The organism is Vreelandella venusta (genome assembly GCF_015689495.1).
GTDB lineage: Bacteria > Pseudomonadota > Gammaproteobacteria > Pseudomonadales > Halomonadaceae > Vreelandella > Vreelandella venusta.
In genome coordinates this window covers 1-57671 of the sequence record NZ_CP065135.1, presented here as the reverse complement: position 1 = coordinate 57671, position 57671 = coordinate 1, and the positions used below count along the sequence as shown (strand labels likewise).

At 51.9% G+C, this 57671-nt stretch carries 44 protein-coding genes, 3 rRNA genes and 1 other RNA gene; 18 read left to right on the top strand and 30 right to left on the bottom strand.

Going from position 1 to position 57671, the window contains the following annotated elements; genetic code table 11:
• The first annotated feature begins 59 nt into the window (after nt 1–59).
• On the top strand, nt 60–1124 hold the full coding sequence (fba, locus tag IR195_RS00240) for a class II fructose-bisphosphate aldolase (RefSeq protein WP_038480053.1): 1065 nt from the start codon (nt 60–62) through the stop codon (nt 1122–1124).
• A gap of 527 nt (nt 1125–1651) precedes the next feature.
• Here fba and IR195_RS00235 read toward each other — a convergent pair.
• Both IR195_RS00235 and IR195_RS00230 read right to left on the bottom strand, forming a co-directional pair.
• Nucleotides 1652–4696 carry a DUF4214 domain-containing protein gene (locus IR195_RS00235; RefSeq protein WP_206048488.1) on the bottom strand — a complete coding sequence of 1015 codons (3045 nt, stop codon included), beginning with the start codon at nt 4694–4696 and terminating at the stop codon, nt 1652–1654.
• Between the two features lie 835 nt (nt 4697–5531).
• A complete protein-coding gene (locus tag IR195_RS00230; RefSeq protein WP_206048487.1) occupies nt 5532–5861 on the bottom strand; it encodes a hypothetical protein in 330 nt (109 codons plus the stop codon).
• Between the two features lie 249 nt (nt 5862–6110).
• On the opposite strand from IR195_RS00230, the gene IR195_RS00225 reads away from it, so the two are divergent.
• Genes IR195_RS00225 through IR195_RS00215 form a run of 3 tightly spaced genes read left to right on the top strand, consistent with a single transcriptional unit; the run spans nt 6111 to nt 8153 of the window.
• Nucleotides 6111–6809: an HAD family hydrolase gene (locus IR195_RS00225; RefSeq protein ID WP_206048486.1), complete on the top strand. Its 699-nt coding sequence runs from the start codon at nt 6111–6113 to the stop codon at nt 6807–6809.
• 2 nt (nt 6810–6811) lie between these two features.
• Entirely contained in the window at nt 6812–7186 is a 375-nt protein-coding gene (locus tag IR195_RS00220; RefSeq protein WP_125744723.1) for a translation initiation factor Sui1, read from the top strand.
• Between the two features lie 58 nt (nt 7187–7244).
• Complete coding sequence (locus IR195_RS00215) at nt 7245–8153, top strand: nuclease-related domain-containing protein (protein WP_089037272.1); 909 nt, start codon at nt 7245–7247, stop codon at nt 8151–8153.
• 4 nt (nt 8154–8157) lie between these two features.
• On the opposite strand, the gene IR195_RS00210 is transcribed toward IR195_RS00215, so the two are convergent.
• The 5 genes from IR195_RS00210 to IR195_RS00190 form a co-directional block, all read right to left on the bottom strand.
• Nucleotides 8158–9501 (bottom strand): deoxyguanosinetriphosphate triphosphohydrolase, encoded by a 1344-nt coding sequence (locus IR195_RS00210; protein WP_125744721.1) that lies wholly within the window; start codon nt 9499–9501, stop codon nt 8158–8160.
• A gap of 127 nt (nt 9502–9628) precedes the next feature.
• Entirely contained in the window at nt 9629–11164 is a 1536-nt protein-coding gene (locus IR195_RS00205) for a class I SAM-dependent methyltransferase (protein WP_206048485.1), read from the bottom strand.
• Between the two features lie 405 nt (nt 11165–11569).
• Nucleotides 11570–11685: ribosomal RNA gene (gene rrf, locus IR195_RS00200) — 5S ribosomal RNA — on the bottom strand.
• Between the two features lie 118 nt (nt 11686–11803).
• Nucleotides 11804–14696, bottom strand: a 23S ribosomal RNA gene (locus tag IR195_RS00195).
• Between the two features lie 295 nt (nt 14697–14991).
• A 16S ribosomal RNA gene (locus IR195_RS00190) occupies nt 14992–16526 on the bottom strand.
• Together the 16S, 23S and 5S rRNA genes form the textbook arrangement of a ribosomal RNA operon.
• 643 nt (nt 16527–17169) lie before the next feature.
• On the opposite strand from IR195_RS00190, the gene pyrB reads away from it, so the two are divergent.
• Nucleotides 17170–18195 carry an aspartate carbamoyltransferase gene (gene pyrB / locus IR195_RS00185; RefSeq protein WP_146942164.1) on the top strand — a complete coding sequence of 342 codons (1026 nt, stop codon included), beginning with the start codon at nt 17170–17172 and terminating at the stop codon, nt 18193–18195.
• A gap of 15 nt (nt 18196–18210) precedes the next feature.
• Here pyrB and ruvX read toward each other — a convergent pair whose 3' ends face one another.
• The 7 genes from ruvX to IR195_RS00150 form a co-directional block, all read right to left on the bottom strand.
• Nucleotides 18211–18666, bottom strand: coding sequence for a Holliday junction resolvase RuvX (ruvX, locus tag IR195_RS00180; RefSeq protein ID WP_125744715.1), 456 nt, complete (start codon nt 18664–18666; stop codon nt 18211–18213).
• A 12-nt stretch (nt 18667–18678) separates the two neighbouring features.
• On the bottom strand, nt 18679–19236 hold the full coding sequence (locus tag IR195_RS00175; RefSeq protein WP_125744713.1) for a YqgE/AlgH family protein: 558 nt from the start codon (nt 19234–19236) through the stop codon (nt 18679–18681).
• Between the two features lie 73 nt (nt 19237–19309).
• Nucleotides 19310–20266 (bottom strand): glutathione synthase, encoded by a 957-nt coding sequence (gene gshB / locus IR195_RS00170; protein WP_125744711.1) that lies wholly within the window; start codon nt 20264–20266, stop codon nt 19310–19312.
• Between the two features lie 76 nt (nt 20267–20342).
• Nucleotides 20343–21047 (bottom strand): CvfB family protein, encoded by a 705-nt coding sequence (locus tag IR195_RS00165; RefSeq protein WP_038480019.1) that lies wholly within the window; start codon nt 21045–21047, stop codon nt 20343–20345.
• A 269-nt stretch (nt 21048–21316) separates the two neighbouring features.
• Nucleotides 21317–22072: a 16S rRNA (uracil(1498)-N(3))-methyltransferase gene (locus IR195_RS00160; protein ID WP_206048484.1), complete on the bottom strand. Its 756-nt coding sequence runs from the start codon at nt 22070–22072 to the stop codon at nt 21317–21319.
• Nucleotides 22073–22074: 2 nt separating this feature from the next.
• The gene (gene secB, locus IR195_RS00155) at nt 22075–22584 is read right to left on the bottom strand and encodes a protein-export chaperone SecB (protein WP_083000211.1); all 510 of its coding nucleotides are present in this window, start codon (nt 22582–22584) and stop codon (nt 22075–22077) included.
• 70 nt (nt 22585–22654) lie between these two features.
• The gene (locus tag IR195_RS00150) at nt 22655–23077 is read right to left on the bottom strand and encodes a rhodanese-like domain-containing protein (protein WP_030071716.1); all 423 of its coding nucleotides are present in this window, start codon (nt 23075–23077) and stop codon (nt 22655–22657) included.
• 251 nt (nt 23078–23328) lie between these two features.
• Here IR195_RS00150 and gpmI point away from each other — a divergent pair, with 251 nt between their 5' ends.
• The 3 genes from gpmI (at nt 23329) to IR195_RS00135 (ending at nt 27422) form a co-directional block, all read left to right on the top strand.
• Nucleotides 23329–24891 (top strand): 2,3-bisphosphoglycerate-independent phosphoglycerate mutase, encoded by a 1563-nt coding sequence (gene gpmI, locus IR195_RS00145; protein ID WP_206048483.1) that lies wholly within the window; start codon nt 23329–23331, stop codon nt 24889–24891.
• A gap of 5 nt (nt 24892–24896) precedes the next feature.
• Nucleotides 24897–26033, top strand: a complete 1137-nt coding sequence (locus tag IR195_RS00140) for a murein hydrolase activator EnvC family protein (RefSeq protein WP_206048482.1) — start codon at nt 24897–24899, stop codon at nt 26031–26033.
• Between the two features lie 87 nt (nt 26034–26120).
• Nucleotides 26121–27422 (top strand): S41 family peptidase, encoded by a 1302-nt coding sequence (locus tag IR195_RS00135; protein ID WP_125744701.1) that lies wholly within the window; start codon nt 26121–26123, stop codon nt 27420–27422.
• On the opposite strand, the gene IR195_RS00130 is transcribed toward IR195_RS00135, so the two are convergent.
• The 4 genes from IR195_RS00130 to IR195_RS00115 form a co-directional block, all read right to left on the bottom strand.
• Complete coding sequence (locus tag IR195_RS00130) at nt 27419–28675, bottom strand: UbiH/UbiF/VisC/COQ6 family ubiquinone biosynthesis hydroxylase (RefSeq protein ID WP_206048481.1); 1257 nt, start codon at nt 28673–28675, stop codon at nt 27419–27421. The genes IR195_RS00135 and IR195_RS00130 overlap by 4 nt on opposite strands.
• A gap of 25 nt (nt 28676–28700) precedes the next feature.
• A complete protein-coding gene (ubiH, locus tag IR195_RS00125; protein ID WP_125744697.1) occupies nt 28701–29939 on the bottom strand; it encodes a 2-octaprenyl-6-methoxyphenyl hydroxylase in 1239 nt (412 codons plus the stop codon).
• A gap of 86 nt (nt 29940–30025) precedes the next feature.
• Nucleotides 30026–31366: a Xaa-Pro aminopeptidase gene (gene pepP, locus IR195_RS00120; RefSeq protein ID WP_206048480.1), complete on the bottom strand. Its 1341-nt coding sequence runs from the start codon at nt 31364–31366 to the stop codon at nt 30026–30028.
• Nucleotides 31367–31380: 14 nt separating this feature from the next.
• A complete protein-coding gene (locus IR195_RS00115; RefSeq protein ID WP_125744693.1) occupies nt 31381–31959 on the bottom strand; it encodes a UPF0149 family protein in 579 nt (192 codons plus the stop codon).
• Nucleotides 31960–32163: 204 nt separating this feature from the next.
• Here IR195_RS00115 and IR195_RS00110 point away from each other — a divergent pair, with 204 nt between their 5' ends.
• The 3 genes from IR195_RS00110 (at nt 32164) to IR195_RS00100 (ending at nt 33373) form a co-directional block, all read left to right on the top strand.
• On the top strand, nt 32164–32472 hold the full coding sequence (locus IR195_RS00110) for a cell division protein ZapA (protein WP_089040104.1): 309 nt from the start codon (nt 32164–32166) through the stop codon (nt 32470–32472).
• A 51-nt stretch (nt 32473–32523) separates the two neighbouring features.
• Nucleotides 32524–32706: non-coding RNA, 6S RNA (ssrS, locus tag IR195_RS00105), on the top strand.
• A gap of 34 nt (nt 32707–32740) precedes the next feature.
• Nucleotides 32741–33373 (top strand): 5-formyltetrahydrofolate cyclo-ligase, encoded by a 633-nt coding sequence (locus IR195_RS00100; protein WP_125744691.1) that lies wholly within the window; start codon nt 32741–32743, stop codon nt 33371–33373.
• A gap of 412 nt (nt 33374–33785) precedes the next feature.
• On the opposite strand, the gene ilvA is transcribed toward IR195_RS00100, so the two are convergent.
• Nucleotides 33786–35300, bottom strand: a complete 1515-nt coding sequence (ilvA, locus tag IR195_RS00095) for a threonine ammonia-lyase, biosynthetic (protein WP_125744689.1) — start codon at nt 35298–35300, stop codon at nt 33786–33788.
• A 170-nt stretch (nt 35301–35470) separates the two neighbouring features.
• Here ilvA and rpiA point away from each other — a divergent pair, with 170 nt between their 5' ends.
• On the top strand, nt 35471–36145 hold the full coding sequence (gene rpiA / locus IR195_RS00090) for a ribose-5-phosphate isomerase RpiA (RefSeq protein ID WP_206048479.1): 675 nt from the start codon (nt 35471–35473) through the stop codon (nt 36143–36145).
• Here rpiA and waaA read toward each other — a convergent pair.
• The 3 genes from waaA to IR195_RS00075 are packed head-to-tail and all read right to left on the bottom strand — an operon-like array spanning nt 36137 to nt 39943.
• The gene (waaA, locus tag IR195_RS00085) at nt 36137–37426 is read right to left on the bottom strand and encodes a lipid IV(A) 3-deoxy-D-manno-octulosonic acid transferase (RefSeq protein WP_206048478.1); all 1290 of its coding nucleotides are present in this window, start codon (nt 37424–37426) and stop codon (nt 36137–36139) included. The two genes, rpiA and waaA, sit on opposite strands and share 9 nt — an antisense overlap.
• Nucleotides 37426–38856, bottom strand: coding sequence for a bifunctional D-glycero-beta-D-manno-heptose-7-phosphate kinase/D-glycero-beta-D-manno-heptose 1-phosphate adenylyltransferase HldE (hldE, locus tag IR195_RS00080; protein ID WP_206048477.1), 1431 nt, complete (start codon nt 38854–38856; stop codon nt 37426–37428). Before hldE ends, waaA begins: the two co-directional genes overlap by 1 nt.
• Nucleotides 38846–39943 (bottom strand): glycosyltransferase family 9 protein, encoded by a 1098-nt coding sequence (locus IR195_RS00075; RefSeq protein ID WP_206048476.1) that lies wholly within the window; start codon nt 39941–39943, stop codon nt 38846–38848. The genes hldE and IR195_RS00075 overlap by 11 nt, the downstream gene beginning before the upstream one ends.
• On the opposite strand from IR195_RS00075, the gene IR195_RS00070 reads away from it, so the two are divergent.
• On the top strand, nt 39942–40733 hold the full coding sequence (locus IR195_RS00070) for a 3-deoxy-D-manno-octulosonic acid kinase (RefSeq protein ID WP_206048475.1): 792 nt from the start codon (nt 39942–39944) through the stop codon (nt 40731–40733). The two genes, IR195_RS00075 and IR195_RS00070, sit on opposite strands and share 2 nt — an antisense overlap.
• Nucleotides 40734–40736: 3 nt before the next feature.
• Here IR195_RS00070 and IR195_RS00065 read toward each other — a convergent pair whose 3' ends face one another.
• A complete protein-coding gene (locus tag IR195_RS00065) occupies nt 40737–41651 on the bottom strand; it encodes a glycosyltransferase family 9 protein (RefSeq protein WP_206048474.1) in 915 nt (304 codons plus the stop codon).
• The gene (locus IR195_RS00060) at nt 41648–42679 is read right to left on the bottom strand and encodes a glycosyltransferase family 4 protein (RefSeq protein ID WP_206048473.1); all 1032 of its coding nucleotides are present in this window, start codon (nt 42677–42679) and stop codon (nt 41648–41650) included. Before IR195_RS00060 ends, IR195_RS00065 begins: the two co-directional genes overlap by 4 nt.
• Before the next feature lie 77 nt (nt 42680–42756).
• Here IR195_RS00060 and IR195_RS00055 point away from each other — a divergent pair, with 77 nt between their 5' ends.
• Nucleotides 42757–43509 carry a glycosyltransferase family 2 protein gene (locus IR195_RS00055; RefSeq protein ID WP_206048472.1) on the top strand — a complete coding sequence of 251 codons (753 nt, stop codon included), beginning with the start codon at nt 42757–42759 and terminating at the stop codon, nt 43507–43509.
• Nucleotides 43510–43644: 135 nt separating this feature from the next.
• Nucleotides 43645–45303: a sulfatase-like hydrolase/transferase gene (locus IR195_RS00050; RefSeq protein WP_206048471.1), complete on the top strand. Its 1659-nt coding sequence runs from the start codon at nt 43645–43647 to the stop codon at nt 45301–45303.
• Here IR195_RS00050 and waaF read toward each other — a convergent pair.
• Nucleotides 45293–46339: a lipopolysaccharide heptosyltransferase II gene (gene waaF, locus IR195_RS00045; protein ID WP_206048470.1), complete on the bottom strand. Its 1047-nt coding sequence runs from the start codon at nt 46337–46339 to the stop codon at nt 45293–45295. The genes IR195_RS00050 and waaF overlap by 11 nt on opposite strands.
• On the bottom strand, nt 46332–47288 hold the full coding sequence (gene rfaD, locus IR195_RS00040; protein WP_146942195.1) for an ADP-glyceromanno-heptose 6-epimerase: 957 nt from the start codon (nt 47286–47288) through the stop codon (nt 46332–46334). The genes waaF and rfaD overlap by 8 nt, the downstream gene beginning before the upstream one ends.
• 110 nt (nt 47289–47398) lie before the next feature.
• On the opposite strand from rfaD, the gene glyQ reads away from it, so the two are divergent.
• From glyQ to gmhB, 3 genes are all read left to right on the top strand, one after another.
• Nucleotides 47399–48370 (top strand): glycine--tRNA ligase subunit alpha, encoded by a 972-nt coding sequence (gene glyQ, locus IR195_RS00035; RefSeq protein WP_125744664.1) that lies wholly within the window; start codon nt 47399–47401, stop codon nt 48368–48370.
• Entirely contained in the window at nt 48370–50436 is a 2067-nt protein-coding gene (gene glyS, locus IR195_RS00030; protein WP_206048469.1) for a glycine--tRNA ligase subunit beta, read from the top strand. Before glyQ ends, glyS begins: the two co-directional genes overlap by 1 nt.
• A 210-nt stretch (nt 50437–50646) precedes the next feature.
• Nucleotides 50647–51201: a D-glycero-beta-D-manno-heptose 1,7-bisphosphate 7-phosphatase gene (gene gmhB, locus IR195_RS00025; RefSeq protein ID WP_125744660.1), complete on the top strand. Its 555-nt coding sequence runs from the start codon at nt 50647–50649 to the stop codon at nt 51199–51201.
• 176 nt (nt 51202–51377) lie between these two features.
• Here gmhB and gyrB read toward each other — a convergent pair whose 3' ends face one another.
• The 4 genes from gyrB to dnaA form a co-directional block, all read right to left on the bottom strand.
• On the bottom strand, nt 51378–53798 hold the full coding sequence (gene gyrB, locus IR195_RS00020) for a DNA topoisomerase (ATP-hydrolyzing) subunit B (RefSeq protein ID WP_125744658.1): 2421 nt from the start codon (nt 53796–53798) through the stop codon (nt 51378–51380).
• A 39-nt stretch (nt 53799–53837) separates the two neighbouring features.
• A complete protein-coding gene (gene recF / locus IR195_RS00015) occupies nt 53838–54941 on the bottom strand; it encodes a DNA replication/repair protein RecF (protein WP_206048468.1) in 1104 nt (367 codons plus the stop codon).
• 104 nt (nt 54942–55045) lie between these two features.
• The gene (dnaN, locus tag IR195_RS00010) at nt 55046–56149 is read right to left on the bottom strand and encodes a DNA polymerase III subunit beta (protein WP_125744654.1); all 1104 of its coding nucleotides are present in this window, start codon (nt 56147–56149) and stop codon (nt 55046–55048) included.
• Between the two features lie 55 nt (nt 56150–56204).
• Nucleotides 56205–57671, bottom strand: coding sequence for a chromosomal replication initiator protein DnaA (gene dnaA / locus IR195_RS00005; protein ID WP_206048467.1), 1467 nt, complete (start codon nt 57669–57671; stop codon nt 56205–56207).

Here is a 57671-nt window from a genome sequence, read left to right as displayed (position 1 = left end):
TAAACAAATGGCACGCTCACTGCCTTTGTACCTACATACAACCCAACTAAGGTGATCCCATGGCTTTGATCAGCATGCGCCAAATGCTCGACCACGCAGCCGAATATGGCTACGGCATTCCAGCATTCAACGTTAATAACCTTGAGCAGATGCGCGCCATCATGGAAGCTGCTGACGCCACTGACTCGCCGGTTATTGTGCAAGCCTCTGCTGGCGCGCGGAAATATGCCGGTGCCCCCTTCCTGCGCCACCTGATCTTGGCAGCAGTTGAAGAATTCCCGCACATTCCAGTCGTGATGCATCAGGATCACGGTACTAGCCCTGCTGTTTGCCAACGCTCCATTCAACTCGGCTTCTCCTCAGTAATGATGGACGGCTCGTTGGGTGAAGACGGTAAAACACCGATGGACTATGACTACAACGTCGATGTCACTCGTCGTGCTGTAGAGATGGCGCATGCTTGCGGTGTCTCCGTGGAAGGCGAGCTAGGCTGTTTAGGTAGCTTAGAGACGGGGATGGCTGGCGAAGAAGACGGCATTGGTGCCGAGGGCAAGCTGGACATGGAACAGATGCTTACCGATCCGGAAGAAGCCGCTGAGTTTGTCAAAGCAACCCACGTAGATGCACTGGCTATCGCCATTGGTACCAGCCACGGGGCTTATAAATTTACCAAGCCACCCACTGGCGACACCCTATCGATCCAGCGCATTAAAGAGATCCATGCGCGCATTCCCGACACGCATTTGGTAATGCATGGCTCATCATCCGTGCCACAAGAGTGGCTGGAAGTGATTAACCAGTATGGCGGTCAAATTCCGGAAACGTACGGTGTACCGGTCGAAGAGATCATCGAAGGCATTAAACACGGTGTTCGTAAAGTCAACATCGACACCGATTTACGCCTTGCCTCTACGGGTGCCGTCCGCCGCTTTATGGCTCAGAATCCTTCCGAGTTCGACCCGCGTAAATTCCTTAAAGAAACCGTGACCGCCATGCGCGACCTATGTATTGCGCGCTATGAAGCGTTCGGTACTGCTGGTAATGCGAGCAAAATTAAGCCCGTCAACTTAGAAGTAATGTTCCAGCGCTACGAGCGTGGCGAGCTAGCTCCTAAAGTGAAGTAACGTTCTCTTCACATGTTCCATTTAAGGCGGCCGATTGGCCGCCTTATTTTATTGCTGGGTGCTTGGTCTCGGAGTCTAATGGTTTATGGTATGCCCCCTTGTCCGAGGAGGATCCATGGCTCAGGTACTTCACTAATGCGCCATGACCACGCACGCCATCCGAGAAGACATACAGCGATCGACGGAGTCGGTCGCGACGTTGAGCCGACGCGGCGCCATTAACCCTAAAACTGTACGTAAGTGGCGCAGCCGGACGTCTGTCGAGGATGTGCGCATGAGCCCCAGTGCAACTCGGCTCGCTCTACATCGCAAGAAAAACAGAAAAACTTGGGCCACTGGGCACGCTAGACGGTGGAGAAGAACCAATGACTCATTTGTTTCCGACGGCTGAACCGGCGACGGCACAGTAGGCGCACCCGCCGATTTTTCCCATAAAAGTAAATTTTTGCCCAACGTCAAAAGCCCGCGTTGGCGGGCTTTTTAGGCAGAATAGAGTGGATCGCGTAGCCAAAAAATCTAAGTTTTTACTAAGCAATTACTACGTCATCACCAGTCGTAATACCAACTTCTTCGACCAAGACCGAGTAATCACCCGTGTCATCATCGCCCAGCCCAGAGGCTTCCAGATAGTAAGTGCCGCTGCTTTCCGCTACATAGCTAAACTGTGCCAGGTCTTGGTCATAGCTAGAATCAACAAAGAACCCCATTGAATCAGAAAGGCTGATGTCTGCCGTATCCAGGTCTTCTGGTGTCATTTGGAATAGATAACGCTGCCCTTCCTCCAATTCCACTGCAAAGACGTCTTTGTCTGAAACAATTTCAATGGTGCCATCGACGGATGTACCTAATTCAATGGCTGTTGCATCTGCACTGGAGTCACCATGGTCATCTTCCAGTACCACCTCCTCAACCATTACGGAGTAATCACCCGCGTCATCATCGCCCAGCCCAGAGGCTTCCAGGTAGTAAGTGCCGCTGCTTTCCGCTACATAGCTGAACTGTGCCAGGTCTTGGTCATAGCTAGAATCAACAAAGAACCCCATTGAATCAGAAAGGCTGATGTTTGCCGTATCCAGGTCCTCTGGTGTCATCTGGAATAGATAACGCTGCCCTTCCTCCAATTCCACTGCAAAGACGTCATTGTCTGAAACAATTTCAATGGTGCCATCGACGGATGTACCTAATTCAATGGCTGTTGCATCTGCACTGGAGTCACCATGGTCATCTTCCAGTGCCACCTCCTCAACCATTACGGAGTAATCACCCGCGTCATCATCGCCCAGCCCAGAGGCTTCCAGGTAGTAAGTGCCGCTGCTTTCCGCTACATAGCTGAACTGTGCCAGGTCTTGGTCATAGCTAGAATCAACAAAGAACCCCATTGGATCAGAAAGGCTGATGTTTGCCGTATCCAGGTCTTCTGGTGTCATTTGGAATAGATAACGCTGCCCTTCCTCCAATTCCACTGCAAAGACATCTTTGTCTGAAACAATTTCAATGGTGCCATCGACGGATGTACCTAATTCAATGGCTGTTGCATCTGCACTGGAGTCACCATGGTCATCTTCCAGTACCACCTCCTCAACCATTACGGAGTAATCACCCGCGTCATCATCGCCCAGCCCAGAGGCTTCCAGGTAGTAAGTGCCGCTGCTTTCCGCTACATAGCTGAACTGTGCCAGGTCTTGGTCATAGCTAGAATCAACAAAGAACCCCATTGAATCAGAAAGGCTGATGTTTGCCGTATCCAGGTCCTCTGGTGTCATCTGGAATAGATAACGCTGCCCTTCCTCCAATTCCACTGCAAAGACGTCATTGTCTGAAACAATTTCAATGGTGCCATCGACGGATGTACCTAATTCAATGGCTGTTGCATCTGCACTGGAGTCACCATGGTCATCTTCCAGTGCCACCTCCTCAACCATTACGGAGTAATCACCCGCGTCATCATCGCCCAGCCCAGAGGCTTCCAGGTAGTAAGTGCCGCTGCTTTCCGCTACATAGCTGAACTGTGCCAGGTCTTGGTCATAGCTAGAATCAACAAAGAACCCCATTGAATCAGAAAGGCTGATGTTTGCCGTATCCAGGTCTTCTGGTGTCATCTGGAATAGATAACGCTGCCCTTCCTCCAATTCCACTGCAAAGACGTCTTTGTCTGAAACAATTTCAATGATGCCATCGACGGATGTACCTAATTCAATGGCTGTTGCATCTGCACTGGAGTCACCATGGTCATCTTCCAGTGCCACCTCCTCAACCAAAGAATTGCCTTCAACCACATAGCTAGTATTGCCTAACGACTCACCATTAACCGTCAATCCTTGTATTTCGACGGTGAGACTATCTGCATTCTCATCGCTGACTGCAAAATCTAGATCAAGCGTTCCATTGGCAGCCCCATTGGCAGCTGAAATTGAATAGCTTGCCGTGGTTACACCACCAAGACTGCTGCTTGATGCCGATATTGATAAAGTACCACCGCCTTGCAGTGAAACATCATCCAACATAGCTGCTGATTGGAATACCAGGTCAAAATTAATGCTGTTACTACCTGACATCCAGCCATCACCTAAAGGTAGCTCAAGGCGTAGGTGAGTAGGTTCTGGCTCAGGGGTTGGCTCTGGCTCAGGGGTTGGCTCTGGCTCAGGGGTTGGCTCTGGCTCAGGAGTTGGCTCTGGCTCAGGAGTTGGTTCTGGCTCAGGAGTTGGTTCTGGCTCAGGAGTTGGTTCTGGCTCAGGAGTTGGTTCTGGCTCAGGAGTTGGCTCTGGCTCAGGAGTTGGCTCTGGCTCAGGAGTTGGCTCTGGCTCAGGAGTTGGTTCTGGCTCAGGGGTTGGCTCGAGTTCCGGACTATTTGCAGCTTGAATATTGTTCTCAAGCGCTTTTGTATCGTCGGCCGCAGCAGCCTGTGCCAAGGTAAATGCCAGCGATGAAAGTGTTAAAGCACCACTATTAAGTTGCTCGGCCCAGTAAGAGGCACCTTCTGGATCCGGCTCACGGCTGAAAAGCTTGTTATACAGAGCATCGAGCTGCGACTCGGTATCAATGCCGCCGTACTGTTCAACGTACTCATCAGAATTACCAAAAGCTTCAATAATAGGGTCAAGGTCACCTTCTGCGGACTTCATCGCCTCCAACCAGTACGCTTTACCCTCTTTATCTGCGGTGCGTCCGTAATAGCCAACATACAGGGTATCAATGATCTCGCCGTAGGTGTGATCCTGGGCGTTATCAAGACGTGATTCGAATGCAGTGGCATCCTCCCCTTCAGCTGCATCAGCAATGAATCTTGCTACTTCGGCGAGACTTATGCCCTCATCCAGTTTTGCCGCCCAGTAATCACGCCCTCCAGCCTCAGCATCACGACCCAATAAATGCTGATAAAGCGTGTTTACTTGCTGTTCAGGGCTCTGTCCAGCATAGAGCTCATCAAACTCAGGGACTTGTGTGAAAGCTTGGTTGACCGCCTCAAGCCCCTTCGCCTCAAGCTGTTCCGTCCAATAAAGTAGCCCTTTCCAATCGGCTGGGCGGTTATAGACAGTAAGGTAAAGCGTTTGAATATCGGTATGCACGGACATGACCTTTCCTTTTGATTGGCGCGGCTTTGAGGCCTTTTACAGGAATTTTCTAATTTAACTTTGCCACTTAGTGCATCCGATAACAATAGGCAATACACAGCTTCTGCTACTTAAAGGGTGCTAACACTCCTCATTATATTTAAATGATTTCGATAAAATATTGATAAATATGATTTTTATCATCCTGTTCTTAACTATTTCGCGTTAGTACTCGCCAGTACCTTGAAAGCTGATCTCAGTGTGCCCATAGGCGTAACATCTTGGCTGACTGATAAGGAGTATGAAGATATCGTTTAACGAATTGAGAAGTGACGTCAAGGCAAAACACTGGGGAAGACAAGCCTAATGCGTGACTTCATCGCGCTTTAGGCTTGTGTGGTAAACGTAAAATTTAACGCATTCGTCTCGAAGAGCTCAGCTGTGCAACTTCATCTATTCGTTGCTTTTCAAGGCGTTGCTGTAAGCCCGATCAGAAAGTCGAACTCGGGACCCGTCCTAGGCTTCAAGCTTAATTAACGCCTTGATGGCTCGCTGCTTAAACTCATCAATCCCAGTTAACCGAAGCTAATAACTTTAGGCGTCTATGAACATCTGCATCGTTGCCGCAACCGTTAGCCGATGAGATTTAACTCTGTTACACAGCTGTGTGATCATCAGTTCCCCTTTTGTGAATAGAAGCGTTCGAGTTTACGGGCTGTAAATGAGCATTTTGATCGGACTCGCGCATGAGGCGGTTTTTAACGCCGTATGGGCAAGCGCAATAGTTAATAAGAGGTTTACTAATACTAGAGGGCCGTAGTAGTGCTAATTCGCGACGTTCAACACGTTAAAAGCATTACTCATTATCGCTGTTGCTCTGTTCATCCTCACCACTTTCGATTGCATCCTCGGCACTCCCAGTACCTCCCGTGCCTCCCTGTGTATCTTCTTCATTACCACTATGGTTACTTTCATCGCCGCTGGTTTCCTCAGCGTCGTTGGAAATGGGTTCCTCTCGCTGAACGGCTCCTGCCTTGATGCCATATTTCTCTTCTAATGCCGCATCGTCTAATGCGTCATGCTGCGTATTATCTGAATCTGACGTTTCGGCTTGCGCTTGTCCTGCCACCAGTAGGGATGTACATGTACAAAAAGCAATTGAAAACACCCAAAGAGTAAATCGCATCGAAGTTCTCCTTTTTTGTGGTTATCAAAGCTTAGTCTAAACATGGCTACGCATCAGTGCTGTTGCTTCAAAAAGCCCTTCATGCCACCAGCAATGAGGCTATCGCTCAGGCCTTTCCTTGGGCTGCTTAATATAAACCTGTAAAAAATTATCAAACAGTGTTCACAAAGAGCTAAAAATCTCGTTCAATAGCAGTATGGTCGGCTTAAACTAACACGGGCAGCGCGAAAGACGCTGCAAGGAATGACAATGCCGCTTCCACTTTTGCTGTTTGACTGTGATGGCACCCTCGTTGATAGCGAGCCACTTCTAGCGGAAGAAATGGCTATCGGTCTAAATTCGGTAGGCTTACCCTTTAAACCCACCGATTATCTCGGAGAGTTTCGAGGTGCCCGTTTTCGACGAATTGTGGCAGAGTTACAGCAACGTTACGGTAGTGTCGATGAAGCTCAATTAGCTCGCATGGAGCAGGCGATGCGGAACAACTTAGCGAATCGTTTATCAAGCGAGCTAAAGGCAATTCCTGGCGTCCATGAATCCCTTGAAGTACTGAGTAATTACCCGAGTGCGGTTGTATCTAATGGCCCAGAAAGCAAAATTCATACTGCTTTACAAACAACCGGCCTAGCCAGCTACTTTGGGAAGCGTTTGTTCAGCGGTTATACCGCTAACTGCTGGAAACCAGAGCCCTGTCTTCACCTTCATGCAGCTAGTATCATGGGTTTTTCAGCAAGTGATTGTATTGCCATCGACGACGCACTCGTTGGCGTAAGGGCAGCTCTACAAGCTGGCATGACCGTCATTCATTTGAATCGTTACCCAGACGCTGAAACGACACCTGAAGGCGCTATTATGATCAGTAACATGTATCAGCTACCTGCCGTCGTTGAGCGCCTTACCCATGAAAAGTGGCAGATACCAGTGCCTCAACATTCAATAGAGAAATAAGTATGGCTTCATTACGTGATCAGCTCGGCGGCCTTGTGTATTCAACAGAACAAGGCAAGACTTGCCCAAGCTGTCGCGAGTCTATCGACCAATGCCGCTGCGCAGATACCAGCGAGCAAGCGCGCATCGCTAATTTAGACGGAATTGTACGGATCCGACGTGAAACCAGTGGTCGCAAGGGAAAAGGAGTCACCACGATTAGCGGCATACCGCTTTCCAATGCGGAGTTGAAAACGCTTGCTAAGACATTGAAGAAACGCTGTGGAACCGGTGGTGCTGTAAAAGATGGCATTATCGAAATTCAGGGCGATCACCGGGAAACGCTACAGCAAGCATTAACATCATTAGGCTACCAAGTTAAATTAGCAGGTGGTTGACACACTTCTGTGATAGCGCTCTGTCTTGAGGCAAAGCACTAAAGGGCAAGGCACTGCAATGAATTGGTTAGAATACCTGCTACCGCTCATTTTTCTGTTTCCCATGGCGGCCATGGGTGGAATTGTCTTGGCGCTGCGTAGTCTTCACGATGCACGCGTTCAGTCTCCCTTTAATGCTCCCTTGCGTGAACCCGGTCAAGCTCTGCGGCATCGCCTTGACCAAGCTTTTTCTAGCCTGTTTTTAAACGGTGCGCTCGGTCCCATTATTAGCCTTGCCCCGCTGGTGTATGGCATGGGCCGTATGCTTTTTGTGGAGAAGCAAGACTGGTTGGAGTGGGCATTATATGGCTTACTTAGCACGTTGTTAGTGCTGGCTTTTTCACTATTACTTGTGCGCGATTATCAGCGCATTCGCCGTCTTAAGCTCGGTTTAGCTTGTGAATTAGCCGTTGGCCAAGAACTTGAACGCATGGTGAGGCCAGAAGCCCATCCTTATTATGTGTTTCACGACGTCCCCACCGATAGCTTTACTATTGACCATGTCGTTGTCACACCACATGGCGTTTTCGTGGTAGAAACACGTGCAAGAGCATTAGCGATTGGCAGCAATGGTAAGGAGCTTAATAGCGTAGCGGTTGAGCGTGAGCGGCTACGTTTTCCTCACTGGCAAGAACGCCGCCCTCTGCATAAAACACGTCAGGGTGTTAGTTGGCTGACGCAATGGCTTGAGCGTCGTTGCGGTGTTCCTGTGCCGGTACAAGGTGTATTGGTTTTGCCGGGTTGGGACGTTGATACCAGCGAAGCTGCCCCCGATATATTAGTCGTTAGCGGTGAGCAGCTATCACGTCAACTAACCGAGCTCACCCCTGGCCAGATGAGCGATGCCATTCACGATAAAGTGATTCATCTACTCATTGAGCGTGCACGCCTGATGGAGCTCAAACACCTGCGTCAACCCTCCGTATAGAAGGTTAATTACCGCGCAAGCGCCCACCCATTTCTTGCGCGAGGTCGACAGCATAGTGATCGGTCATTCCACCAATAAAATCCAGCATACGCCGATAGCTATCGTAGAGCGTCCAGGACGGCAATGGGGTATTTTCACCAATCAACGCCAGCACGCGCTGGTGCTTGAATGAGCTATGCCCTGTGTGGTGCAGTTCGTTAGCAGCACCAATAAATGCCTCCAATAAAATTCCCAGCGTCGTATAGGCACCAATTTCAAGTTTGGCTTTGCGCTCATTTTGAAAAATGCGCTCACGCGCTAACTGCTTTGCCGCTTGAACGCCCCACCCCAAGTCAGGATGACATAGCTCCAATAAATCCTGGCCTAACGTTCCGCTGAGCAACGCTTGCTCATGTTGCACAAAAACCGCCCCCACATCATTCACCGCACGCTCCATAGCAGCGCCACGCAGTAAGGCAATTCGACGCCGCTGAGAGACTTTCCGCCTCTCCATCTCAGCATATTCGGGAGGGAACTCGCCCGCGATCTGACGCAGTATCTCGACCACCTCCTCATAGCGAAGAATCCCCATTTCTAAGCCATCTTCTAAATCAAGCAGGGCATAGCAGATATCATCAGCCGCTTCGACAAGCCAGGCAAGCGGGTGGCGACACCAGCGCTGATCTCCTTGGGGAAGAAGCCCGACAGCCTCAGCCACTTCTTTTAACAGCGCCTGTTCAGACTGGTAACAACCGAATTTTCCAGCACGCCCGCTATAACGTACTGTCCAGGGATATTTAAGCAGAGTACCTAACGTAGCGGCTGATAATCGCATGCCGCCATTAAACTGGTTGTACTCAATTTGGGTAATAACCCGGAAGCCTTGAGCATTGCCTTCGTATGTCAGTAAGTCATCACGCTCTGCATCAGACAAGCCATCTAGCAAGCCACTTTGTTGGGCACGCCGAAACCAATCACGAATTGCATATTCACCGGCATGGCCAAAAGGGGGGTTGCCAATATCATGTCCTAGGCACGCTGTCTGGACGATCACTCCTAAGTCAGCGGGTGTTATCCAGCTAGGTAGACGATCCCTTAGTAACTCGCCCACAATCATGCCTAGCGAGCGACCAACGCAACCGACTTCCAGTGAATGGGTCAAGCGTGTATGGATATGATCATTTTCAGTCAGTGGATGAACTTGCGTTTTCCGACCCAAACGCCGAAAGGAGCCCGAGAAAACGATACGATCATGATCTTTATGAAAAGGGCTTCGCCCGATTTCGTGGGTTGCTTCACGCACACCGCCAGGGCGTTTATCATGAAGACGTTGAGGGGATAACAACTGGTCCCATTGCATCTGTGTCATAGCGTTCCTCCGTGAGAGCAACATTTTGACATAAATCTAAGCAAGATAACCGTCTTCCACTTCGAGACATGCGTGCAGCATGGCCTTCGCTACACGCATGTTTTATGAGCGTGACATGCTCCGCTGATCAGATAATTTTTAACGCTCGAAAGAGAGGTAATCGTGTATCTATAAAATCACCAGCCTGACGCTCAAGCTCAGCCAAATTCTCACTCTCATCTGAAACTGGCTTGCCCTCTTTCAGCAGGCATTTGTTTTGAGACGCCAAAATACGCCACGCAAAAGCAGCTAACGTTTTAGCGTCATCACCGCCCTCTAACGTGGCAAGCAGGAAAAACTGATGGAACAGCGAAACGGCGATACCACCTCCTGTCACAGGGCTTGCGAGATAACTCAACTCTGTTGTGCTTCTTGACTGGCTCATTAAAAAACGATTTAGTCGACCAGTCTTGGCCGCTACTTTAGAAATATCATCGTCGGACTGGGCAGGCAAAATAACACCCTTCGATGCAAGTATGGCAATTGCACTGTTCAATGCCGGACGTCCCACTCCATGCTCTTTTGCCACCTGCCAAAGTTCGGATACAAATACCGGTTGGTAGGATGAAAGCGCGTCTAGCAGCGGCGTATAAATATTGCTAGGTAAGTCAAAGCTACCCAGCCGCCCTGCGATTTTAAGCTGCACATCTTTACGTGGCACTCCCATAATCACGCGAAGGCCATCTAGCATTTCATCTTTATCAAGCGCACTTAAACGGCGCGCCCCTTTTACCCAGTAATCGGCTCGAAATTGACGGTTCTCACAAAAATCACGCACCGACTGACGAAACAGCGGGTTAGGAATGTTGCTAATTAAGGCCTGTTGCTCATTGGTTAACTGAATACTTTCAATGGCATCTGCATATCGCGCACTGCAAGCCCAATCCATCTTTGCAGGCTCAAGCCAGCGTGCCATTTTAGCAAACGCCATCGGTTCCCAATCGCGGTTAAAGTATTCATGAGCTATATAGTTTTTATTATCTTGTTTAATTTTCGCTAAGCGATTCTTAATCTGGGGGTTAGCATTACAGTACTCTGGATTCACCGCCATCAGCTGCTCGGCAAACGTGATCGCGTCTTCAATTCTCGAAAGAGTGCCCGCCCCCTGAGCACTCATAAGGTCCGCATGTTCGGCTAACAGGTCACGCATAGGCACCATGGCTGCCCATCCTGGTTGTGTGTTGTAGCTAATGTACAGCACACCTCCCACCTTTAACTTACGGCGAATAAAATCGACGATCACTGCGCGGTTTTCATCCGAAATCCAACTCCATATGCCGTGAAGGCCGATATAGTCGAATTCAGGTAAGTCATCACGCTGGCAAAATTCATCAAATGCATCATCGTGCAGCTTTGCATTAGCACCGCTAATAGATGATAACTCCTGCGCAAAGGCTGCTTGATGGGGATTGAAGTCTGTTCCATACCAATTGATTTGTGAAGCAGCCGCATGAATATTAGTGCTGATGCCCTGACCAAATCCCAGTTCACAGGCGTTAATAACGTTTGGCGGCCGAATACCGGCGTTGATAAATCCTAGCGCAATCCGCAGAGGATTCAGTTCAGCGTAATATCCATAAGTATAACTAATATCCGCTATGTACCCAGACGTCCAATCCGACATAACACCTGCTCCCAAGCAATGGCGTATTATTCAATTTATAAGCAAAGCCACCTATCACCAGAGCCTGAGAAACAGATAGCAATACGCATATCGCTCTGCTAGCTCTGACCCCATACTCGATGACATGGACCCTGACACAAACGCTGTTGTTAGAATCTTGATAGTGAAGTATTTGATCCACTAGGTCTACTGAAGAGACAGTGACAAATTTTAAATATTGTTACGCTTTCATCAGCTGCTTATCTAAACCAGTAACTATCCCTTCTTTTAACACAAAAACCTCAGTTCCTTCGGAAATGAGGTTTTTTCATAAATATCTTAGGGTCAGCCATGCGAAAGCTCCTTGCTTTTCTTCCGCGCAAACAAAAAACCCAGCCGGTTGGCTGGGTTCTTTGTTCAATAAGTGCCTGACGATGACCTACTCTCGCATGGGGAGACCCCACACTACCATCGGCGCTAAGCGGTTTCACTTCTGAGTTCGGCATGGGATCAGGTGGTTCACGCGTGCTATGGTCGTCAGGCGTAACTTGTAATGCATATCATGCTGATGTGTTTTGTGGCGTCTCTCGTTTCCTGTCATCGGCAGGAAGCGCGTATCCGGTTTTCGTTATCACTGCGACCAGACCCCTTGGGTGTTATAGGGTCAAGCCTCACGGGCCATTAGTACACGTTAGCTCAACGCCTTGCAGCGCTTCCACACCGTGCCTATCAACCAGCTGGTCTCGCTGGGCCCTTCAGGAGGCTCTAGGCCTCAGGGATGTCTCATCTTGAAGGGGGCTTCCCGCTTAGATGCTTTCAGCGGTTATCCCGTCCGCACATAGCTACCCGGCAATGCCACTGGCGTGACAACCGGAACACCAGAGGTGCGTCCACTCCGGTCCTCTCGTACTAGGAGCAGCCCTTCTCAAACATCCAACGCCCACGGCAGATAGGGACCGAACTGTCTCACGACGTTCTAAACCCAGCTCGCGTACCACTTTAAATGGCGAACAGCCATACCCTTGGGACCGACTTCAGCCCCAGGATGTGATGAGCCGACATCGAGGTGCCAAACACCGCCGTCGATGTGAACTCTTGGGCGGTATCAGCCTGTTATCCCCGGAGTACCTTTTATCCGTTGAGCGATGGCCCTTCCATACAGAACCACCGGATCACTAGAACCTGCTTTCGCACCTGCTCGACGTGTCTGTCTCGCAGTCAAGCACCCTTATGCTCTTGCACTCATTGCACGATGTCCGACCGTGCTGAGGGTACCTTCGTGCTCCTCCGTTACTCTTTGGGAGGAGACCGCCCCAGTCAAACTACCCACCACACACTGTCCTCGATCCGGATAACGGACCTGAGTGAGAACGCCAATGATGCCAGGCTGGTATTTCAAGGTTGGCTCCCCTCGAACTGGCGTCCGAGATTCAAAGCCTCCCAGCTATCCTACACAGGCAACATCAGCGTCCAGTGTGAAGCTATAGTAAAGGTTCACGGGGTCTTTCCGTCTAGCCGCGGGTACACCGCATCTTCACGGCGATTTCAATTTCACTGAGTCTCGGGTGGAGACAGCGTGGCCATCATTACGCCATTCGTGCAGGTCGGAACTTACCCGACAAGGAATTTCGCTACCTTAGGACCGTTATAGTTACGGCCGCCGTTTACCGGGGCTTCAATCAAGAGCTTCGGACGAATCCTAACACCATCATTTAACCTTCCGGCACCGGGCAGGCGTCACACCCTATACGTCCGCTTGCGCGTTAGCAGAGTGCTGTGTTTTTACTAAACAGTTGCAGCCACCTGGTATCTTCGACCGGTTCGGGCTTAGAGAGCAAGTCTCATCACCCTACGCCGGCGTGCCTTCTCCCGAAGTTACGGCACCATTTTGCCTAGTTCCTTCACCCGAGTTCTCTCAAGCGCCTTGGGATTCTCACCCTGACCACCTGTGTCGGTTTGGGGTACGGTCGCACATGATCTGAAGCTTAGAGGCTTTTCCTGGAAGCGTGGCATCAATGACTTCCTGACCGTAGTCAGTTCGTTTCGTGTCTCGGCCTTGAAGGGTCCCGGATTTACCTAAGACCCAAGCCTACTCACTTTCACCAGGACAACCAACGCCTGGCTCACCTAGCCTTCTCCGTCCCCCCATCGCAATCATGTCCGGTACGGGAATATTGACCCGTTTCCCATCGACTACGCCTTTCGGCCTCGCCTTAGGGGCCGACTCACTCTGCTCCGATTAGCGTCGAACAGAAACCCTTGGTCTTCCGGCGGGGGAGTTTTTCACTCCCCTTATCGTTACTCATGTCAGCATTCGCACTCGTGATACCTCCAGCGAACTTCTCAATTCACCTTCATCGGCTTACACGACGCTCCTCTACCGCTCACACATAGTGTGAACCCGTAGCTTCGGTACCTGGTTTAGCCCCGTTACATCTTCCGCGCAGGCCGACTCGACTAGTGAGCTATTACGCTTTCTTTAAAGGATGGCTGCTTCTAAGCCAACCTCCTAGCTGTCTGAGCCTTCCCACATCGTTTCCCACTTAACCAGGATTTCGGGACCTTAGCTGACGGTCTGGGTTGTTTCCCTTTTCACGACGGACGTTAGCACCCGCCGTGTGTCTCCCACGCTTGCACTCACCGGTATTCGGAGTTTGCCTCGGGTTGGTAAGTCGGGATGACCCCCTAGCCGAAACAGTGCTCTACCCCCGGCGGTGATACGTGAGGCGCTACCTAAATAGCTTTCGAGGAGAACCAGCTATCTCCGAGCTTGATTAGCCTTTCACTCCGATCCACAAGTCATCCAAATCTTTTTCAACAGATCCTGGTTCGGGCCTCCAGTTGATGTTACTCAACCTTCACCCTGCTCATGGATAGATCGCTCGGTTTCGGGTCTATATCCAGCGACTGTGTCGCCCAGTTAAGACTCGGTTTCCCTACGGCTCCCCTAAACGGTTAACCTCGCCACTGAATATAAGTCGCTGACCCATTATACAAAAGGTACGCAGTCACAGAACAAGTCTGCTCCTACTGCTTGTACGCACACGGTTTCAGGGTCTATTTCACTCCCCTCTCCGGGGTTCTTTTCGCCTTTCCCTCACGGTACTGGTTCACTATCGGTCAGCCAGGAGTATTTAGCCTTGGAGGATGGTCCCCCCGTCTTCAGTCAAGGTTTCTCGTGCCCCGACCTACTCGATTTCACATGATCAGATTTTCGACTACGGGGCTATCACCCACTACGGCCGCGCTTCCCAGCGCATTCGTCTAATCAGTCACATGCTTAAGGGCTGGTCCCCGTTCGCTCGCCGCTACTAGGGGAATCTCGGTTGATTTCTTTTCCTCAGGGTACTTAGATGTTTCAGTTCCCCTGGTTCGCCTCTTACGCCTATATATTCAGCGCAAGATACTCATCTTATGATGAGTGGGTTTCCCCATTCAGAGATGCCCGGGTCACAGGTTGTTTGCCACCTCGCCGAGCCTTATCGCAGGCTTCCACGTCTTTCATCGCCTCTGGCTGCCTAGGCATCCACCGTGTGCGCTTCATTGCTTGACCCTATAACCCGAAGGAGTCTGGTGTCTCGCAATGATAACGATTGCCGGATACGCTTGAGACGTATCACAAAACAATTACGTATAAACGTTTTAAAACGTTTATGTCAGCATGATATACATTGTTAAAGAGCGACTGCTATGCGCAGTGATAAGCGAGTGCTTTTTTCACATTAAAAGAAAAAGAAAGACCTTTTTTTCTTCTTTCAACATAAAGAAAACGCTTATCACTGCGTATCAACAGCATTCTGATCAGGTAATTCATTGTGAGCGCTTACCGCGAGGGATGATGCATCGTTTAAGGAGGTGATCCAGCCGCAGGTTCCCCTACGGCTACCTTGTTACGACTTCACCCCAGTCATGAACCACACCGTGGTGATCGCTTTCCCGAAGGTTAAGCTAACCACTTCTGGTGCAGTCCACTCCCATGGTGTGACGGGCGGTGTGTACAAGGCCCGGGAACGTATTCACCGTGACATTCTGATTCACGATTACTAGCGATTCCGACTTCACGGAGTCGAGTTGCAGACTCCGATCCGGACTGAGACCGGCTTTTCGGGATTAGCTGACTCTCGCGAGCTCGCAACCCTTTGTACCGGCCATTGTAGCACGTGTGTAGCCCTACTCGTAAGGGCCATGATGACTTGACGTCGTCCCCACCTTCCTCCGGTTTGTCACCGGCAGTCTCCTTAGAGTTCCCGCCATTACGCGCTGGCAAATAAGGACAAGGGTTGCGCTCGTTACGGGACTTAACCCAACATTTCACAACACGAGCTGACGACAGCCATGCAGCACCTGTCTCTGCGTTCCCGAAGGCACCAAGTGATCTCTCACAAGTTCGCAGGATGTCAAGAGTAGGTAAGGTTCTTCGCGTTGCATCGAATTAAACCACATGCTCCACCGCTTGTGCGGGCCCCCGTCAATTCATTTGAGTTTTAACCTTGCGGCCGTACTCCCCAGGCGGTCGACTTATCGCGTTAACTTCGCCACAAAGTGCGCTAGGCACCCAACGGCTGGTCGACATCGTTTACGGCGTGGACTACCAGGGTATCTAATCCTGTTTGCTACCCACGCTTTCGCACCTCAGTGTCAGTGTCAGTCCAGAAGGCCGCCTTCGCCACTGGTATTCCTCCCGATCTCTACGCATTTCACCGCTACACCGGGAATTCTACCTTCCTCTCCTGCACTCTAGCTTGACAGTTCCGGATGCCGTTCCCAGGTTGAGCCCGGGGCTTTCACAACCGGCTTATCAAGCCACCTACGCGCGCTTTACGCCCAGTAATTCCGATTAACGCTTGCACCCTCCGTATTACCGCGGCTGCTGGCACGGAGTTAGCCGGTGCTTCTTCTGCGAGTGATGTCTTTCCTAATGGGTATTAACCACTAGGCGTTCTTCCTCGCTGAAAGTGCTTTACAACCCGAGGGCCTTCTTCACACACGCGGCATGGCTGGATCAGGCTTTCGCCCATTGTCCAATATTCCCCACTGCTGCCTCCCGTAGGAGTTCGGGCCGTGTCTCAGTCCCGATGTGGCTGATCATCCTCTCAGACCAGCTACGGATCGTCGCCTTGGTGAGCCTTTACCTCACCAACTAGCTAATCCGACATAGGCTCATCCAATAGCGGGAGCCGGAGCCCCCTTTCTCCCGTAGGACGTATGCGGTATTAGCCTGGGTTTCCCCAGGTTATCCCCCACTATCGGGCAGATTCCTACGCATTACTCACCCGTCCGCCGCTCGTCAGCGGGTAGCAAGCTACCCCTGTTACCGCTCGACTTGCATGTGTTAGGCCTGCCGCCAGCGTTCAATCTGAGCCATGATCAAACTCTTCAGTTTAAAATCATTGTGATGCTTACTCGTTACCCGAAGACAACAAAAGCGCATCAAACTTGGCTCAAGGTTCAAACGAATTCATTCAAACTTTCGTTCTCATGACCGCTTGCCTTGATATTTGGTGATTTATCACCCTCATCGGCAAGCGCCCACATGAATTACCTGATCAAATTGTTAAAGAGCTGTTTTCGCTGCTGAACTTCCGAAGAAGTCACTGGCTAACCGATGAACTGGCTCGCCTCAGCGAGGAAGGCGTATTCTACGCATTTCCTAGTGTTTGTCAATCACTGTTTTAAGTGAGTGAAGCGAGTGAGCGAAGAAAGCAAGATAACAATGCTTTCTGGCGTGGCTCGTTTCAAAAAGCGCTGGAAGACATCGAAGCATATTACTACTGAGTTCTTCTAACTCTCTGACAAACCGAAGGTTTTCACCTTCAATCACCGCTGGTAACGCTGTGCGTCCCCGGCAGCGGATGCGTACTTTACGGATTCACTGCCGTCTTGGCAAGGACTATTTATAGATAAGTGCGAAAAAGTTTTAAGCCAAACCGTTTGGTGTTGGAAAGCACTTCGACGGCACTCCATTGGCGGTTACACTTATACCAGCTTGATAGCCCCCAACGCCCACCCCCATTCTGAGGTCCGTGATGAGCCAGCATCTACTAACTGTCGATTCATTACAGCGCGAAAGCGTTGACCACCTACTACGCGTTGCAGCGCGTATGGAACCTATTGCCAACCGCCGCCAAGTTACTCGGGTGTTGGAAGGTGCTGTGCTTGGCAATTTGTTCTTTGAAGCAAGTACACGCACACGCGTGAGCTTTAATGCCGCATTTTGCCGTCTAGGGGGAAGTGTGTGTGATACCACCGGCTTTACTTTCTCTTCTATGGCCAAGGGTGAATCGCTTTACGATACTAGTCGAGTAATGAGTGGCTATTGCGATGCAATTGTTATGCGCCACCCTGATCAAGGATCGGTAGCAGAATTCGCCGCCGCCACCAATGTGCCGGTAATTAACGGCGGGGATGGCCCGGGCGAACACCCAAGCCAAGCACTGCTTGATCTTTATACGATTGATAAAGAGTTTCAGCGCTTAGGTAAATCGCTCAGCGGCGCACATATTCTGCTGACCGGCGATTTGAAATATGGCCGGACCGTGCATTCGCTGATCAAGCTACTGTCTCTCTATGATCCGCTGCGCCTTACCCTGGTATCGCCACCAGGCCTGGAAATGCCGACTGCGCTGATTGACCTTGTGACGTCGCGCGGGCACCGCGTCGAACAACGTGACTCACTGGCCAGCGACTTCTCAGATCTAGACGTGGTTTACACCACACGCATCCAGAAAGAGCGTTTTACCGATGAAATGAACGAGAGCTTTCAGGGGCTTTCCGACGACTTTATGGTTAATCGCGATTTTCTGGATCAGCGCTGCAGCCAACGTACGATTGTCATGCACCCACTCCCCCGGGATAGTCGTCCGGGTGCCAATGACCTAAACGTAAATCTTAACGGTGACCCGCGTTTGGCGATTTTCCGCCAAACTGACAACGGCATCCCCATGCGGATGGCCATTTTCGCCACGCTACTCAAGGTAGATGAGTTAATTGAGAAAGACCTGAGACCCGTGCGTTGGTTTGTGCCGTCTCAAACCGGCACTCTAGACCGTTAAGCCATTTCATCAGATTCAATGAGCAATTCGCCCACCAGGAAGTCCTTCTTGGTGGGCAAACCAGCCTTCTAGAATAAGCACAGCCGCAATGCCATCGACACTCTCTTCTCGATAGTTACCACGATGACCTGCCGCATGTGCGATCTGCTTCGCTTCGCGAGTAGAGCCGCGCTCGTCCACCATTTCACAAGGTTTGCCATAGCGCCCGTGCAGGCGATTACCGAACTTGCGTGACCGCGTGCTCATTGCGGACTCACTACCATCCATATTCAGCGGCAAGCCAACCACAAACAGGTCAGGCTGCCACTCCTCTACTAAGCGTGTCACAACGTTCCAGTCAGGAATGCCGTCTCGCGCGGTTAGCGGCGTTAGCTCGCGTGCGCTATTAAGCAACTCATTGCCTACCGCGACGCCAATACGCCGAGTACCAAAATCAAATGCGAGTATTAGCCGTTGCCCACGATCAGCCATAAAACTCAACCATCATGCATGCCCCGCGTCGCGAGTCATCAGGTTTAGATCAACGCCCAGTATGCCAGCGGCAGCGGTTAGGCGCTCAGCGGGAGGGGTGTTAAACAGTACGCTGCTTTGGCCTTCGACCGTCAACCACGCATTGTCTTTTAGTTCGTCTTCTAACTGCCCAACGTCCCAGCCAGCACACCCTAGACACACCAAAAAGTCCTCGGGGCCAGTGTCATCGGCAAGCGCCTGAAGAATATCCATCGAGGTGGTAAGCGCGATACCGTCCTCCACCTGAACGCTAGAGTCCCACTCCTGGCTATCACCGATATGCAGAATAAAGCCACGATCCTTATGCATAGGGCCGCCATAATAGACCGGTGCATTACGGTGCGGGCTATCATCGCCCCCCAGCGACAACTGCTCAAAGAGGGCATCGAGGGTAATTTCAAGTGGACGGTTGGCGATGACCCCCATGCAACCATTGTGATCATGGTCGCAAAGGTAGATCAGGCTACCGGCAAAATTAGGGTCATCCAAGTGAGGCATAGCCATCAAAAAATGATGCTTAAAGCTTTGCATGCGTCTCCTACGGCTCGCTAAATGCTCAGCGAGCCTCGTGTTATTGGGCGAATAAAACGTTCAACAGCACCGGTTAGTTAAGGCGACGTTCAATAGCATCCAGCAGCATTCCGGCAATGTCCGTGCCGCGCTGATCATCAATTTCACGTACACAGGTAGGACTGGTGACGTTAATTTCTGTGATGTAGTCACCAATCACATCTAAACCAACAAACATCAGCCCTTTTTCGCGAATCATGGGCTGCACCTGCTGAATCAACCAGTGGTCACGCTCAGTCAGCTCACGGCTAACACCACGCCCTCCAGCGGCGAGGTTACCGCGCGTTTCACCCGCCGAGGGAATACGCGCCAGCCCATAGGGCACGGGCTCACCATCAACCAATAAAATGCGCGTGTCGCCATCTTTGATTTCGGCTAGGTAGCGTTGCGCCATAATTTGCCGCTGGCCGCGCAGGGTTAATTGCTCAATAACCGCGCCGATATTGCGGCCATCAGGGCCGATATGAAAAATCCCTGTACCGCCCATGCCATCAAGGGGTTTGAAAATCACATCACCATGCTCCGCGTGGAAAGCACGCAGGACGTCATCACGACTGGCGACAATGGTGGGCGCACAGCACTGGGGAAACTGCTGGGCAAATAGCTTTTCATTACACTGCAACAGCGCCGCCGTTGGATTAACCACCAGAACGCCTTCCCGCTCAGCAAACCCCAGCAAATGAACCGCATTGGTAAAGTCGGCATCGACAGGCGGATCTTTGCGCATTAGCACAACATCCAATTCCACCAGTGGGCGCTGAGCCGCTTCACCGAGGTCGTACCAATGGTTAGGATCGCGATGCACTGTTAATGGGCGCATACGTGCATAAGCCTGCCCTGCGTTCAAGAAAAGATCTTCTTGCTCCATATAGTGCAGTGTGTAGCCGCGCTCTTGCGCCGCCCACAGCATAGCCATGGTGGTATCTTTCTTGTAAGCGATGTCGCTGATGGGATCCATCACCACACCGAGATGCAACGTTGATTGGCTCATCGGGGTAACATCCATACATGAACAAAAGGTAAGCAGTATGCCGCACTGCCAGCACAGCTCCAACCGTCGCTAGGGACTACTCGTCTTGCCCGTCCGTTAACGCACCCGGTACAAGCCGGATAGCACCAGGCTCTAGGGTAATTAACTGCTGCTTATAAAGTCGCCCGATGGCCTGCTTGTAAGCACTCTTGCTAACACCTAATCGCGTCTTAATATCATGCGCGGAGCTTTTATCACCCAACGCGAGATAACCACCACTTTCACGTAGCGCCTGCAATACTTTATCACCCACTACATCTAAGCGAGCCACGCCCGGAGGGAGCAGGCAAATATCGACACGACCATCTTCGCGGCGCTGCTTTACATAGCCTTTCAGCGACTGCCCGCGGCGAAGCGGCTGGGTAATATCATCTTGATAGATCAACCCCCAGTAGCGGTGATTAACCACTACCTTCATCCCAAGATCGGTGCGATCGGCCACCACCACCGCCACTTCATCACCTTTTTCCAGCGCCCAAGCATCGTCTGTCAAAAAACGATCCAAGCGCATGGTAGCCACAGGTCGCCCTTGGTCATCGCTATACAGCATTACCAGTACCCGCTTACCGGGATCGGGGCGAAAGCGCTGCTCGCTATAAGGCAGCAGTACATCTTTGGGCTGCCCCCATTGCAGAAACGCCCCTGTGCTATTGACCGCCGTCACGGTCAAATAGGCGACATCACCCAGCTGAGCAGCGGCGTCGCTTGCGGAACGGGGAGAAGAGTGAGACTCACGGACCATGGGAACCGTCCTTACAGAAAGTAGACCTGCATTATGGTGCCTTGCGTACGCAAGGCAAAGCGCAGCCGATATATGTAAATTCGACAGCGCATAAATAGCGACCGACACTACTCAACGTGGCAGTCGCCAGCTAGTAAGCACTTACTTATGCGCACCACTAAAAAATAAGCCCCTAAAATATTTCTTAAGAATAGGCTCTTAAGAAGAAATATTTTAAAAATGAGCTCTTATAAATAGGTACAGCGAAGTGAGCGCTGAGAAGTGAGTACTTACACATCACCGAAGTGGTGCTGTAGCAACGTTAGTGCAACAACAGGTGCCGTTTCAGTACGTAATACTCTTGGGCCGAGCGTCAGTGGTGTAAAACCACCGGCAGTGGCCGCATTAATATCCGCATCACTTAGGCCACCCTCAGGGCCGATTAAGAGTGCTACTGAAGCGGGACATGGCTGTTGCGAAAATACATTGCCCGTCGCGAGGTGAAGCATCAAGCGTAATGGCTCTTGCCGCTCGGCCAGCCAATCACCCAGTGCTTTTGGTGGATAGACAGGGGGGACAACCGCTCGCCCACTCTGCTCGCAAGCGCTAGCCGCAACCGCCTGCCAGTGAGCCAGTTTTTTCTCTTCACGGTCGCCTTTGAGACGTACATCACCCCGCTCTGTATAGAGCGGGGTAATAGCTGCAACGCCCAGCTCAACGGCTTTTTGAATGGCATAATCCATCCGGTCGCCTTTCGAGATCGCTTGGCCAAGGTGCACTGCTAACGGCGATTCGCCACTACCCGGCCAAACAGCCTCGATGATCACTGTCGTTTGCTTGCGGCCAACATCGGCTAAACGCACACCAGCCTCTTGACCGTTACCATCAAACAGCAACAGCGGGGCACTTTCGCCCAACCGTAGCACCCGCGTCACATGCCTCGCCGGGCCGTCAGGCAACGTGATAATTGCGCCCACTGCAAACTCAGCGGGCACATAAAGGCGGGGCATTTTGCCGTGCAAGGCAACCCAGTCAGCAGCATGCATACTTAGTGAGTATTCTCGGCTGCTTGCTGAGCCTGCTGCGCTTCACGCTGTTTGCGCTGAGCGTACATAGCTTCAAAATTCACCGGCGCCAGCATTAGCGGCGGGAAACCACCACGATTGACCAGGTTGTCAACGCACTCACGGGCATAAGGGAACAGCAAGTTGGGGCAGAACGCACCCAGAGTTTGTTCCAGCTGAGCCCCTTCAATTCCAGCAATACGGAACAGGCCGGCTTGCTCTACTTCTGCAAGGAACGACGTAGTGCCGGTTTCGCTATCGTTAACCTGGGCAGTCACCTTTACAACCACTTCGTACTGGTCGTCGGCTATTTTCTGGCTAGTGGTGTTCAGATCCAGATTCACCTTAGGCTTAAATGCCTGCTTGAATACGGAAGGTGAGTTCGGCGCTTCAAAGGAAATATCTTTCACATAGATACGCTGCAAAGAGAACTTCAGCTGAGGCTTTTCGCCTTCTGCGGCGCCGGCCTGCGGGGTGTTGTTATCTTCCGCCATTGGGATACTCCTAATTATTCATCTGCTAAAAAATTGCGCGACAGCGCACGGTTAAATACTTGCTACTTAATTACTTTTTTACCACCGGAAGACCATCGGCCTGCCACTGCACCATGCCACCTCTTAACTTATTGACACGTTCAAAACCTGCCTTAGCAAGTTTTGCCTGGGCAGCACCAGAGCTTTGGCCGTGCTTACATACCACGATGATCGGCTGGCTTTTCACTTTCTCCAGTTCATTCATGCGGCTGTCGAGGCTGCTTTGAGGAATATTGCGTGCACCTGCAATATGTCCCGCTTTAAAGTCTTTGCTTTCACGGATATCCAGCACCACCGCGTCTTCACGGTTAATAAGCTGAGTCGCCTGGGTAGAGGTCACAGCATGCGTGGCAGCGCTGCGCGCTTCGTACGCCACCCATGCTATTAATACCAGCAAAAACGCCCCGACAAGTAGGGGGTGGTTCATTACGAATTCGAACAGCTGATCGATCATCGTGAACACAATCTCTTGGTCTATGCAGAAAAAAGCGGCCTAGCCGCCTCCAGAAACGCAACAAGTATACACGTCACACGGCATACCGCGCAGGCCATGACGCCCAACGGCTGCCTGCGTTATGATGCCCCAAGCACGCGCCTGTCGCGACCCCGATTATAAGGTGTTGTCTGAAAACTGTTTGAACCACCTTCACCAGTGTTGCAAACAGCACCTCATGTCGCTTGGCTGACCAACATTAAGAGGTTTTCATGGCTACAAATGCACCGCGCCCTGTGGCGCTAATCATCTTAGATGGCTACGGCCACAATCCCGATAGCGCTCACAACGCAGTGGCCGCTGCTAATACGCCTAACATGGACAAACTGTGGGCCGACCGCCCGCACGCCTATGTGCACACCGATGGTCGCCATGTAGGCCTGCCTGACGGGCAGATGGGTAATTCCGAAGTAGGCCATATGAATATTGGTGCCGGGCGCATTGTCTACCAGGACTTCACCCGCATTACCAAAGCAATTGAAGACGGCGACCTAGACACCAACGAGGTGCTGACGAAGCCCATCGACGAGGCCGTTGCCAATGGCCGCGCTGTCCACTTGCTTGGGCTGCTCTCTCCCGGCGGCGTGCATAGCCACGAAGATCACTTTATTGCCATGGCCGAGCTTGCTGCCCGACGCGGCGCGCAGCGTATTTTTATCCATGCGTTTTTAGACGGACGCGATATGCCGCCGCAAAGTGCACTCCGCTCAATCGAGCGCGCTAATGCACGTTTAGCGGAACTGGTGGGGGCGGACAACGGCTTTGTTGCCTCAATCATTGGCCGCTTTTATGCAATGGATCGTGATAACCGCTGGGAGCGAGTTGAGCAAGCCTACCGCTTACTGACCGAGGGCCACGCTGACTTTATTGCTTCCAGCGCTGAAACAGCCCTGCGTGATGCATATCAGCGCGGCGAAACCGATGAATTTGTCGCTTCTAGCAGTATTCCACTGAAGGGTAGCGCCATTACCCTTCAAGACGGCGATGCGGCTATTTTCCTCAATTTCCGCTCTGACCGCGCCCGCGAATTAACCCGCGCGATCACTGAATCTGACTTTAATGGCTTTGAGCGGCGTGTACGCCCAACACTGGCTGGCGACGGCTTAGTCACGATGACCCAGTACGCCGCCAACATTACAGCGCCTGCGGCTTTCCCCCCTTCTGACCTCACCGATACCCTGGGTGAAGTAGCTGCTAAACGAGGCCTAACTCAGCTACGTATTGCAGAAACAGAAAAGTACCCCCACGTCACCTTTTTCTTCTCCGGCGGTAATGAAGCCGAGTACGCAGGCGAAGAGCGCATTTTAGTGCCCTCCCCCCGTGACGTTAAGACCTACGACGAAAAGCCCGAGATGAGCGCCTTTGAGATCACCGATAAACTGGTGGACGCTATCGACAGCGGTCGCTTCGACTTAATAGTGTGCAACTATGCCAATGGCGATATGGTTGGCCATACCGGTGACTTCAACGCAGCCGTAAAAGCAATTGAAACCGTTGACACTTGTGTTGGCCGGGTCGTAGAGGCCATCCAGCGTGCCGGTGGTGCTTGCCTGATCACAGCTGACCATGGCAATGCCGAACAGATGGTGCATCCAGAAACAGGAGCGCCGCAAACTGCCCACACCACCTTTACGGTGCCGTTGATTTACGTGGGAGAACAGGATGGACGGCTGGAAGATGGGCGACTGTGCGATTTAGCGCCGACGCTGTTAACCATGATGAACCAGCCTCAGCCCGAAGCAATGACAGGCAACTCACTGATTCATTTTGATTGATGCTAATGCGACGGACGTTAGCTGTCGCGCTCATGCTGGCGTTAGGTTATGCGCCAGCAAGTTTGGCCCAGCCAAATGAAAATGCGGCGCGCCAACAGTTAGATGCGATTGGCCAAGAGATCGAAGCGGCTGCCCAGCGTCTCAGTGCGACCGGGCAAGCGCGGGATAGCGCCGAGCGCGAGCTGCGCCATGTGGAAACGGAGCTTGCCGAGACTCACCAGCGCCTGGATCAACTTCAGGCTGAGCGCCGTCAACTGGCCGACGAAACGACCCAACTTCGCCAGCACCGAGAGCGCTTGGAAGGTGAACGTGAATCACAATACGCTGCGCTGAGCCAACAGCTGGCAGCCCTTTATCGACTAGGGCCAACGCCCCAGCTGAAGCTGCTCCTTAATCAGAGCGATCCTGCCGAGCTAGATCGAATGCAGGCCTACCTAAATCGTCTGACTCAGGCGCGTCAGCAACGCCTGACGGATATAAGCCGCCTCGACAACGCACTGGCAGATACCGAACAAGCGCTCAGTGAGCGCCAAACGCGCCTTGCTGCATTAGCCGACGAGCTAGAAGAGCAAAGCGCTATACTGGCCAAGCGAACCGAGGAACGGCGTGGCGTCGTGGCAACCCTGGATGATCGCTATGGCAGCGAAGAGGACCGCTTAGCCGACCTTAACCAAAGCCGTGAGCAGGCCGAGCAGCAGCTAAGGGCGATACAAGCGGAGCTGGCTCGCTTAGCCGAGCCAACACCGACCACACACATTACCCGCACGCGGGGCGATTTACCCTGGCCCGTTCAGGGGGCCATTACGGCAACCTTCCAGCGTAGAGACGGCGTGCACTATAACGGTATTGTGATCCGAGCAGATTCAGGTAGTGCAGTAACAGCCGTGCATACGGGGCGCGTGGTATTTGCCGACTGGATGCGCGGCTTTGGTAACCTGCTGATTATTGATCACGGTGATCAGATCATGACGCTCTATGCTCACTTACAACAATTTAGTGCGCGGCCCGGCCAACAAGTAAGTCGCGGCACTGAAATCGGACGTGTCGGCAACAGCGGCGGGCAAAGCACTCCCGCGCTTTACTTCGAAGTGCGGCGCAGTGGTGAACCAATTAATCCACAACGTTGGATTGCACGCCGCTGACGGGATAAGCTGACTCCTATGAACTAACAATCATGTCTCAACTTGTGCAGCGCCTTCTGGCGCTGCCTTTCGCCTAGCGGAGTCCGCATGACGCTATCTGTTACCAAGGTATCGGCCCCTGCCAAGCGCTTTTTGGCTACCCTGCTCCCGCTTGTACTGCTGGCTGCTCCTCTCCCCTTAATGGCTCAGTCTGCAAATAGCGTTGCTGATGACTTACCGCTTGAAGAGATCCAGACCTTTGCTGAGGTGTTTGAGCGCATTAAACGCGGCTATGTCGAAGAGGTTGACGACCGCACGTTATTGCGTAATGCCATGCGAGGTATGCTCAGCGAACTGGACCCCCATTCAGCCTATTTAGATGAAGAAGAGTACCGAAGCCTGCGCGAATCCACCCAGGGTGAGTTTGGCGGTATTGGTATTGAAGTAGGCACAGAAAGCGGGCAGCTCATGGTCATCACCCCCATCGATGACACACCGGCTTCACGAGCAGGACTGTTATCCCGTGATGTGATTGTGGCCATTGATGGAACGCCAACCGACAGCTTATCGCTCCAAGAAGCGGTTAATCTGATGCGTGGCGAACCGGGTAGCCAACTGCGTATTTCCGTCTTGCGGGCGGGTGAAGAATCGCCCCGTGAGTTCACCCTGACGCGCGAAGTGATTCGCAATGAAAGCGTTAAGCATGAAGTGCTGGAGCCAGGCTATGGCTACTTGCGAATTAGCCAGTTTCAGTCGCGCACCCCTGACCAGGCACGTAGATCGTTAGAGCGCATGGCCCGAGAGCAGCCACTTGAGGGACTCATTCTCGATTTACGCAATAACCCAGGTGGCGTTTTGCAAGCCGCCGTTGGTGTTGCCGACCTGTTCCTGGATGAGGGACTAATTGTCTACACCGAAGGACGGCTTTCCGATACCGAAATGTCGTTTTCGGCATCGCCAGAGACACCCGCGGACGATGTGCCACTCGTGGTACTGATAAACAGCGGTAGCGCTTCGGCTGCTGAAATTGTCGCCGGGGCGCTTCAAGACCAGCGCCGCGGGGTGATAATGGGCACCGAAAGCTTTGGCAAAGGCTCCGTGCAGCAGATCATGCCGCTTGGCAATGGCGAAGGCCTTAAGCTGACAACTGCCCTTTACTACACCCCCAATGGGCGCTCGATCCAAGCACAAGGTATCGAGCCAGACGTGGAAGTGGTACGCGGCCGGCTAGAAGTGGCGGAGGGGCAACGTCAAATTCGCGAAGCTGATCTTGATGGTCATCTAAGCGGTCAAGACGAAATGCCCCGGGAGCGGACTGAAATGTCTCAGCGCCTACGCGAGGACTATCAGCTCAGTGAAGCACTGAATTTACTCAAAGCATTGAACGTGGTGGATCGTCGGCGCCGCTAACGACATGATTGCGGCAGGCGCCCTCGCTCTCCGATTGCCTGCCGCATCACCAGTCGTTTTATCGGCACCAACTGATTCATACCACTCATCCCCATATTGCGCACCAGCGTCAATGCTGGCACTTGGCTACCGAAAAGCACTTTAAACCCTTTCATCAGCCCCAGCATGGCGCTGTTATCGAAGCGCCTACGCCGCTCGTAGCGACTCAGCGTGGTCAGCGCCCCCCAGGGGGCTCCTCGCTGCCATGCATTAACCACTTCCTCAGCCAGCACTGCTGCATCCATAAATCCTAGGTTAACGCCCTGCCCCGCTAGCGGGTGAATGCTATGGGCGGCATCGCCCACCAATGCAAAATTAGGCTGCACGTAGTGAGCGGCGTGGCGCTGAACCAGTGGAAACCGATAGGCAGTATCGACGGCACTCACCTGACCTAAGCGATAGTCAAAGGCTTCACTTAGCGCTTGCCCCAACGCCTCACTAGAGAGCGATGTAAGTTGATGTGCATGCTCGGGTGTGGTCGACCAAACAATCGAACAGTAGCGGTCATCACCACTCACCGTTAACGGCAAAAAAGCCAGTGGATGGCCAGCGATAAAAGCCTGACGAGCCGTGTCGCCATGGGACTTTTCACACCTTACGGTGGTAACAACGGCCTCTTGCTGCATAGACTCTTCGGCCACTGATATCCCTGCCAATTCACGCATGGTGGAGCGTGCACCGTCGGCAGCAATTAATAATGGCGTATGCAATTGTCGGCCATCATCCAGCACTAGCCAGCGCCCGCTATCAGAGGTTTGCAAAGCCTCCACGCCCACTCCAAAGAGAGTGCTAACGGAAGGTAGCGCTAGCACCTGCTCATTTAACGCGGCCAATGTCACATCGTTTTCAACAATATGTCCAAGTACGGGCGCACCTGCTTCATCGGCGGAAAAATGGATGCTGCCGCTGCCTTCTGCATCCCACACCTGCATATAACGGTAAGGCGTTATCCTAGTAGCAGCCATCGCGGGCCACGCCTTCAGGTGTGAGAGCAGCCGCTGAGAAACGGGTGTCAGGGCACTCACCCTGGGGGCAGGCGGATGGCCACCAAAAGCATCTAAGCGCAGTGGTGCTGCTTTGGTTTCAACCAACGCCACTTGCATCCCAGCGTTAGCCAGCAGTCCTGCTAACGCTGTGCCGACCATTCCGGCGCCTACGATCACTGCGTCAAAACGTTCAACCGGCACATCTGTTGCCGCTGTTTGCGTTTTCATAACGTTCCTTTAGCTACTTGTTGCATCAGCGCTCCAGACCCATTGCTCTGCGTGCCAAGCTGCGGCGAAGCGGGCCCACTAAATTGAGCCCTACCAGACCAGCGGCTCGGGCATGCGGCAGTAGGGGCAGCGAATAGCCAAATAGACGCACTAACCCATCGCTAAACCGAATGACATTGGCACGGTCTTGCGCACGACGCTGCTCAAAGGCTAGTAGCATATCCATGTCACCAAGAGCACGTTGGTTCTGAGCGCCCTGCGCTAGTGCTTCAACCAGATCCATCACTGAGCGTAGTGCCAAGTTGAACCCCTGACCCGCTACCGGGTGAAGTGCATGAGCTGCATTTCCCAACACCGCCAACCCAGGGCGAACGGGCTCTTCCGCAGTAATCAGCGAAAGTGGGTAACTGAAACGCTGCCCCACTCGAGTAAAACGCCCCACTCGATCACCAAAGGCAGCTTGTAGCTGGCGTAAAAACGCCGCATCGGAGAGCGCTAGTCGCGCCTGCTCGGTACCGCTGGCATGCGTCCAGACCAGCTCCATCGCTTGACCAGGCAATGGCAGCAGCGCGATCGGCCCCTCTGCTGTAAAGCGCTCATAGGCAATCCCCTCGTGGGGCTGGCTAATACCAACATGGGCAATGACGGCTGTTTGTTCGTAAGAGCGGTGGCGACTACCGATTCCCAACTGCTCTTTCAGCCCAGACCGTCCACCATCAGCGAGAATAGTCAGCGCCGCCGTTAGTTCACTGCCATCGGAAAGTACAAGGCGGTGGCCATTAGCTTGTGGCGTTAGTTGCGCCACCGTTGCGGGGCAGTGCCACTCAATCGGTAGTTGCTGAAGATGATGATGCAGCACGCGCCCCATCCAAGCATTCGGAATGACATGCCCCAATGCTGGCACCCCCAACTCCTGAGCACTAAGCCTCGTGGCACCTAAACGACCGCGCTCGCTGATATGAATACGCTTGATCGGGGTAGCTTCGCTGCGCATCGCCTCCCAAACACCCAGTTGGCGAAAGCGTTGCGCAGAACCTTCAGCGATAGCACTGGCCCTGGCATCAAAGCTTGGCTGCCACGCTGGCTCCTCAGCGTTTTTGGGTAAGGCTGCCGCTTCAACAATTGCCACACGCCAGCCATAGCGTTCAATCAGCGGTGCTAACGCGCAGCCCAAGCTAGCACCGACCAGCCCACCGCCCACAATAACAATATCGTGGGTGAGCGTAGCTGCTTGCTGCAGTCTTACCTGCTGAGCCCCATGCATTGTCATCTCCTATGGATAAACCAAACCCAGCAAATGTAATTTCGTAATGTAAATTACATAAAGAAATATCAATGAGATTTTACTGCTTATTTATTAGCCATTAATTGCTCTATATCAGCAATCTGTTTTGGCACAGCTGACGTGAGCACCTCTTGTCCATCGCGGGTCACCACAACGTCATCTTCAATACGAATACCAATGCCGCGGTAGGCAGCAGGAATATCGTCATCGCAGGGAACGTATAAACCTGGCTCAATAGTGACGACCATTCCCTCAATTAGCAGGCGCGGCGTCTCTTCATCCAGCCGATAAGTTCCTACATCATGCACATCTAACCCCAACCAGTGAGACGTAGAGTGCAGGTAGAAGCGTCGATAGCTCTCATCGTCAATGCATGCCTGCACATCGCCCTCTAACAACCCGAGATCGACCAGCCCAGCAGTTAAATCCCTTACGACCCCCTGGTGAATATCTGCCAGCGTGGCTCCCGGCTTAACGGCGTGCACTGCACGCTCTTGCGCATCTAGCACTACTTGATAAAGCGCCCGCTGAGCGTCATTGAACCGACCATTCACCGGGAAAGTCCGGGTAATATCTCCGGCGTAAAGATCGAACTCAGCCCCTGCGTCAATCAGCACAAGTGTATCGGCCTGCAACGTATCGCTGTTCTCAATATAGTGCAGTACGCAAGCGTTAACGCCACCACCAACAATGGTGCTATACGCAGGCCCGCTAGCACCCTGCCAAACGAATTCGTGTTCTAACTCTGCCTGCAACTGGTACTCGCTTAATCCTGGACGGCAGACACGCATCGCACGCGTATGCGCCCTTGCTGAGATAGCCGCCGCATGGCGCAGTAAGGTAATTTCAGCAGGGCTTTTAATAAGGCGCATCTCATGAATAAGCGGGCGGCTATCCAGCCATCCTTTCAATGCAGGTTTACCTCGGCGTTGGCCCGCTTGAGCGTAGGCCAACGCCTCTTCTGCAATGCTCAGTGCCTCGGGATTATCGAGCGGCAAATAGAGCAGCTCGCGGCCTGCTAGTAGACCTGGTAACAGCTCTTCTCGCTGAGCATTTTCAAACGCTTGGTCAATTCCATGCTGAGTTTCAACGCCCTGGGCGCCTAATCGCCTACCTGTCCAGGCTTCCATCGTGGCGTCGCGATCTTGGCAAAACACCACGCTTTGACCTGCCTCACGCCCAGGCAGCAATACAAGCAACGCATCCGGCTCTTGAATGCCGGTTAAATAGTAAAAATCACTCTGCTGCCGGAACGTGTATTCGCTATCGTGAGAGCGCGTTACCAAGGCAGCGCTTGGCACCACTAGCGCAGCATTGGCAGGCAGCTGGGCGATGAGTGTTGCTCGGCGCTGGCGGTATTCTGCAGGTGTAATAGCGGCGGGCCGAGGCAGTAACTCCGGTAACATAGATAACTCCTGTATTAATGAACGGGGGCGTCGGTCTGCTCAACCTGGGGCATTCCAGGGTGCTGCTCGGTGTAGAGCAACATTGCCGCCATACGTGCGTGTTCCGTCAGTGCAAATAGGTCATTTTCGTTTTCGGGGCTGTCATCGATATCGGTTTCGATCTGTACGAGTCCGGCGAGATCCTCGATGGCCTCTTGAAGCGTCTTAGACCAGCGTTCGCGTAGCGCTTCATCAGCCACGTCATCAACGACTTCCATAAAACCCAGCGTCCACTCTTTTAGACCCTGAGCTTGCTCGGCGAGGGAAAAAAGCTCATCGGGGAGCAGCGGTGTGTAATTCAAATCGCTGGCGCTCAATGCCTCCAGCGTTTGACGCCGCCAACCTAGCAGGCGTTCAGCGCTAGCAGGATCTCGTGGCTGTTCGACACCTAAGCTTAGGCATACCTCTTCTAACCATGCTTCAGCCGTCACATCACGTAGCGCTAACAGGCCACTTAGGCGGCCATCCAAAAACGCGGGCGACTGCATACTTCCATGCAGTAGAAAAACATCCGCGACGTCAGAAAAATCCTGGCGTTCATTGATTAGGGACATGGGCATTGCTCGCTATACAAAATGGGGAATGAAGTCGTCGTAACAACATCGCTAAGGGTGTTAAACCGCAGAAGGAATCTTACGGCGCGGGCGCCTGTGCGTTGACCCCACATAAGCGGCTCTCTTATAGTGAACGCCAACTATCCTTCCTATGCAGCGATGTTAACGCATTGGTCAATAAAATGACCTGTGCCGGAGTTTTTGATGAGTAACGCGAAGCGGCCAACCAAAGAAATCACCCTACTGGGTCGCAGCTACATGATTGCTTGCGACACTGGCGAAGAAGCTAAGCTCGAACGTGCTGCTCGCTATTTAGATCGCGCGATGAATGGCATTCACGCCCAAAGCAATGCCCTTGGCAGCGAGCGGGTTGCAGTGATGGCAGCGCTGAATATCACCCATGAGCTGCTTGAAATTATGGATGAGCACCGCGCAAGCGAAGCAAACCTGAACCGCCTAAACGACCGCCTTGAACGGGCACTAGCAGATACACGTCAGCAAAAAGAACCGTAAGAACCTGCTGTCGGCTCTTTGGCATTACCACTGGCTCTGTTAGGATAGAGATGTTCTCTGGAGTGTACGCCAGTCGTTATAGTCCCTCGAGCCTATGCGATGTACCCAGGGGGCCAAATGCTAGCCAACCCCGTGTGCATGTCCGTGCGTCGGAAAGCCTGACGGGTTGGCTGCGGCCACCCACCTGAACCAATAGGTTCAGGGCCAGAACGACAGCGGCATTCTGGGGAACACTTCGTCTTGGTTAGCTCGTCACGAGTAGCTCGTTATGAACGATACTGCGGATCGCAGTACATTCGGCGATAAAATTGCGCTTCGCCGTGAGCTTAGACGCAGACGCCGCACCCTCTCCTTGAATCAGCAAAAACAAGCCGCTGCCGCGCTTTGCCAGCGCCTTAAAAGGCTGCCTGAAATTCGTCGCGCGAAACGCATTAGCCTTTACTTACCGGTTAACGGCGAGATAGACCCGACACCATTGATACCTTGGCTTCGCCAGCGAAAAGTAAGTATTTACTTACCGGTATTGCGCCCGTTTTCGACTAATCGCCTTTGGTTTGTTGCCTATCGCGAGTCCACCCCCATGGTTAAAAACCGTTTTGGCATCGCAGAGCCCTGCTCACGGTTTGCCGCCGATAGGCGCAATCGCCTGCCGGCTTGGGCGCTAGATACGCTTATTGTTCCGCTGGTAGGATTTGATAAGCAAGCCAACCGCATGGGTATGGGAGGTGGTTTCTACGATCGCAGCCTCGCTTTTATGCGCCACCAAGGGCCAGCGCCGACACTCATAGGCGTGGCTCACGCCTGCCAGCAGGTGGATGCTCTACCCATCGAACCTTGGGATATTCCGTTGAACGTGATCGCTAGTGACACAAAGGTTATTCGACCAACGAAAACGGGCTGATCATCAAGATCAGCCCGTTTTAAATATCAACCTCGACTAGTTTGGCGCAGCATTTACGCTGAAAGCGCTGTGATCAACTTAGTAAGTTAACTCCCCGATAGCGCTTGCGCGTATCCAGTCGCGAGTACCCCAAGTAAAAACACCACTGTTAGCGCCATCACCATATCAGGCTTTTTACGCCGCATGCCTCGTCTCCAACGTCTTTCTCGGTTGCCAAATGTCCGTAATGCGTCATCTACACAATGTTTCTTAATAGATGACACACCGCATTAATTTCGCCCACGACTATAGGGCTATGGAGGAGAGCTGACAACCGCTTTCAGTGCTATTTTTAACGCACATTTAAACGCTTTCAAAAACTCACTGTTCTTAACAGCTCTACTTCCGTGGGTTAGTAAGCACTTACAATTCTTTACGCCATGAAGAGCTTATAAGCAGGGTTATCACTCTCCAACCAATAGCGGTAACCAATCGCATCTAAGTACTCTGCAACATGGGTTTGATCACTGCTCGGCACTTGCATACCGACCAATACACGACCGTAGGCAGCACCATGATTTCGGTAGTGGAACAGTGAAATATTCCAATCATGGGGTAGCTGAGTTAAAAAGTTCATTAGTGCACCAGGGCGCTCAGGAAATTCAAAGCGGTAGAGCTCTTCTTCAAAGCGCTCGCTAGGCCGGCCACCACTCAGGTGGCGAATATGCAGCTTCGCCAACTCATTGTCGGTCAAATCTTCAACCTGATAGCCAGCTTCACGCAGCTTATCAATCACCGCCTGGCGGTCTTCACCACCTGGTTTAACTTGTATCCCCACAAAGATATGGGCCTCGCTATTATCTGCATAGCGATAGCTGAATTCGGTGACCATACGCTTACCCAGCGTGCGGCAAAACTTTTTAAAACTACCTGGGTTTTCTGCAATGGTCACCGCCAAGATCGCTTCACGCTGCTCCCCTAGCTCGGTGCGTTCCGCAATATGTTGCAAGCGATCAAAGTTGGTATTGGCGCCGGAGTTAATACATAGCAACGTCTCGCCTTCAGCTCCTGTTTGCTGCACATACTTCTTCAGGCCAGCTAGCGAAAGCGCCCCAGACGTTTCTGCCACGGCACGGGTATCATCAAAGATATCCTTCACCGCAGCGCACATCTCATCGGTATTCACCGTGATAACGTCGTCGATTAAGTCACGCACTAAAGAAAAGGGCACCTCACCGATTTGTGCGACGGCGACACCTTCCGCGAACACACCAACTTGATCCAGTACGACCCGCTCCCCGGCTTCTAGCGCGGCTTTTAAACAGGCACTATCTTCGGCTTCTACGCCAATGATTTTGATATCTGGGCGCAGGTATTTCACATACGCCGCAACGCCTGCAATTAAGCCGCCGCCACCGACAGGAACAAAAATAGCATCTAGACGGCCGCTGTGCTGACGCAGAATTTCAACCCCAATAGTGCCCTGGCCAGCGACCACATCGATATCATCAAACGGCGGAATATAGGTATAGCCATGCTCTTTAATCAATTCTTGAGCATGCTCAGCAGCAGCAGCAAATGCATCACCTTTCAAAATAACCTTAGCACCGCGGGCGCGTACAGCCTGAACCTTAATATCGGGCGTAATACGTGGCATCACAATAACCGCTTTCACGCCCATCAGTTTGGCTGCCATGGCCAACCCCTGGGCATGATTCCCCGCCGACGCAGCAATCACGCCCTTGGCCTTCTGCTCTTCAGTTAGCTGGGCCATTTTGTTGTAAGCACCACGAATCTTGAAAGAAAACACTGGCTGAAGATCTTCGCGCTTAATCAAAATTTGGTTATTGAAACGACGCGACAAAAAGGGAGCGGGTGAAATGGGGGTCTCACAAGCGGCTTCATAAACGCGGGCTTGGAGGATCTTTTTGACGGTTGCTTCGAGCATGCGGGAATCCCAAAAAAATAACGTGACCCTAACGGGAGAGAGCAAAGCCTTTATTGGTAGCAGATTACGCCTAGCGTCGTCTAGCGTCGTCTAGCGGCGTTTCCATCGGCAGTGGGCGCTAAGGCCGTTATACTAGGGAACACTGCCTAACCCTGACGCAGGAAAATATGATGACCCAAGATGAATTGAAAGCGGCCGTAGCGGATGCTGCGGTTAAAGAAATTGAGCCTCATCTCGAAAAAGAGACCGTGCTAGGTATTGGCACAGGCTCAACAGCGAACCTGTTTATTGATCGTTTGGGCCCGCTTAGAGACCGTTTTAAAGGTGCCGTTGCCAGTTCAGAAGCCAGTGCTAAGCGCCTACAGGCGCTGGGCATTGAGGTATTCGAGCTGAACAATGTTGGCGACGTCCCCTTTTATATCGACGGTGCAGACGAAGTAAACGCTAACTTACAAATGATTAAAGGGGGTGGCGCTGCCCTAACACGGGAAAAAATCGTTGCCGCCTGCGCCAAGCAATTTATTTGCATTGCCGACGGTTCGAAATACGTTAGCCAACTGGGCAACTTCCCGCTACCGGTAGAAGTGATTCCGATGGCACGCTCTTACGTCGCTCGGGAGCTGGTCAAACTGGGGGCAGACCCCGTCTATCGACAAGGCGTGGTCACCGATAATGGCAATCAAATTATCGACTGCTTTGACTTTATGATCGACGACCCAGCCTCCATGGAAGCGCGTATAAATGCCATTGTCGGCGTCGTTACCAACGGTTTATTCGCCCAGCGCGGCGCTGATGTACTGCTATTAGGCAAAGCAGACGGCGTGGAACGAACCACATTACGTTAACCACTGGCTAAGCCCATCGAGCGTGCGCTTCAATGCGCCTCGATGGGCTTCAACGACCTCTCGCCCAGCCTGCCCAACTTGCAGCGCAAATGATGGCGTTGCCAGCCACTCGGCCAGCGCATCGGCCAAGGCATCGGGTGTTTCCACCACACTTAACGCGCCTACCGCTAATAGCGGCTCAGCCACATCGCTAAAGTTGTCGAGAGAAGGGCCGCAGAGCACTGGTTTGCCCAGCGCCGCAGGCTCCACTACGTTGTGCCCGCCCAACGGCACCAAACTACCGCCAACATAGGCCACATGCCCTGCGGCATACAGCGTTGCCAGCTCACCTAGCGTATCCCCCAGGTAAACCTGCGTTTGTGGCGTCACGGCCTGCTGCTGGCTGCGACGGCTGAGTGCCCAGCCGCCTTGGGAACACAGCTTGGCCACTTCGTCAAAACGCTGCGGGTGTCGCGGCACCAATACCAATAACGCTGTTGGAAAGCGCTTCAATAGCTGACGGTGAGCCTCCAACAGCAGTGCTTCTTCCCCGTCGCGGGTGGATCCTGCCACCCACACTGGGCGCGAGCTCCAGACTTGAAGTAAGTACTCACTCTCCTTTAGAGCCTTTTCTTGAGAAGGTACCTCAAATTTTAACGATCCAACGACCTGAATTACTGCTGCGCGGCAACCCAGTGCCTGAAAGCGCTCGGCATCTTGGGCAGATTTAGCAGCCAGCCAGGTGACATTAGCTAGTGCACTCGCCATTAACGAACGCAAGCGCTGATAGCGTGTAAAGGCTCGTGGCGATAACCGCCCATTGACGACCGCGACAGGTACTGCTTGTTGGTGACAAGCGTGCAGCAGGTTGGGCCACAGTTCGGTTTCAAACAGAATGGCAAGAGCTGGCTGCACGTTGGTAATAAAGCGCTTGGCCGATCCCGGAAAATCCAGAGGAAGAAAGCAGTGAGCAAGCCTTCCCTGATCCGGCTCGATTTGCTCACCGATTAGCGCCTGAGCCTGGTGAGCCCCCGTCGCGGTCATTGTGGTCAGCAACAGGCTGTGCTGAGGATAACGCGCCAGCAATCCCTCTATTAGCGGACGGGCAGCACGCACTTCCCCCACCGAGGCGCAGTGCAACCAAATTCGCGGCCCAGAGGGGAGCTTACCCAAACGCATACCAAGCCGCTGCAAGCGCGAGTAAGTAAGTACTTGCTCACGCCAGATGCGCCAGCCAATCAGCGGCGACAACATATAGAGCACCGCTGAATAAACAAGCCGAGGCCAAATCGGCGACGCCATTAGCCCTCGCGATCCAGGATGGAGCTAATCATTGCGGTGGTCGATACGCCATCTTCAAAGCCAAGTACTTTTACATCGCCACCGTTGGCGATAACGGCCTCCCCTCCTGCAATATCTTCAGGGCGGTAATCGCCACCTTTCACCAAAATATCCGGCAAAACGGCTTCAATTAGCGCTTGGGGAGTATCGTCACTAAATGGCACAACCCAATCGACAGCGCCTAACCCAGCCAGTACTTGCATGCGGCGGTTAAGCGGATTGATTGGCCGTTTCGGACCTTTCAAACGACCAATAGAGGCATCATCATTCACCGCAACAATGAGGCGATCCCCCAGGCGTTTGGCTTGTTCCAAGTAGGCCACGTGTCCTGCATGAAGAATATCAAAGCAGCCATTGGTCATTACCACGCGCTCGCCACGCAGCTGGGCAGCACGCACAGCGTCGACCAGCGGGGCTTGGTCAATCATCCCAAACTCAGCCAGCTTGTCGCCGTGTAGCGCGGTGTAGAGCTCGGCTATCGAGAGCGTCGCCGTGCCTGGTTTAGCGACCACTAAGCCCGCCCCCAAGTTGGCCAGCATCATCGCTTCTGGCAATGCATGGCCTGATGCCAGCGCGAGCCCCATCAGGCCAATCACGGTATCGCCTGCGCCAGTCACGTCGAACACTTCCTGGGCTCGGGTGGGTAAATGGAGCGGTGCGTGGCCTTCGCGAATAAGCGTCATACCTTTTTCGCTACGAGTGATCAGCAGCGCTTCTAACTCAAGCTCAGCGCGCAACGCTTCTCCGCGTTGGGCAAGAACATCGTCGTTGGCACAGTGACCAACCACCGCTTCAAACTCGGTTAAGTTAGGCGTAATCAAACTCGCCCCACGATACTTACTAAAATCTTGGCCTTTCGGATCGACCAGCACTCGCTTGCCGAAAGCGCGCGCCATCTGAATCAGCATCTCGACCTGGTTAAGCGTTCCTTTACCGTAGTCGGAAAGAATCACCACATCGCAATCAGGCAGCGCTTTTTCGACCTGCTCCAGCAGAGCGGTGGTATCGACTCCATCAAGACGCTGCTCAAAATCCAATCGCAGTAGCTGTTGATTACGACTCATCACACGCAGCTTGGTAATCGTTGGTATCTCTGGGCTTTGCTGAAAGTAAGTACTCACATTCGACGAAGCCAAACGCGACGTCAGCAGCTCGGCATTCTCATCCTCTCCTACGACACCTGCCAGGGCAATGTGGCCGCCCAGAGAGGCCACATTGAGTGCCACGTTCGCTGCGCCACCGGGACGATCATCAGCCTCTTCGACACGCACCACCGGCACCGGTGCTTCGGGTGAAATGCGCGACGTGCCACCATGCCAATAGCGGTCGAGCATCACATCCCCCACCACCAATACGCGAGCATGTTCCAGGGCGGTTAAATCAACTCTCATCCGAAGGTCCTGTTGTTGGCTGCACTGCGGTATACGCCAGCAGCGTGTCTAACTTAGCAATCACGTCGTCCGCTTTGATCAAATCCATGGCATCCGCATGGCGTACTCGCTGTCCCCAGCTAACCTCATCGACGGATTTATTCAGATACGTGCGAACCGCTTCGGGATAAGCATTGACCGCAAAATCCCGCCAACAATAAGGCGCGGCACGCTGGGGGTTGGTGGTCGCATAGAGGCCAAGTGTGGGCGTACCCATAGCATTCCCCATATGCGCCGGCCCCGTGTCGGGGGCAATGACCGCACGAGCATTGTCAATCAACGCCAGTACGCCTTTGAGCGACGTACCGCCGATAGCATTAATAACGCTATCCGGTTGGCATAGCGCCTCAATTTGATCGCCGATTTCTCGCTCTAATGAACTCCCCCCACCGGTCAACACGCTCTTCAGACCATGGTGTACCCAAGCATGTTCAATCACGCTGGCATAGCCTTCCACCGACCAATTGCGGAAATTGCGCAGCCGTGCGTTGCTGCAAGGATTAATGACCAGATATGGCGTATCGCCACTAACCCCTCGGGCTTCTTCATAGGCCAGCGGTGGTACGGCCAGATTCCATTCCAATCGATCGTCTTCTACGCCGAGCAAGCGAGCAAAGTCCATAAACGACTCCAACACATGGGCGTTTGGATGCGGCGCAAGCTGATGCTGTGTAAACCAGTGCTGAGCGTCTTTGGCACGCGCCTTATCATAGCCCACTCGTACATTGGCCTTGAGGCCAAGCGAAAGCACGCTGGCGCGTATCGCTTGCTGCATGTGCAGCAGTACATCAAAGCGAGTGTCGGAAAGCTCTTTCCACAGGGCACGCATGCCCGCAAGACCGGTGGACTTGTCATAGACAACAAACTCGACCCCAGAAAGCCCCGCCAGTAAACTGTGCTCCCCCTTGCCGATTATCCAGGTAATGCGAGCGTGCGGCCATTGGCGCTGTAACGCACGCACCGTGGGCACAAGATTGCACACATCTCCCAACGCGGAGAGGCGCAAAATGGCAATATGGTTAGGTTGAGCAGGCAGAGAGGGCTTCATGCGCTTAGCGGCACTCCGGCAAAGAAATTGGCTGATTTTACATGATGTAGACAGTTTAAGTGACGCTGCCACGTCACACCAACTGTCGCAACAACGATCGCAACATGGATCTCAACATCAATCACAACAACAGTCTCAAGGGAAGTCTCAAGGGCAGTCACACCCACTTCATCCTGAGCTTTTTCATCAGGACTATTGGCGTGAGCGTAATTTAATCGTCGGGGAAGCACCAGGGAGGGGTAGCAGTTTCTTCTTAAAGGCCAGTGATTCAGAGCAGTGGGTATTGCGCCCTTATCGCCGCGGCGGATTGATCGCCAAGCTAAGCGAGAAACGCTACCTGTGGCTGGGTGAAGAGCGCACCCGCGCGTTTCACGAGCTGCGCTTAAACGCTGAGCTGTATGACCTGGGACTGCCAGTGCCGCGCCCCGTTGCCTGCTGTGTTATGCGTTACGGCCCTACGTATGAAGCAGCGCTTATCACCGTTAGGATTCCAGGCGCTCAGGCGCTGGCTAGCTTATTAGCGGCAGGGGAAGCAGATGAGACGTTACTTCAGCGCGTTGGCGCAATGATCAAACGCTTCCATCAAGCAGGCCTTGATCATGTTGATCTAAATGCGCGCAATATCTTGGTCGACCCCCATGGCGAGCCCTGGCTGATTGATCTGGACCGCTGCCGTCTACGACCACCAGGCAAGTGGCAGGAGCACAATGTAAACCGCCTAGCAAGGTCGCTAAAAAAATTCCATTGTCATTATGCGCTGCCCGCCATATTAAAAGGTTATAGCCGTTAACCTTTATTTTTCAGCGCTAACATCACACGCGAGGATTTTCGCTACGCACTCTATTAGTTCGTTCGGAGTAATTGATGAAAGATCTGTTTGTGATGAAACATAACTACTGTTATCTCTCTCAAGAAACCACTCAGGTAAATATTCTTTAAAAACAACAACTTGATTAACACCCGCTATATGAGCAACGTGCGAGGGGCCACAATCGTTACTGATAAATATTTTGCAGCTATTTATCAATCTAAAAAGAGTAGTTACATCAGGACTATGCATAACAGAAAATCCTTCTTTCTCAAGGATGCTCTTTTCCTCTTCTTCTTTAGGCCCTGTGAGGAAAACAATTTTTTCTGATCTTAACTCAGAAATTTTTCTTGCTAGCTGAATATAATTAGCAAGTGACCATTTTTTTTCTTCTCCCCCAGCACCGGGAGCAAGTACAATTTTATTGTTTAACACTTCATCAGATTCAATCTGTTTTTTCAAACAGGGAGTAATATCTAATGTTGATGATACTCCTAGAAGGGACAAGAAAAGGTCTGCTCTGTAGGTAGTTACATCAAGAGGTAGCGAGTGTGTATAAAACGCTCCAAATTTTTTAAATCCTATTCTATAAGGAATTCGCAGCTTCAACATTTGAAGTGAGGTCCCAATACTAGAGGGACGCAAGTTAAAACCAATATCGAAATTATATTTCCTACTTAAGCTGGTGGTGCTAAAGCCGTCAATCGCTTCAAGCTCGTTTAAAAAACCTGCTTCAACTAGGAAGTCTGCCCCTGAATTTTTAGAGATACCCACCAATTTAGCATTTGGATACCTTTCCTTAACAGCGACTAAAAAAGGAATATGAACTACATATGCACCAAAAAAAGGCCTATTATGTAAAAATATAGCGATGCATTTAACTTTTAAAAAGTCGTTCATTTAAAAACAATTCCTTTATAGACATCGAGATAACTTTCAGCCATTCTTTCTTTACTATAAGTCTCTAAAAGAAGGCGTGCATTCTCAACAGCAGACTCTCTCATCGGTTTGTTTTTTGCTAGTTTGATTATCCAGTCCTCGACTTCCTCACTACTTCCTGGAGTTACTAAAAAACCTGTCTCACCATGCTTAATTAAATCAGGAATGCCGCCAACATTACTAGCAACAATAGGCACGTTTGCATCCATAACATCTAGAAGGACTGACCCTAGCCCCTCATTGCGAGATGGAAAAACAAACAGATCCAGCGCTGGAATAAAATCACCAATATTAGGCTTAAAGCCAGCCCATACAACATTTTTTAAGTGACTGCTTTCCAAGCGAAGCTCATCCTCGTCTTCACCTCGGCCAAAAAAAACGCACAGCACTTCAGGATAGCTATGCTGTAATCGCGCCGCGGCCTCAAGCAATATCCGCTGACCTTTGTGACGATCAACTAGCGCACCTATATGGCCGACAATAAAGCGGTCTGGATAGCTGGCACGAAAACCAGCAGCGACTTGGGCGTCCGCGGTAAATCCCGTCATCGCACTAGGAATCGTCAATACTTCACTCTTACTCCAGTGTGATAGCTGTTGTCGAATAATCGATGAAATAGCGACACAGCGATCCGCATCACGATAGAACAGTCGATTCACCCATTTATCTTTAATGGGTGTATCCACTCGGCGAGTCACCACATAGGGTGTACCGTATATACGCTTATGCAACCACGCCCAGTGCACCGCTTTAGCTTCATGAGCATGCACTATCGATGCGCGGCCAGCTTGCCTATGCCCAGCAATCTGCTGGTTAGCATCCACGAACCTTAAGTTCTCAATGCATTGAAGCTCATTACGCAATGGAGAATCTTTTCTGCATACCAGCGTTTGCTGACCTACATGCCGTTGCAAGGCTTGAATTAGCAGCGCTGTCTGGCGTTCTCCACCGCGAAAACCTTTGGCAAGGTTAACGTGAATAATATGCAAATTGCCCTCATACAAATCGTTGCCATCACCCTGGTATAGTACTGTATCTACCAACCACCAGAGCAGGGTGTGAATAAATGTCTATGGATGTGAGCGTCGTTATCATTACTCGCAATGCGGCCGCGACACTTAGCCGAACACTAGACGCCTTGACGTGCTATGACGATGTCGTGGTATATGACAACGGCTCCACAGACGACACATGTAGCATTGTACAAGCCTACTCCAATACAACATTACACCATGGTGAATTTTTAGGCTTTGGCCCTACCAAGCGTGCTGCCGTATCGTTAGCAAAATATGACTGGATCTTCTCAATAGATGCTGACGAAGCGCCAACAAAAGAGCTAAACGCTGCGATTAATGACTGGGTAGCCACTGCAACACCTCAGCAAGCTGGCAAAATATTGCGCGAAAACTGGATGCTGGGTAAACCCGTTCGCCACTCTGGCTGGGGAAATGACTGGTTAATTCGACTGTTTAACCGTAACACAGGTAACTTTAATGATGCCGCTGTTCATGAGTCAGTGAGCTTAGCAAAAAATACAGAAGTTTCTCGGCTTAATGGAAAAATTGAACACCTTGCCGTTAACGACCTCGCTCAGTTCCTTGATAAGATAAATCGCTATTCAGACCTTCGCGCATCATCCAAAAAACTCAAGCACTATCCTTTTGCGCTGATATTTCTCAAAGCACTTTACGCATTTATACGCACTTATTTTTTGCGCCTCGGCATACTGGATGGCTGGCGTGGGCTGACTATATCTGTGGCTAATGCAAATGGCGTTTTTTGGAAATATGCCAAAAATAATGCTAATAACCGCCTATAATACGCTGTAAATTTTCTATTACGACGTGTTGATATCACTAAAGATATCTCTACTACCGGGCAGTCTCTCACCTGATCTTGTGATCAATATGCGTCCGTATTTCTTTACTCTATCAACACTCGTTTCGGGAGACGCATGCCAGCACTAAGGTCACTCAAACTTACTCCATGGTTGCCACTGCTCGTGATCGGCATCTGTCTTGGCTATGCCCTCACCGTGCTTACTCGGCTACCTTGGTGGACACTATTTTTCACAGCCGCCGTGTGGCTAGGTTGTGGTATCAAGTTGCGCTGGGGAGCACCGCAAAACGCCCGCTACCGCCCGATGTGGCCTTGGTCGCTGGCACCGCTCAGCTTACTAGGCATTTATGTCTACTTAGCCGATAGCTTTGGCAACGTTGATTTAGGTGCGGTGTTTTTCCACCTTCAGGCGGGCATGGCCGAACATGGCGGTGCTGAAAAAATGATCACTGCCGTTATTTACACAGTGAGCGTCATCGCAGTGCTGGCATCCGTTACCTGGATCACTCGGCATGATCAGCGATGGCGGCTCACTGATCGCTTCGTTGCCCTCCTCTTATTGGCCGCAAATCCAATGCTTTACGGCTTAGGGCAGCGCAGCGCAGCCATCGTAACGGATGATGGTGCCTGGCTAGATCGCCGTTACGTGCCGCCGCCTACGGTCACTCAAGCTAATGCTAATGCGCCAAACCTGCTGGTCATGTACCTGGAAAGCATTGAGCGTACGTATAGCAATGAACTATTTGGTGATGCTTATGCTGACTTAACCGCGTTAGGCGAACGCGGGCTGGTCTTTGAAGGTATTCAACAAATGGAAAACACCGGCTGGACCATGGCGGGCATGATTGCTAGCCAGTGTGGCGTGCCGCTGATGCCTGCGGGACTTTTGCACGACAGCCAGTTCGAGCCGCTTTCCAAAGTAGTTCCCGGCGTCGATTGCCTGGGTGATGTGCTAGCGGCTCAAGGCTATCGACTTAGCTATTTGGGTGGAGCGAGTGCTCAATTTGCTGGTAAGGGGCTTTTCTATCGCGGCCATCAGTTTGATACGGTAAAGGGCAAGGAAGAGCTGTCAGCGGAACTCGAGGATCCAGAGTACCTAAATAGCTGGGGTCTATACGATGATACGCTTTACGATTTTACTGTGGATGAGATTCGTCGCTTAAGTGAGCAAGATGACGGCCCATGGGCAGTGGTGAATCTCAGCATTGCTGGTCACGCCCCTAATGGCTTTCCCTCCCAGACATGTATAGACCGTCAGGGCGAATTCGATGGTCAAGATATCTTATATTCGGTGAAATGTTCAGCAAGCCAGGCACGTGACCTTATTGAGCGTCTTGAACAAGAAGGCCTGCTCGAAAATACATTGGTTGTCGTGCTCAGCGACCACCTTACGATGCGAGTATCCGTTTGGGATCAGCTGACAACACTAGAGCGAGACAATACGCTGATCATGCTGGGCGCAGACATCACGCCGTTGACGGTGCGTCGGGGAGCGACAATGTTAGACGTATTCCCGACTATTTTGGATGCTATGGATCTCCCCCTGAGCGGTAACCGTGCAGGGCTTGGAGCATCTCTACTTAGCAGTCAACCAACGCTGGTTGAAACGCATGGGCTTGAGGTGCTTAACGAGCGGCTCCGGGAAGAGACCGCATTACAGCACCGTCTTTGGGAAGGACTAACCCCTCAACGGCGCGCACCCCAAACAAGCGCCGACCAACAGGTCATAGAAACGCCTGCTGATCAGGCTGATGAAGTCGAGATTATACGCTAACGTTAGCGCCGTTAGCACGCTGACTATCGACTCTCATCGCTCGATACACTTGCTCTACACCTAAATCATTCAGACAGTTGGTATGCCCCAGCGGGCAGGTACGCTTAAAGCAAGGTGAGCAGGAAAGCGCCAAATAGTGAATGGCAGCATTGTCGGTTAAGGGTGGGGTATATCTAGGCGATGAAGAGCCGTATAAAGCGTGAATACGCACGCCTACCGCGGCGGCAACGTGCATTAAGCCCGAATCGTTGGTAACCACCTGACGGCAGTCTGCCAACAAGTCTACCGCATCCGCCAATTGGGTTTTGCCGCATAAGTTATGCGCGTGGGGCAATCCCTTAACAATGCTTTCTCCAGCGGCATGATCTTTCGGCCCGCCAAGCACACGCACCTCAAACCCATCCTTAACCAGTTGCACTGCTAATGCATGGAAATAGTCTAACGGCCACTGTTTAGCGGGCCCGTACTCCGCTCCGGGCATCATACCGATAGCGGGACGTGACGATAGCGCGTGAGCAAGGCGTAAATTGACCAAATTATTTCGATCAATTGTTAAACGTGGTGTAGGGATCTCAAACTCGCCTTGGATAGCTTCTTCCAGTGGAAGGCCCAGCGAAACAAATCGCTTAACCGTTTGATCCAATACCTGCTTATCCAGCTTGCGGCGCTCTTTCAATAAGCCGTAACGGTGCTCACCTAAAAAGCCGATACGCTCGGGAATACGCGCCATAAAGGGAACTAGCGCCGCTTTCCAAGAGCGTGGCAGAACAATGGCACGATCAAAGCGTCCTCGTAAGCGGACAGCCAGCTCACGACGGCTGGCAAGACCAAATTCACCATGCCCCACTGCCAATGGAAGCACCTCGTCTACCTCAGGCATACGCTCTAGAATAGGTTGTGACCATTCAGGAGCGACCACCCCAAGGGTTGCCCCTGGGTGACGGTTTTTCAAGGTCATAAACAGGCTTTGCGCCATCACCATATCGCCGACCCACGAAGGGCCGACCACCAATATGCGCTTGGCAGAGTTAGCCATTTAGCCACTCCAAGTAGGCTTTCACACCCTGTGCAACGGTTTTGAACTCAACATCGCAACCAGAAGCACGCAGATTGCTGATATCTGCACGAGTGTAACTTTGATAGCGTCCTTTTAGTTCTTCAGGAAAAGGTATGTAGTCAATTTCACCCTGCCCATAAAAGCCAATGACAGCCTCACCAATAGCTTTGAATGGCTCTGCCCGACCGGTGCCCAGATTAAAAATACCGGACGCATGAGGATTATCTAAGAACCACAGATTGACATCGACCACATCGCCAACGAAAACGAAGTCGCGACTCTGCATGCCCGCCTCATAACCGCCGTACGCCCCAAACAGCTTTAACGTTTCACCATTGCGAATTTGTAAATGGTTATGGTAGGCCACACTCGCCATCTTGCCCTTATGTTGTTCACGGGGGCCATAAACATTGAAGTAGCGAAAGCCAACTACTTGTGTCGTCAACTCATCCCAGCGAGAGCGCACGTGCTGATCAAACAGCAGCTTAGAGTAGCCATAGACGTTGAGCGGCTTTTCGTGCTCAGGCGCCTCTTTAAACACCTCACTACCGCCATAAGTAGCTGCTGATGATGCGTATAAAAATGGAATGCCTAACGCTTCACAGTAGTTAAGCAGCACTTTTGAGTACTCGAAGTTATTCTCCATCATGTAGTGCCCATCCCACTCCGTCGTATCGGAGCACGCACCCTCATGGAAAATAGCATCAATGGTCGGCAAATCGACTGACTCACCTCGCAATGCAGCTTTAATTCGCGCTAGAAAATCATCTTTATCCAGATAATCTGCCAGCGTGCAGTCAGCTAAATTGACGAACTTAGTGCCGTCACGTAGGTCATCAACCACCATCACATCATCGCGGCCACGAGCGTTCAGCGCTTTGACAATATTGGCGCCGATAAAACCGGCCCCGCCTGTTACAACGATCATCTCGTTCTCCTTACCAAAAGCGGCTCTGTTGGCTAACGTGCCTATAACCTATCTCTCTGTGATTGTATACTTGACGGCCTATGAATTCATGGCCAACGGTGCTTTCCGCGATGAGTGTCTCGACAAACCAATCGACACCCGATGTGTCGACCTTTCAAGGCTTGATCCTTGCTCTGCAACAATACTGGGCAGAACAGGGCTGTGTCATTCTCCAACCTCTCGATATGGAAGTCGGCGCGGGCACCTTCCACCCTGCCACCTTCCTACGAGCAATTGGTCCAGAAACCTGGAACGCGGCCTATGTGCAGCCTTCCCGTCGTCCGACAGACGGCCGCTACGGTGAAAACCCCAACCGCCTACAGCACTATTACCAGTTTCAGGTGGTAATGAAACCATCGCCCAGCAATCTGCAGGATCTCTATTTAGGCTCATTAAAGCGCCTGGGGCTCGATCCTCTCGTCCATGACGTGCGCTTCGTGGAAGATAACTGGGAATCCCCTACCCTGGGTGCCTGGGGCCTTGGTTGGGAAGTATGGCTCAACGGCATGGAAGTCACGCAGTTTACTTATTTCCAGCAGGCAGGCGGCATTGAATGTTACCCCGTTACTGGCGAGCTCACCTACGGGCTTGAGCGTCTCGCCATGTACCTGCAAAACGTCGATAGCGTATATGACCTGGTATGGGCCATCGCCCCCGACGGCAGCAAGGTCAGCTATGGAGATGTTTATCTTCAGAATGAGCGTGAACAGTCGGCGTATAATTTTGAGCATGCTGATGTTGAGCAGCTATTTGCCGCCTTTGACCACCAGGAAAAAGAGTGCAGCAAGCTCCTGGTAGCCAATCTGCCGCTGCCTGCCTACGAGCAAGTTCTGAAAGCATCCCATACGTTTAACCTGTTAGATGCTCGTCATGCGATTTCCGTGACCGAACGTCAACGTTTCATTCTGCGCGTTCGCACCATGGCACGAAATGTTGCTACCGCCTATTTTGAGTCTCGTAAAGCAGAAGGATTCCCAATGGCGCCCGAAGCCCTACGCCGCGAACTGTTACAAGAACCACTCGCTGACCAGGGAGACGCATAATGGCTGTTGACACACTTCTATTAGAACTAGGTGCCGAAGAGCTTCCTCCCGCTGCGCTAGATACTCTTTCCGATGCATTTTCAGCCGGCATCGAAAAAGGCCTACAAGAAGCCGAGTTTTCTTTCCAAAGCATCGCCGCTTACGCAACGCCTCGCCGTTTAGCAGTGCAGGTTACCGGGCTTGCAGACAAGCAGCCTGACCGTGAGGTTGAGCGTCGTGGTCCTGCTCTAGCCGCTGCATTCAAAGACGGTGTGCCCACCAAAGCAGCCGAAGGTTTCGCGCGCTCTTGCGGCGTCAGCGTTGATGAGCTGATTCATTTAGAAACCGATAAAGGTACTTGGCTTGGTTTCCGCGAACAGCAGCAAGGCGAGACTGTACAAGCGCTGCTGCCAGAGATGATTGGCAAAACGCTACAGTCACTACCAGTGCCTAAAAATATGCGCTGGGGATCGTCACGCGTTGAGTTTTCCCGACCTGTTCACTGGCTGGTTGCCCTGTATGGTAGCGACGTTATTGCCGCAGAAGCGCTTGGCCTTCAGGCTAGCCGTACGACCTTTGGCCACCGCTTCCATGCGCCAGATGCCATACAGCTTCAACATGCCGATGACTACCTAGCCGTACTGGAAAATGCCTACGTCCTAGCCGATCGCCAGCGGCGCCGCGAACGCATCCGTGAACAGGTATTAGCGGAAGCTGAGGTTCAAGAAGCCAGTGCTGTCATCGACGAAGAGCTGTTAGTAGAAGTCAGCGGGTTGGTCGAGTGGCCAGTCGCATTAACCGGCAGCTTCGATGAACGCTTTTTGGAAGTGCCCGCCGAGTGCTTGATCTCGTCCATGAAGGCTAACCAAAAGTACTTTCACCTATTGGATGACCAAGGCAAGCTGAAACCGCTGTTCATTACTATTTCGAACATCGACAGCACTGATCCGCAACAGGTGATTTCCGGCAATGAAAAGGTCATTCGCCCACGCCTGGCCGACGCGGCCTTCTTCTACGAAACTGACCGGAAACGTACTCTTGCCTCACGTATTCCTCAGTTGGAAAGCGTGGTATTCCAACAACAGTTAGGTACGTTGGCTGACAAGGCGCGTCGCAGCACCGCCGTAGCGACCTATATTGCCGAGCACATTAATGCAGATGTGAGCCATGCCCAGCGCGCAGTGGCACTTGCCAAGTGTGATCTGGTCACCGAGATGGTACTCGAATTCCCAGAGCTTCAGGGCATCATGGGCCGCTATTATGCCGACCAGGATGGTGAGCCAGCTGACGTTGCCCAGGCATTAGAAGAGCAGTACCTGCCCCGCTTTGCCAATGACGACATTCCACAAAGCCTTGTAGGCCAAGCGCTCGCATTGGCTGACCGTCTAGATACCCTGGTGGGTATCTTTGGCATTGGCCAACGCCCAACCGGCGCAAAGGATCCGTTTGCTCTGCGCCGTGCTTCTATTGGTGTGTTAAACATTCTGGTTAAAGGTCAGCTTAATTTAGACCTTCGTGAGTTGCTCAGCGTAGCCGCTGAACAGCACCAAGGCCTGCCCAAGGCAGAAGGCTTGGTAGAAGACGTCTTGACCTACATGCTAGACCGCTTCCGCGCCTGGGGCCAAGAAGAAGGCATTAGTGCTGAAATGTACTTGGCAGTACGCGCTCGTCCAGTAACTAAACCGCTGGATTTTGCTCGCCGCTTACGTGCCGTGAAAGCCTTTGCTCAACGGGAAGAAGCCGCTGCTTTGGCTGCCGCGAACAAGCGGGTTTCTAATATCCTCAGCAAGCAAGAACACAACGGTAGTACCCAGGTTGATCAGAGCCTGCTTCAGGAAGACGCGGAGAAGACGTTGTTCAATGCAGTAGCGGCCAGTCAGCAACAAGTGGCTCCGCTATTTTCAGCAGGCGACTACCAGCAGGCACTAGACGCGCTGGCAACGCTACGTGAACCTGTCGATGCCTTTTTCGATCAGGTAATGGTCATGGCCGATGACAATGCTGTTCGCCATAACCGCTTAGCACTGCTTGCCAGCCTGCAAGCACTATTCCTTGAGGTGGCGGATATTTCTCAGCTACCGCAATAAGTACCGGCGGCACCGCTATCGGTTCGCCCAGGTAATAACAAAGCCCGGCTCTCGTAAGCCGGGCTTTTTTCGCCCACCCTATTTGTCTAGCCTCTCCCGATCAGACTAAACTCGGTGTTACGCCGACTATGTGTTTCACGTGAAACACTGGCCAATGACTATGTACTCATTACTCGATAAGAATACAGTGATGTGCGAATAAGGAACTTTATGATCTCGGCCAACCAACTGGTGATACTAGATCGTGATGGCGTCATTAATCACGATTCCGATGCTTATATTAAATCACTAGAAGAATGGATCCCCTACCCTTCCGCAATCGATGCCATTGTTCAACTCAACAAGGCGGGGTATAGCGTGGCAATAGCGACCAATCAGTCGGGTATTGCACGTGGCTATTACGATGAGGCAACACTCCATTCAATGCATGAGCGCTTAACGGAACTGGTTGAGGCGAAAGGTGGACGTATTGCCCACATTGCGTACTGCCCTCACGGCCCCGATGATCAATGCGCTTGCCGAAAACCCTTACCAGGATTGCTTTTGCAAATTCAGCAGCAATTAGCAATGGAGAGCCTCGCTGGCAGCTGGATGGTCGGCGATAGCCTTCGAGATCTTGAAGCGGGTGAATCAGTAGGATGTCACTCAGTACTGGTTCGAACAGGCAAAGGAGAGCAAACGCTAGCTAAACATACTAATCTTGAAAGCACGCTTATTTTTCCAGATCTAGCGGCATTTACGGATTGGCTATGCCAACAGCAGTAATAGGGTTTCTTCCTTCCGCTCCTTCCTCCCCTATCTCTAATCTAGCCACGTATAAAAACGCCGCGCCCATTTAATTCAGGCGCGGCGTTATATTTTTCATCTAACTGAGTTCATTAGTACCTAGTTCGGTGCGTAGTGCCCCACTGTTTCACGTGAAACACACGCTGATAAACACATCACACATCGAGATTAGCAACGAGCGCATTCGTCTCGATGAAATCACGACGAGGCTCAACTTCATCCCCCATTAAGGTGTTGAACATCATATCAGCTGCAACCGCATCCTCAATGGTTACTCGCAGCATACGACGGCTATCAGGGTCCATGGTGGTTTCCCACAGCTGATCAGGGTTCATTTCCCCCAGGCCTTTATAACGCTGGAAAGAGAGCCCGCGCTGTCCCTCTTGCATCAACCAAGCCAGCACTTCAGAGAAGTGCGTTACTGGCTTCTGACGCTCGCCACGAGCAATATAAGCACCTTCTTCTAGTAACCCGTTTAACGTCTCACCAAGGCCCGTAATGGCTCGATAATCCGTGCTCTCAAAGAAGTCCAGCCCCCACACATACTCCGTTGTAACACCGTGGGCAATCAAAGACACCGCTGGCAAGTGCAAACCGCGCTCGCTATCTTCATGCAGATAGAACTGGTAACGCGGTCCGCCTTCATAGGCGACCATGTCATCCATTGCTTTCTGTAACTCAGCAATCCAATTTTCCATGGTGACACGGTCTTTGAGACTGACTTCACCCTGAAGCGCCGTTGCATACACAGCCTGCTTAAGCACTGCAATGGGATAGACACGCGCAAGGCGGTCAATTCGCTTCATCACATTTCGGTACTGAGTAACCAGCGCCTCTAGTTGCGAACCGGTGATGCCAGGTGCATCAGCATTAACATGTAGCCCTGCCCCATCCAATGCGGTAGTGGTCAGGTAGTCGGTCATTGCTTGCTCATCTTTCAGGTAGAGCTCTTGCTTACCCCGCTTAATTTTATAAAGTGGGGGTTGAGCAATAAAGATGTGACCACGCTCAATCAACTCCGGCATCTGACGGAAAAAGAACGTTAGCAATAACGTGCGGATGTGCGAACCGTCAACGTCAGCATCCGTCATAATAATGACCGAATGGTAACGTAGCTTATCTGGGTTAAACTCTTCGCGACCGATACCACAGCCTAGCGCTGTAATCAGCGTGCCGACTTCTGCTGATGACAGCATCTTATCGAAACGCGCTTTCTCAACGTTTAGTATCTTACCTTTCAGCGGCAAAATTGCCTGAGTACGACGGTCACGCCCCTGTTTAGCACTGCCACCAGCCGAGTCACCCTCCACCAGATAAAGCTCTGATTGGCTGGGGTCTTTCTCTTGGCAGTCGGCAAGTTTTCCAGGTAGTCCGGCAATATCGAGCGCGCCCTTACGGCGAGTCATATCCCGTGCTTTACGAGCGGCTTCTCGCGCCCGTGCAGCATCTAGCATCTTGTTAACGATCGATTTAGCCTCGTTTGGCTTCTCGATCAGATAGTCAGCAAATAGCCGCCCCATTTCTTGCTCAACCGCCGTTTTAACTTCGCTGGAAACCAGCTTATCTTTAGTTTGCGACGAGAACTTAGGGTCGGGGACTTTAACAGAGATGATAGCGGTCAAGCCTTCGCGAGCATCGTCGCCCGAGGTATTGACCTTCGATTTTTTCAGTAACCCCTGAGCTTCGATGTAGTGGTTAAGCGTGCGCGTAAGCGCGGCACGAAAGCCCGCCAAGTGGGTTCCACCATCTCGCTGAGGAATATTATTGGTGTAGCAGAAAATATTTTCCGTGAAGGCCTCGCTCCACTGCATCGCCACTTCTACTTCAACACCATCTTCTCGCACAGCATTAAAGTGAAAAACAGGATTCAGAACTGTTTTATTTTTATTCAGATGGTCAACAAATGCTTTCAAACCACCTTCATAATGAAACAGCTCCTCTTTGCCGCTACGCTCATCCATTAAACGGATAGCAACGCCTGAGTTCAAAAATGAAAGTTCACGCAGGCGTTTAGCGAGAATATCGTAGTGAAACTCGATATTCGCAAACGTATTCGGTGACGGACGAAAATGTACACGAGTGCCACTTTTTTCCGTTTTACCGACAATACCTAATGGCGCTTGAGGTACACCGTGTTGGTAGACTTGCTCAAACACTTCCCCTTGACGCCAGATGGTTAGCCGCAGCTCTTCTGAAAGCGCGTTAACAACCGACACCCCTACACCGTGTAGACCGCCAGATACTTTATATGAGTTATCATCGAATTTTCCGCCAGCGTGCAGCACCGTCATGATAACTTCTGCTGCTGAGACGCCTTCGCCTTCATGTAACTCAGTGGGAATACCACGGCCATTATCACTCACCGTTACTGATTCATCCGGGTGGATAACCACACGAATTTCACTACAGTGACCTGCCAGAGCTTCATCGATGGAGTTATCCACCAGCTCGAAAACCATGTGGTGCAACCCGGTGCCGTCGTCGGTATCGCCGATATACATGCCTGGGCGCTTGCGTACTGCGTCTAGCCCTTTGAGCACCTTAATGCTTGATGAATCGTAAGCCTGCTCGCTCATTGACCACTCCGTCGTGAAGTCTGTCTCGTTCCGTGTCGTCTACCCGCCCGGCAGTAATTGGCTTAACCCTAAATTGGAGTGTTTCACGTGAAACATCCCAACATCTGTTGAGGGTTTCCATATACCACGAAGCGCGGAGGGTTCGACGCTTGTAATAAATGCCTGACACTGCATTTTTTCGAGCAAACTACAGAACCGACCTTGGTGCGTGCTATCTAGCTCCGCGGGTAAATCGTCGATTAAGTAAATGCAGTGTCGTTGTGTGGTACTTTCCAGAAGCCGCCCCTGGGCAAGCTTTAATGCACTAACCACCAGCTTTTGCTGGCCTCTGGAAAGGACTTCAACAGCAGGCTGCTTGTTTAACCTGATTCGCAAGTCTGCTCGCTGCGGCCCCTGTTGGGTAAAACCCATCTGCTGATCCGCTTGGCGGCTATCCTGCAAAACATCCGCGAGATCGCGCTGCTTATCCCAGCCTCTTGCATAACGAAGCGTTAAACCGGGTAGAGAGATCAGTTCTTTTAAGGTCTCGTCGAATACCGGTAAGAACTCGCTGAACCATGCCTGCCGGAGTGCGTCCATCTGCTCCCCCCAGGTAGCTAACTCATACTCCCATACCGCTATTTCGCTTGGGACTATTCTACCACGCCTAAGGAGTGCATTCCGATGTTTCACCGCGCGACGCGTTCGTCTCCATGCGTCGAGAAAGGAGTGTTTCACGTGAAACACTCCCCAATCCAAAAACTCTCTGCGGCCCGCAGGCGATCCTTCGAGAAGGCGAAAGGCATCTGGATTTATGAGTTGCAACGGCATAGCTTCGACCAGCTCGGCCAAGCGGACGCCTTTCTCTCCACGCAAACGTAGCTCTAGCTCGCGCTGAGCGCGCATCCTTCTCACACCAAGCGTAACCTCTGGGTCTCCCGCTAAACGCCCGTAGAGCGTCATATAGGGCGCCTCAGACTGTATAGCATGTTTAAGCTGCCGAGTCCGAAAAGAGCGCCCCATTCCTAAAATATGAATACCTTCCAGCAGGCTAGTTTTACCACTGCCATTAACGCCGTATATCACATTAATACGGGAGGCAGGGCACATCTCAACTGGCGCTAAATTACGCAGTCCCTGAAGATTTAATCGAGACACACTCATTAACAACTGCCAGCGAATAAGAGCATAAAACCTGCCATCCTTTAAAACGCGAAAACGGCGCTTCTGCCATCAGAAGCGCCGCCCTCTTTAACCACTTATCGCAGTTATAGCCGCATCGGCATAACAACATAAAGCGCATCACCACCGCCTGGCTCCTCTAACAGCGCACTGCTATTGGGATCTGCCAGCGTCATCTGCACCCGCTCTTCATTCAGTACCGAAAGCACGTCTACCAAGTAACCTACGTTAAAGCCAACCTCCATAGCACCACCATTATACTCAACGGCCACATTCTCTTCGGCTTCTTCCTGTTCAGGGTTATTGGCCATCACTTTAAGGTTGTTCTCCTCAAGGTACAGCCGCACACCACGATATTTCTCATTCGAGAGAATAGCAGTACGTGAAAGCACCTGGCGCAATTCAGCACGCTCAGCGATTAATACTTTATCGCCATTGCGCGGCACTACGCGCTCGTAGTCAGGAAATTTTCCGTCAATCAACTTAGAAGTAAACGTAAAGTCACCGGTATGAGCACGGACATGGGTCGAGCCCAGAGTAAGGCTTACCGGCTCATCACTATCGTCCAACAAGCGAGAAAGCTCTAGAATACCTTTACGCGGTACGATTAGCTTTTGCGCTTGGTCAACAACACAATCGATAGGCCGTGAGCACATAGCTAAGCGGTGCCCATCAGTGGCAACGGTGCGCAGCAAATTACTTTGAATTTCGATTAGCATGCCGTTCAGATAATAACGTACATCCTGCTGAGCCATTGCAAAAGACGTTGACTCAATCAGGTGCTTCAATGTCCCTCTGGGCACACTAAGTTCCTGACTACCATCAGCATCTTCAATATTTGGAAATTCTGCAACGGGCAGCGTTGACAGCGTAAAGCGCGAACGACCACTACGCAGTACGGCACGCCCCTCTTCTACCGCCAGCTGAATCTCAGACTGATCTGGCAACGATTTACAGATATCCATTAGCTTACGAGCAGGAACCGTGGCTGCGCCCTGTTGATCAACTTGGCTCGCCACAGTACGGCCTACTAGCTCTACTTCTAGATCGGTACCGGTTAATGCTACCTGATCCCCTTCTACCTGGATCAGTACATTAGAAAGTACTGGTAGCGTTTGGCGCCGTTCGACTACGCCCGCCACCAGAGTCAGCGGGCGAAGCAGCGCCTCTCGGGAAATAGTAAATTTCATCGGTACTCCGGTTTCTATCCTGAAAGGCCCACAGCGCAGGCCCAAACGATAACGGTTAACTAGTTAGCAGGCGAAGAAGATTCTTGTAATCTTCACGAATATCCGCATTTTCCTCTTGCAGCGCTTTTACCTTCCGGCAAGCGTGCAACACGGTCGTGTGATCACGGCCACCAAAGGCATCACCTATTTCCGGCAAGCTGTGATTTGTTAGCTCTTTCGCTAGCGCCATAGCAACTTGCCTTGGCCGTGCGACGGAACGAGAGCGACGCTTAGAAAGCAGATCGGCAACTTTAATTTTGTAATATTCGGCAACCGTTCGTTGAATATTATCAACACCTACCTGTTTATCTTGAAGCGCTAACAGGTCTTTAAGCGATTCGCGAATAAATTCCTGGGTAATGGTTTTCCCCATGAAATGCGAATCTGCAATCACCTTTTTCAACGCCCCTTCAAGCTCGCGGACGTTTGAGCGAATCTTTTGAGCAATAAAGAAGGCAGCGTCGTGCGGGAGATCAACTTTCGCCTGATCGGCTTTTTTCATTAAAATCGCTACACGGGTTTCAAGCTCTGGCGGCTCAATAGCCACAGTCAGCCCCCAGCCAAAGCGCGATTTCAGACGCTCCTCTACACCACTAATCTCTTTTGGGTAGCGGTCAGAGGTAAGTATCATTTGCTGTCCACCCTCTAATAATGCATTAAAGGTGTGGAAGAACTCTTCCTGGGAACGCTCTTTTCCAGCAAAAAACTGAATATCATCAATAAGTAGTGCATCAACGCTGCGATAGAAACGCTTGAAATCGTTAATCGCATTTAACTGCAGTGCTTTCACCATATCCGCGACAAAGCGCTCAGAGTGTAGATACACCACTCGGGCATTTTCACGCCGGCCAGCCAGGGCATTACCGACAGCGTGCATCAAGTGTGTTTTACCTAAACCAACGCCACCGTATAAAAACAGTGGGTTATAGGCTCCGCCAGGATTTTCAGATACCTGACGAGATGCCGCACGAGCGAGCTGGTTCGATTTACCTTCAACAAAAGTATCGAAGGTAAAATTAGGGTTTAGCCCGCTGCCATGTTTTAGGCTGCCTTCAACCTGTACCTGGCGCTCATTACCTCGCCGACTTGGTGACTCCTCCCGTAGCTGATCAATTTCTCGCTCATCGGCAATATCCCCTCTTGGCGGCGTATGAACCGCAGGCGATGCTTGCCTTGAGGGAGATGCTGAGACGGGATTACCCAAGTCTCTTGGCTGCGGGGCAGGTGCTGCCACACGGCGGCTACCTACTGTCAAACTGACTTTAGGAGGCTTGGATGGCGCAAGCTCGCGCATCAGTTCGCTGATACGCTTTGAATACTTATCACTCACCCAGTCGCGCACAAAGCGATTCGGCGCCAACAAGCGTAGCTCATTGGTCTCTCCTTCTTCTGCCTGCAGCGGACGTATCCAGGTATTGAACTGCTGTGAATTCAGTTCGTCCTGCAGGTAGTCCAGGCACTGTTGCCAAAGCGCGAGTGACAC

What these genes read in the sequence shown, in the direction of transcription:
- fba (WP_038480053.1), top strand. Translation starts at nt 60, where the DNA reads ATGGCTTTGATCAGCATGCGCCAAATGCTCGACCACGCAGCCGAATAT.
- IR195_RS00235 (WP_206048488.1), bottom strand. Translation starts at nt 4,696, where the DNA reads ATGTCCGTGCATACCGATATTCAAACGCTTTACCTTACTGTCTATAAC.
- IR195_RS00230 (WP_206048487.1), bottom strand. Translation starts at nt 5,861, where the DNA reads ATGCGATTTACTCTTTGGGTGTTTTCAATTGCTTTTTGTACATGTACA.
- IR195_RS00225 (WP_206048486.1), top strand. Translation starts at nt 6,111, where the DNA reads ATGCCGCTTCCACTTTTGCTGTTTGACTGTGATGGCACCCTCGTTGAT.
- IR195_RS00220 (WP_125744723.1), top strand. Translation starts at nt 6,812, where the DNA reads ATGGCTTCATTACGTGATCAGCTCGGCGGCCTTGTGTATTCAACAGAA.
- IR195_RS00215 (WP_089037272.1), top strand. Translation starts at nt 7,245, where the DNA reads ATGAATTGGTTAGAATACCTGCTACCGCTCATTTTTCTGTTTCCCATG.
- IR195_RS00210 (WP_125744721.1), bottom strand. Translation starts at nt 9,501, where the DNA reads ATGACACAGATGCAATGGGACCAGTTGTTATCCCCTCAACGTCTTCAT.
- IR195_RS00205 (WP_206048485.1), bottom strand. Translation starts at nt 11,164, where the DNA reads ATGTCGGATTGGACGTCTGGGTACATAGCGGATATTAGTTATACTTAT.
- pyrB (WP_146942164.1), top strand. Translation starts at nt 17,170, where the DNA reads ATGAGCCAGCATCTACTAACTGTCGATTCATTACAGCGCGAAAGCGTT.
- ruvX (WP_125744715.1), bottom strand. Translation starts at nt 18,666, where the DNA reads ATGGCTGATCGTGGGCAACGGCTAATACTCGCATTTGATTTTGGTACT.
- IR195_RS00175 (WP_125744713.1), bottom strand. Translation starts at nt 19,236, where the DNA reads ATGCAAAGCTTTAAGCATCATTTTTTGATGGCTATGCCTCACTTGGAT.
- gshB (WP_125744711.1), bottom strand. Translation starts at nt 20,266, where the DNA reads ATGAGCCAATCAACGTTGCATCTCGGTGTGGTGATGGATCCCATCAGC.
- IR195_RS00165 (WP_038480019.1), bottom strand. Translation starts at nt 21,047, where the DNA reads ATGGTCCGTGAGTCTCACTCTTCTCCCCGTTCCGCAAGCGACGCCGCT.
- IR195_RS00160 (WP_206048484.1), bottom strand. Translation starts at nt 22,072, where the DNA reads ATGCATGCTGCTGACTGGGTTGCCTTGCACGGCAAAATGCCCCGCCTT.
- secB (WP_083000211.1), bottom strand. Translation starts at nt 22,584, where the DNA reads ATGGCGGAAGATAACAACACCCCGCAGGCCGGCGCCGCAGAAGGCGAA.
- IR195_RS00150 (WP_030071716.1), bottom strand. Translation starts at nt 23,077, where the DNA reads ATGATCGATCAGCTGTTCGAATTCGTAATGAACCACCCCCTACTTGTC.
- gpmI (WP_206048483.1), top strand. Translation starts at nt 23,329, where the DNA reads ATGGCTACAAATGCACCGCGCCCTGTGGCGCTAATCATCTTAGATGGC.
- IR195_RS00140 (WP_206048482.1), top strand. Translation starts at nt 24,897, where the DNA reads ATGCGACGGACGTTAGCTGTCGCGCTCATGCTGGCGTTAGGTTATGCG.
- IR195_RS00135 (WP_125744701.1), top strand. Translation starts at nt 26,121, where the DNA reads ATGACGCTATCTGTTACCAAGGTATCGGCCCCTGCCAAGCGCTTTTTG.
- IR195_RS00130 (WP_206048481.1), bottom strand. Translation starts at nt 28,675, where the DNA reads ATGAAAACGCAAACAGCGGCAACAGATGTGCCGGTTGAACGTTTTGAC.
- ubiH (WP_125744697.1), bottom strand. Translation starts at nt 29,939, where the DNA reads ATGCATGGGGCTCAGCAGGTAAGACTGCAGCAAGCAGCTACGCTCACC.
- pepP (WP_206048480.1), bottom strand. Translation starts at nt 31,366, where the DNA reads ATGTTACCGGAGTTACTGCCTCGGCCCGCCGCTATTACACCTGCAGAA.
- IR195_RS00115 (WP_125744693.1), bottom strand. Translation starts at nt 31,959, where the DNA reads ATGTCCCTAATCAATGAACGCCAGGATTTTTCTGACGTCGCGGATGTT.
- IR195_RS00110 (WP_089040104.1), top strand. Translation starts at nt 32,164, where the DNA reads ATGAGTAACGCGAAGCGGCCAACCAAAGAAATCACCCTACTGGGTCGC.
- IR195_RS00100 (WP_125744691.1), top strand. Translation starts at nt 32,741, where the DNA reads ATGAACGATACTGCGGATCGCAGTACATTCGGCGATAAAATTGCGCTT.
- ilvA (WP_125744689.1), bottom strand. Translation starts at nt 35,300, where the DNA reads ATGCTCGAAGCAACCGTCAAAAAGATCCTCCAAGCCCGCGTTTATGAA.
- rpiA (WP_206048479.1), top strand. Translation starts at nt 35,471, where the DNA reads ATGACCCAAGATGAATTGAAAGCGGCCGTAGCGGATGCTGCGGTTAAA.
- waaA (WP_206048478.1), bottom strand. Translation starts at nt 37,426, where the DNA reads ATGGCGTCGCCGATTTGGCCTCGGCTTGTTTATTCAGCGGTGCTCTAT.
- hldE (WP_206048477.1), bottom strand. Translation starts at nt 38,856, where the DNA reads ATGAGAGTTGATTTAACCGCCCTGGAACATGCTCGCGTATTGGTGGTG.
- IR195_RS00070 (WP_206048475.1), top strand. Translation starts at nt 39,942, where the DNA reads ATGCGCTTAGCGGCACTCCGGCAAAGAAATTGGCTGATTTTACATGAT.
- IR195_RS00075 (WP_206048476.1), bottom strand. Translation starts at nt 39,943, where the DNA reads ATGAAGCCCTCTCTGCCTGCTCAACCTAACCATATTGCCATTTTGCGC.
- IR195_RS00065 (WP_206048474.1), bottom strand. Translation starts at nt 41,651, where the DNA reads ATGAACGACTTTTTAAAAGTTAAATGCATCGCTATATTTTTACATAAT.
- IR195_RS00055 (WP_206048472.1), top strand. Translation starts at nt 42,757, where the DNA reads ATGTCTATGGATGTGAGCGTCGTTATCATTACTCGCAATGCGGCCGCG.
- IR195_RS00050 (WP_206048471.1), top strand. Translation starts at nt 43,645, where the DNA reads ATGCCAGCACTAAGGTCACTCAAACTTACTCCATGGTTGCCACTGCTC.
- waaF (WP_206048470.1), bottom strand. Translation starts at nt 46,339, where the DNA reads ATGGCTAACTCTGCCAAGCGCATATTGGTGGTCGGCCCTTCGTGGGTC.
- rfaD (WP_146942195.1), bottom strand. Translation starts at nt 47,288, where the DNA reads ATGATCGTTGTAACAGGCGGGGCCGGTTTTATCGGCGCCAATATTGTC.
- glyQ (WP_125744664.1), top strand. Translation starts at nt 47,399, where the DNA reads ATGAGTGTCTCGACAAACCAATCGACACCCGATGTGTCGACCTTTCAA.
- glyS (WP_206048469.1), top strand. Translation starts at nt 48,370, where the DNA reads ATGGCTGTTGACACACTTCTATTAGAACTAGGTGCCGAAGAGCTTCCT.
- gmhB (WP_125744660.1), top strand. Translation starts at nt 50,647, where the DNA reads ATGATCTCGGCCAACCAACTGGTGATACTAGATCGTGATGGCGTCATT.
- gyrB (WP_125744658.1), bottom strand. Translation starts at nt 53,798, where the DNA reads ATGAGCGAGCAGGCTTACGATTCATCAAGCATTAAGGTGCTCAAAGGG.
- recF (WP_206048468.1), bottom strand. Translation starts at nt 54,941, where the DNA reads ATGAGTGTGTCTCGATTAAATCTTCAGGGACTGCGTAATTTAGCGCCA.
- dnaN (WP_125744654.1), bottom strand. Translation starts at nt 56,149, where the DNA reads ATGAAATTTACTATTTCCCGAGAGGCGCTGCTTCGCCCGCTGACTCTG.